The organism is Pedobacter sp. GR22-6, assembly GCF_037402555.1.
Classification (GTDB): Bacteria; Bacteroidota; Bacteroidia; order Sphingobacteriales; family Sphingobacteriaceae; genus Pedobacter.
The window spans coordinates 288,358-345,443 of sequence record NZ_JBBEUC010000002.1 but is presented as its reverse complement, the minus strand read 5'-3'; the positions used below and the strand labels follow the sequence as shown (position 1 = coordinate 345,443).

64 protein-coding genes and 1 pseudogene (2 of these 65 only partly in view) are annotated in these 57,086 nt (G+C 40.4%); 5 read left to right on the top strand and 60 right to left on the bottom strand.

Annotation, left to right across the window (positions count from 1 at the left end):
* The 13 genes from WAE59_RS09165 to WAE59_RS09105 all read right to left on the bottom strand — a co-directional run.
* Nucleotides 1–298, bottom strand: the start of a protein-coding gene (locus tag WAE59_RS09165; RefSeq protein ID WP_337855647.1) for a toll/interleukin-1 receptor domain-containing protein. 920 nt of this gene lie to the left of the window's left edge; 298 of the gene's 1,218 nt are visible here — the first part of the coding sequence; it begins with the start codon at nt 296–298; its stop codon lies off the left edge, out of view.
* 39 nt (nt 299–337) lie between these two features.
* Nucleotides 338–2,680, bottom strand: a complete 2,343-nt coding sequence (locus WAE59_RS09160) for a hypothetical protein (protein WP_337855646.1) — start codon at nt 2,678–2,680, stop codon at nt 338–340.
* A complete protein-coding gene (locus tag WAE59_RS09155) occupies nt 2,670–2,861 on the bottom strand; it encodes a hypothetical protein (protein WP_337855645.1) in 192 nt (63 codons plus the stop codon). Before WAE59_RS09155 ends, WAE59_RS09160 begins: the two co-directional genes overlap by 11 nt.
* Nucleotides 2,862–3,431: 570 nt before the next feature.
* A complete protein-coding gene (locus WAE59_RS09150) occupies nt 3,432–3,605 on the bottom strand; it encodes a hypothetical protein (RefSeq protein ID WP_337855644.1) in 174 nt (57 codons plus the stop codon).
* A gap of 6 nt (nt 3,606–3,611) precedes the next feature.
* The gene (locus tag WAE59_RS09145) at nt 3,612–3,914 is read right to left on the bottom strand and encodes a hypothetical protein (RefSeq protein ID WP_337855643.1); all 303 of its coding nucleotides are present in this window, start codon (nt 3,912–3,914) and stop codon (nt 3,612–3,614) included.
* Nucleotides 3,915–3,929: 15 nt separating this feature from the next.
* Nucleotides 3,930–4,184, bottom strand: a complete 255-nt coding sequence (locus WAE59_RS09140) for a hypothetical protein (RefSeq protein ID WP_337855642.1) — start codon at nt 4,182–4,184, stop codon at nt 3,930–3,932.
* A 48-nt stretch (nt 4,185–4,232) separates the two neighbouring features.
* Complete coding sequence (locus WAE59_RS09135; RefSeq protein ID WP_337855641.1) at nt 4,233–5,312, bottom strand: DUF932 domain-containing protein; 1,080 nt, start codon at nt 5,310–5,312, stop codon at nt 4,233–4,235.
* A gap of 11 nt (nt 5,313–5,323) precedes the next feature.
* Nucleotides 5,324–5,488 (bottom strand): hypothetical protein, encoded by a 165-nt coding sequence (locus tag WAE59_RS09130; protein ID WP_337855640.1) that lies wholly within the window; start codon nt 5,486–5,488, stop codon nt 5,324–5,326.
* 48 nt (nt 5,489–5,536) lie between these two features.
* Nucleotides 5,537–6,028: a hypothetical protein gene (locus WAE59_RS09125; RefSeq protein ID WP_337855639.1), complete on the bottom strand. Its 492-nt coding sequence runs from the start codon at nt 6,026–6,028 to the stop codon at nt 5,537–5,539.
* 1,097 nt (nt 6,029–7,125) lie between these two features.
* Nucleotides 7,126–7,353: a hypothetical protein gene (locus tag WAE59_RS09120; RefSeq protein WP_337855638.1), complete on the bottom strand. Its 228-nt coding sequence runs from the start codon at nt 7,351–7,353 to the stop codon at nt 7,126–7,128.
* 160 nt (nt 7,354–7,513) lie between these two features.
* Complete coding sequence (locus tag WAE59_RS09115) at nt 7,514–7,765, bottom strand: hypothetical protein (RefSeq protein WP_337855637.1); 252 nt, start codon at nt 7,763–7,765, stop codon at nt 7,514–7,516.
* A gap of 67 nt (nt 7,766–7,832) precedes the next feature.
* Nucleotides 7,833–8,555 carry a GNAT family N-acetyltransferase gene (locus tag WAE59_RS09110; protein WP_337855636.1) on the bottom strand — a complete coding sequence of 241 codons (723 nt, stop codon included), beginning with the start codon at nt 8,553–8,555 and terminating at the stop codon, nt 7,833–7,835.
* A gap of 6 nt (nt 8,556–8,561) precedes the next feature.
* Entirely contained in the window at nt 8,562–9,254 is a 693-nt protein-coding gene (locus tag WAE59_RS09105) for a hypothetical protein (protein WP_337855635.1), read from the bottom strand.
* A gap of 133 nt (nt 9,255–9,387) precedes the next feature.
* Here WAE59_RS09105 and WAE59_RS09100 point away from each other — a divergent pair, with 133 nt between their 5' ends.
* Nucleotides 9,388–10,272: a hypothetical protein gene (locus WAE59_RS09100; protein WP_337855634.1), complete on the top strand. Its 885-nt coding sequence runs from the start codon at nt 9,388–9,390 to the stop codon at nt 10,270–10,272.
* 815 nt (nt 10,273–11,087) lie between these two features.
* Here the strand turns inward: WAE59_RS09100 and WAE59_RS09095 are convergent.
* From WAE59_RS09095 to WAE59_RS09015, 17 genes are all read right to left on the bottom strand, one after another.
* Nucleotides 11,088–11,270 carry a histone H1 gene (locus WAE59_RS09095; protein WP_337855633.1) on the bottom strand — a complete coding sequence of 61 codons (183 nt, stop codon included), beginning with the start codon at nt 11,268–11,270 and terminating at the stop codon, nt 11,088–11,090.
* Between the two features lie 57 nt (nt 11,271–11,327).
* The gene (locus WAE59_RS09090) at nt 11,328–12,314 is read right to left on the bottom strand and encodes a hypothetical protein (protein WP_337855632.1); all 987 of its coding nucleotides are present in this window, start codon (nt 12,312–12,314) and stop codon (nt 11,328–11,330) included.
* Nucleotides 12,315–12,582: 268 nt separating this feature from the next.
* Nucleotides 12,583–13,644 (bottom strand): hypothetical protein, encoded by a 1,062-nt coding sequence (locus WAE59_RS09085; RefSeq protein WP_337855631.1) that lies wholly within the window; start codon nt 13,642–13,644, stop codon nt 12,583–12,585.
* A gap of 1 nt (nt 13,645) precedes the next feature.
* Complete coding sequence (gene traM, locus WAE59_RS09080; protein ID WP_337855630.1) at nt 13,646–14,689, bottom strand: conjugative transposon protein TraM; 1,044 nt, start codon at nt 14,687–14,689, stop codon at nt 13,646–13,648.
* A gap of 29 nt (nt 14,690–14,718) precedes the next feature.
* Nucleotides 14,719–14,943: a hypothetical protein gene (locus tag WAE59_RS09075; RefSeq protein WP_337855629.1), complete on the bottom strand. Its 225-nt coding sequence runs from the start codon at nt 14,941–14,943 to the stop codon at nt 14,719–14,721.
* Entirely contained in the window at nt 14,940–15,566 is a 627-nt protein-coding gene (gene traK / locus WAE59_RS09070; RefSeq protein ID WP_337855628.1) for a conjugative transposon protein TraK, read from the bottom strand. Before traK ends, WAE59_RS09075 begins: the two co-directional genes overlap by 4 nt.
* Before the next feature lie 16 nt (nt 15,567–15,582).
* On the bottom strand, nt 15,583–16,785 hold the full coding sequence (gene traJ, locus WAE59_RS09065) for a conjugative transposon protein TraJ (protein ID WP_337855627.1): 1,203 nt from the start codon (nt 16,783–16,785) through the stop codon (nt 15,583–15,585).
* A gap of 4 nt (nt 16,786–16,789) precedes the next feature.
* Nucleotides 16,790–17,422, bottom strand: a complete 633-nt coding sequence (locus tag WAE59_RS09060) for a TerB family tellurite resistance protein (RefSeq protein ID WP_337855626.1) — start codon at nt 17,420–17,422, stop codon at nt 16,790–16,792.
* Nucleotides 17,409–18,062: a hypothetical protein gene (locus WAE59_RS09055; RefSeq protein ID WP_337855625.1), complete on the bottom strand. Its 654-nt coding sequence runs from the start codon at nt 18,060–18,062 to the stop codon at nt 17,409–17,411. The genes WAE59_RS09060 and WAE59_RS09055 overlap by 14 nt, the downstream gene beginning before the upstream one ends.
* On the bottom strand, nt 18,049–18,753 hold the full coding sequence (locus WAE59_RS09050) for a conjugal transfer protein TraI (RefSeq protein WP_337855624.1): 705 nt from the start codon (nt 18,751–18,753) through the stop codon (nt 18,049–18,051). The genes WAE59_RS09055 and WAE59_RS09050 overlap by 14 nt, the downstream gene beginning before the upstream one ends.
* A gap of 11 nt (nt 18,754–18,764) precedes the next feature.
* A complete protein-coding gene (locus tag WAE59_RS09045) occupies nt 18,765–19,151 on the bottom strand; it encodes a hypothetical protein (RefSeq protein WP_337855623.1) in 387 nt (128 codons plus the stop codon).
* A 48-nt stretch (nt 19,152–19,199) separates the two neighbouring features.
* Entirely contained in the window at nt 19,200–21,659 is a 2,460-nt protein-coding gene (locus WAE59_RS09040) for a TraG family conjugative transposon ATPase (protein WP_337855622.1), read from the bottom strand.
* A complete protein-coding gene (locus tag WAE59_RS09035) occupies nt 21,652–21,996 on the bottom strand; it encodes a DUF4133 domain-containing protein (RefSeq protein ID WP_337855621.1) in 345 nt (114 codons plus the stop codon). Before WAE59_RS09035 ends, WAE59_RS09040 begins: the two co-directional genes overlap by 8 nt.
* 92 nt (nt 21,997–22,088) lie before the next feature.
* Nucleotides 22,089–22,376, bottom strand: coding sequence for a DUF4134 domain-containing protein (locus WAE59_RS09030; RefSeq protein ID WP_337856549.1), 288 nt, complete (start codon nt 22,374–22,376; stop codon nt 22,089–22,091).
* 186 nt (nt 22,377–22,562) lie between these two features.
* Nucleotides 22,563–23,063, bottom strand: coding sequence for a hypothetical protein (locus WAE59_RS09025; RefSeq protein ID WP_337855620.1), 501 nt, complete (start codon nt 23,061–23,063; stop codon nt 22,563–22,565).
* Between the two features lie 156 nt (nt 23,064–23,219).
* Nucleotides 23,220–24,164 (bottom strand): RteC domain-containing protein, encoded by a 945-nt coding sequence (locus WAE59_RS09020; protein WP_337855619.1) that lies wholly within the window; start codon nt 24,162–24,164, stop codon nt 23,220–23,222.
* Nucleotides 24,165–24,815: 651 nt separating this feature from the next.
* Entirely contained in the window at nt 24,816–25,175 is a 360-nt protein-coding gene (locus WAE59_RS09015) for a hypothetical protein (protein WP_337855618.1), read from the bottom strand.
* 447 nt (nt 25,176–25,622) lie between these two features.
* Here WAE59_RS09015 and WAE59_RS09010 point away from each other — a divergent pair, with 447 nt between their 5' ends.
* A complete protein-coding gene (locus WAE59_RS09010) occupies nt 25,623–26,201 on the top strand; it encodes an RNA polymerase sigma factor (RefSeq protein WP_337855617.1) in 579 nt (192 codons plus the stop codon).
* Between the two features lie 164 nt (nt 26,202–26,365).
* On the opposite strand, the gene WAE59_RS09005 is transcribed toward WAE59_RS09010, so the two are convergent.
* From WAE59_RS09005 to WAE59_RS08985, 5 genes are read right to left on the bottom strand one after another with little or no spacing between them, the layout of a single operon-like run.
* On the bottom strand, nt 26,366–27,628 hold the full coding sequence (locus tag WAE59_RS09005) for a 5-methylcytosine restriction system specificity protein McrC (protein WP_337855616.1): 1,263 nt from the start codon (nt 27,626–27,628) through the stop codon (nt 26,366–26,368).
* Nucleotides 27,625–28,776 (bottom strand): AAA family ATPase, encoded by a 1,152-nt coding sequence (locus WAE59_RS09000; RefSeq protein WP_337855615.1) that lies wholly within the window; start codon nt 28,774–28,776, stop codon nt 27,625–27,627. The genes WAE59_RS09005 and WAE59_RS09000 overlap by 4 nt, the downstream gene beginning before the upstream one ends.
* 9 nt (nt 28,777–28,785) lie before the next feature.
* A complete protein-coding gene (locus tag WAE59_RS08995; RefSeq protein WP_337855614.1) occupies nt 28,786–29,334 on the bottom strand; it encodes a hypothetical protein in 549 nt (182 codons plus the stop codon).
* Nucleotides 29,335–29,336: 2 nt separating this feature from the next.
* Nucleotides 29,337–30,359, bottom strand: coding sequence for a DNA adenine methylase (locus WAE59_RS08990; protein ID WP_337855613.1), 1,023 nt, complete (start codon nt 30,357–30,359; stop codon nt 29,337–29,339).
* Between the two features lie 28 nt (nt 30,360–30,387).
* Complete coding sequence (locus WAE59_RS08985; protein WP_337855612.1) at nt 30,388–31,503, bottom strand: adenine-specific methyltransferase EcoRI family protein; 1,116 nt, start codon at nt 31,501–31,503, stop codon at nt 30,388–30,390.
* A gap of 947 nt (nt 31,504–32,450) precedes the next feature.
* Here WAE59_RS08985 and WAE59_RS08980 point away from each other — a divergent pair.
* Nucleotides 32,451–33,224, top strand: a complete 774-nt coding sequence (locus WAE59_RS08980; RefSeq protein WP_337855611.1) for a DUF5655 domain-containing protein — start codon at nt 32,451–32,453, stop codon at nt 33,222–33,224.
* A 269-nt stretch (nt 33,225–33,493) separates the two neighbouring features.
* Here WAE59_RS08980 and WAE59_RS08975 read toward each other — a convergent pair whose 3' ends face one another.
* Genes WAE59_RS08975 through WAE59_RS08965 form a run of 3 tightly spaced genes read right to left on the bottom strand, consistent with a single transcriptional unit; the run spans nt 33,494 to nt 35,309 of the window.
* Nucleotides 33,494–34,504: an HNH endonuclease signature motif containing protein gene (locus WAE59_RS08975; protein ID WP_337855610.1), complete on the bottom strand. Its 1,011-nt coding sequence runs from the start codon at nt 34,502–34,504 to the stop codon at nt 33,494–33,496.
* Complete coding sequence (locus WAE59_RS08970) at nt 34,482–34,742, bottom strand: hypothetical protein (protein ID WP_337855609.1); 261 nt, start codon at nt 34,740–34,742, stop codon at nt 34,482–34,484. The genes WAE59_RS08975 and WAE59_RS08970 overlap by 23 nt, the downstream gene beginning before the upstream one ends.
* A gap of 27 nt (nt 34,743–34,769) precedes the next feature.
* The gene (locus tag WAE59_RS08965) at nt 34,770–35,309 is read right to left on the bottom strand and encodes a hypothetical protein (protein ID WP_337855608.1); all 540 of its coding nucleotides are present in this window, start codon (nt 35,307–35,309) and stop codon (nt 34,770–34,772) included.
* Nucleotides 35,310–35,480: 171 nt separating this feature from the next.
* Here WAE59_RS08965 and WAE59_RS08960 point away from each other — a divergent pair.
* Both WAE59_RS08960 and WAE59_RS08955 read left to right on the top strand, forming a co-directional pair.
* Nucleotides 35,481–36,232 (top strand): annotated as a pseudogene (locus tag WAE59_RS08960) (type IV secretory system conjugative DNA transfer family protein); the annotation flags it as partial.
* Between the two features lie 38 nt (nt 36,233–36,270).
* Entirely contained in the window at nt 36,271–36,549 is a 279-nt protein-coding gene (locus WAE59_RS08955) for a hypothetical protein (RefSeq protein WP_337855606.1), read from the top strand.
* Here the strand turns inward: WAE59_RS08955 and WAE59_RS08950 are convergent.
* From WAE59_RS08950 to WAE59_RS08845, 22 genes are all read right to left on the bottom strand, one after another.
* Nucleotides 36,546–37,256: a hypothetical protein gene (locus WAE59_RS08950; protein ID WP_337855605.1), complete on the bottom strand. Its 711-nt coding sequence runs from the start codon at nt 37,254–37,256 to the stop codon at nt 36,546–36,548. The two genes, WAE59_RS08955 and WAE59_RS08950, sit on opposite strands and share 4 nt — an antisense overlap.
* 271 nt (nt 37,257–37,527) lie before the next feature.
* The gene (locus tag WAE59_RS08945) at nt 37,528–38,241 is read right to left on the bottom strand and encodes a hypothetical protein (protein WP_337855604.1); all 714 of its coding nucleotides are present in this window, start codon (nt 38,239–38,241) and stop codon (nt 37,528–37,530) included.
* A gap of 2,162 nt (nt 38,242–40,403) precedes the next feature.
* A complete protein-coding gene (locus WAE59_RS08940) occupies nt 40,404–41,552 on the bottom strand; it encodes a TlpA disulfide reductase family protein (protein ID WP_337855603.1) in 1,149 nt (382 codons plus the stop codon).
* A gap of 191 nt (nt 41,553–41,743) precedes the next feature.
* Nucleotides 41,744–43,195 carry a RagB/SusD family nutrient uptake outer membrane protein gene (locus WAE59_RS08935; protein ID WP_337856548.1) on the bottom strand — a complete coding sequence of 484 codons (1,452 nt, stop codon included), beginning with the start codon at nt 43,193–43,195 and terminating at the stop codon, nt 41,744–41,746.
* Between the two features lie 33 nt (nt 43,196–43,228).
* Nucleotides 43,229–46,531 (bottom strand): SusC/RagA family TonB-linked outer membrane protein, encoded by a 3,303-nt coding sequence (locus tag WAE59_RS08930; protein ID WP_337855602.1) that lies wholly within the window; start codon nt 46,529–46,531, stop codon nt 43,229–43,231.
* A 303-nt stretch (nt 46,532–46,834) separates the two neighbouring features.
* Complete coding sequence (locus WAE59_RS08925) at nt 46,835–48,004, bottom strand: FecR family protein (RefSeq protein WP_337855601.1); 1,170 nt, start codon at nt 48,002–48,004, stop codon at nt 46,835–46,837.
* A 122-nt stretch (nt 48,005–48,126) separates the two neighbouring features.
* Entirely contained in the window at nt 48,127–48,729 is a 603-nt protein-coding gene (locus WAE59_RS08920; protein ID WP_337855600.1) for an RNA polymerase sigma factor, read from the bottom strand.
* Nucleotides 48,730–48,837: 108 nt separating this feature from the next.
* Nucleotides 48,838–49,191, bottom strand: coding sequence for a transposase (locus WAE59_RS08915; protein WP_443147257.1), 354 nt, complete (start codon nt 49,189–49,191; stop codon nt 48,838–48,840).
* 306 nt (nt 49,192–49,497) lie between these two features.
* Nucleotides 49,498–50,049 (bottom strand): cysteine hydrolase family protein, encoded by a 552-nt coding sequence (locus WAE59_RS08910; RefSeq protein ID WP_337855599.1) that lies wholly within the window; start codon nt 50,047–50,049, stop codon nt 49,498–49,500.
* A 60-nt stretch (nt 50,050–50,109) separates the two neighbouring features.
* Nucleotides 50,110–50,985, bottom strand: a complete 876-nt coding sequence (locus WAE59_RS08905) for an AraC family transcriptional regulator (protein ID WP_337855598.1) — start codon at nt 50,983–50,985, stop codon at nt 50,110–50,112.
* 63 nt (nt 50,986–51,048) lie between these two features.
* On the bottom strand, nt 51,049–51,492 hold the full coding sequence (locus WAE59_RS08900; protein WP_337855597.1) for a hypothetical protein: 444 nt from the start codon (nt 51,490–51,492) through the stop codon (nt 51,049–51,051).
* A 102-nt stretch (nt 51,493–51,594) separates the two neighbouring features.
* A complete protein-coding gene (locus WAE59_RS08895) occupies nt 51,595–52,197 on the bottom strand; it encodes a TlpA family protein disulfide reductase (protein WP_337855596.1) in 603 nt (200 codons plus the stop codon).
* 24 nt (nt 52,198–52,221) lie between these two features.
* A complete protein-coding gene (locus WAE59_RS08890) occupies nt 52,222–53,241 on the bottom strand; it encodes a TQO small subunit DoxD (protein WP_337855595.1) in 1,020 nt (339 codons plus the stop codon).
* A gap of 83 nt (nt 53,242–53,324) precedes the next feature.
* A complete protein-coding gene (locus WAE59_RS08885; protein ID WP_270089703.1) occupies nt 53,325–53,681 on the bottom strand; it encodes a hypothetical protein in 357 nt (118 codons plus the stop codon).
* A 184-nt stretch (nt 53,682–53,865) separates the two neighbouring features.
* Complete coding sequence (gene trxA / locus WAE59_RS08880; RefSeq protein WP_337855594.1) at nt 53,866–54,159, bottom strand: thioredoxin; 294 nt, start codon at nt 54,157–54,159, stop codon at nt 53,866–53,868.
* Nucleotides 54,137–54,358, bottom strand: a complete 222-nt coding sequence (locus tag WAE59_RS08875; protein WP_255497946.1) for a DUF6132 family protein — start codon at nt 54,356–54,358, stop codon at nt 54,137–54,139. Before WAE59_RS08875 ends, trxA begins: the two co-directional genes overlap by 23 nt.
* Nucleotides 54,342–54,575, bottom strand: a complete 234-nt coding sequence (locus tag WAE59_RS08870; RefSeq protein ID WP_123868570.1) for a hypothetical protein — start codon at nt 54,573–54,575, stop codon at nt 54,342–54,344. The genes WAE59_RS08875 and WAE59_RS08870 overlap by 17 nt, the downstream gene beginning before the upstream one ends.
* Before the next feature lie 113 nt (nt 54,576–54,688).
* The gene (locus WAE59_RS08865) at nt 54,689–55,264 is read right to left on the bottom strand and encodes a class I SAM-dependent methyltransferase (RefSeq protein ID WP_337855593.1); all 576 of its coding nucleotides are present in this window, start codon (nt 55,262–55,264) and stop codon (nt 54,689–54,691) included.
* A gap of 46 nt (nt 55,265–55,310) precedes the next feature.
* Entirely contained in the window at nt 55,311–56,018 is a 708-nt protein-coding gene (locus WAE59_RS08860; protein WP_337855592.1) for a DsbA family oxidoreductase, read from the bottom strand.
* A 70-nt stretch (nt 56,019–56,088) separates the two neighbouring features.
* Nucleotides 56,089–56,505, bottom strand: a complete 417-nt coding sequence (locus WAE59_RS08855; protein ID WP_337855591.1) for an OsmC family peroxiredoxin — start codon at nt 56,503–56,505, stop codon at nt 56,089–56,091.
* Between the two features lie 146 nt (nt 56,506–56,651).
* Nucleotides 56,652–56,858 (bottom strand): hypothetical protein, encoded by a 207-nt coding sequence (locus WAE59_RS08850; RefSeq protein WP_177760907.1) that lies wholly within the window; start codon nt 56,856–56,858, stop codon nt 56,652–56,654.
* On the bottom strand, nt 56,855–57,086 hold the 3' portion of the coding sequence (locus WAE59_RS08845) for a rhodanese-like domain-containing protein (RefSeq protein ID WP_337855590.1). The gene runs 140 nt beyond the window's last position; the window shows 232 of its 372 coding nt (coding positions 141–372); its start codon lies off the right edge, out of view; the stop codon is at nt 56,855–56,857. The genes WAE59_RS08850 and WAE59_RS08845 overlap by 4 nt, the downstream gene beginning before the upstream one ends.

Below are 57,086 nucleotides of genomic sequence, written 5' to 3'. Positions count from 1 at the left end.
GTTCCTCCATAAGCATCATATAATGATTTTCCTGCAACATGTATTGCTTGGTGTGGTTCAGCTGGTAGAATGTTTCCAATACCTCAATGATGACTTCATCTTCTACAGGATAATCCTTAATCTTTCTGAAAAATTCTATTTCGATCAGTTGAGCTGCTTGCTGAAGACGCACATCCGACCAAATTGTCTTATGGTGTTTGTAGATCAGATCCAGAAGCTCTAACCATTGCTCCTTGAAAAGTAAGCCATAGATGATTTCCGGATCAAATGCAATAACTTTCTTGTGTATTTTACTCATATTGTAAACTCAATTTTTACTAAAAACCAATTGATCAGATCAATTGACTGGTTCGGATAACGGAAATAATCTGATTGACCCTAATGATGTTTCAAAATAGGATCCGGATTTGTTCCGCTCAGGGAAGTTGCCTAGTTCAGGACATACCAGGTTCTCCGTAAATTCGTAAACCAATTTCCCGAAGTCCTCAATGTCCTTATCCGATACCATCGATCCGTCAAAATTATAGTGAGAACCGACCTGATTACGAACTGCAGCAAGTTGTTTAAGAGAATCAAGTAATGGCTTCAGTTCCTGTTCTTTTACAAAAGTGGAATAATCGTAAACGCCAAGCTGATCCTTTTTAAAATGCTGGACTTTTAGTACCTTTTGTAATTTGGAAGAAATGCAATCAAGTAGTTCCCGCAACACATATTCATTTTTAGGCTTTCTGGGAACTTTGCAGGCATATTTTATAGAAATAAAATCCAAGACATTTTCTAGCACTGTACCTGCCAGATTTGAAATCCTTTGCCTGTCGAAATCATCTCTATCTAACGCTTTTTTCAGTTCCTCCAGATCTATCTTGCCATTTTGTGTTTTTATGCCTGTGTTGATGTGCCAGCTTCTTAGTTCAATGAAATGTACCTGATGAGATGGCGCACGGCTGAATCTATACCTATCTTTCCACGGCCGGTAATGGGTGGTGATAAGAATGTGTGAAAACAAACTGACCTGATCATGCAGCAGATTAATAAATCGATCCAGATGGGTTTCATCAACAGACATTACCACATCATCAAGTATAAGGATGGTCTCATCTGTTTTGTATTTTCTGGCTAAGGCTAAAAAAATGCAAATACCTAAAGTATCAAGATGGGATTCGCTGTACACAGACTGTGGTGTAATGGAACATTCCGAATGAAAATCAGCATTAAGCTCAAGTGAATTTCTAACGTTTGGCTTTAAAAAAATCTTGATTCCGCCAAGACTCTCCCCGGGATGCATTTTTTGATAAAGCAGTTCGACGTCGCTAGATATGGAGTTCAGTTCCGCATCTATAAAGTCTTTCCTCGATGTTTCTACGATCGTCAGTGCAGATTCAGCCGCCTTGGCAAGCTTTTCAGCTTTTCCAAATTCCTTTACGGATTTAACCAGGGCATCGAATTGTTGTTTTATCAAATTATGTTGGTTCTTGGACTTCTCAATCGTCTCACTCTCGATTTTTAAATCATTTATTAACAGCTGAATTGCACTAAGATTTGTGTTAACCATCTTGTATTTATCATTATTGACAGTTGACTTTTCAATTTTCTCCAAAACAGTCGTTAAGGGATCATCAGCTATTAACATTTTTTTCAGAGCTGGTATAAAAACATTGAGATCTTCGATAAATGAATTGACCTGCGCTTTTAGAATTGCTTCTGTTCGATCTTTCTGTTTTTTTGCCTCCTCATAGGTCTGCTGAGCAGCCTGGTAACTATTCATTTGAGATATCTTCTCCTTAAGAGATGAAAGTAACTCCTCCTTTTTAACACCCTGCTCACAAACCGGACATACCTTAATATCTCGCTTACTGGTGATATACGCATTGGCTTCAGTAAGTACATTCAATATGCTGAAATCACTTAGCGGGTGTGCCTTATTCAGCGCCCGAATCTTTTCAATTGATATATTTTCACTTTTAACGGTAAGTGAATAAATTACATTCGTTTTCTTGACTTCATCTTTTTTAGAAATCAGTGATATCCAATCTTGTAAAAGCTGTTTAATTTTGGCCTGCTTTTCCAGCAACTTTGATATATCTTTTTCAGACTCACTTTTTGCCCAAGACTCCCAACTTCCCATAGGACAGCTCTCCTCTTTCCAGGTTTTATCGAGTATGGCGGTTGCTGAACTGATTGTACTTTTTAGTTGAGTGAGCAACTGTGAGGTTGACTTTTTTGCTTTCCTAAGCTCATCCTCGCATTTCATAATTTCACTGACATCAATGTAGTCTTTCAGAACTTCGTAACGTTTAGCCGGTTCTGCATCTATCAAATGGATAATGTGGCTTCTTCTTAAATGTCTTAAAGTGGGAAGCCCTACAGATGGTGTTTTTATAAATGTAGTCCCAGAAGGATTTAGTTCAGTTTTGAAAATGCCTTTGTCAGTGGACAGTTTTATTAACACATCCTTGGCATCGCTTCCAAGAGACCTGATAAATTCCTTGTCAATTGAGGACTTGTCGCGTATAGACCCAAGACTATCTGTACAAAGAACAATAAATGCATCGGCGATACTTGATTTTCCATTACCGTTCTCCCCGAAGATCATAGAGATAGGCTTCGAGGGGTTAAATTCTATATTAAGCGGCTGTGTGGCACCACGAAATTTATTGATCTCGATTGCTTTAAGTTTCATTTGCAGGAATACTAGCGGTAATTTTCTTATCAAATGCAGCAATCCAAAACCTTTCAGTCATTTTCCCTTGTTCGAGAAGCATTTCAATCTGCTTCGCAGTTGTATCAACTATCAGTAACTTATCGCAGAGATTTGTAACAATTTTTACAGCTAGAGTATGATTTGGATCGTCAATTTGCATGGTATTTTATTCGTTATATCAAATTTAAACAATTGTAATCCACACACTCAAATATGTGGAAAATTATTTAACCAGAAAAGGATATGATTCCTTGCTAAAATATATAAATATAATCTAATCCACGACCTATGTAATAATGTTAATCGATGTGAACACATAAATTATTTTAAGCAAGGGTGAGATAGCGATTATTAACGACTTAGGATAGTAATCGCTTATAACCTTATGCCGTTGCTGTGGCCAGAATATAATAACTTATATTTGCCTCAATTAACGCTTGACCAAGCGCAGTTGCATAAAATGGGTAAGTTAAAGTTACAAAGTGACAGAAAGAGTTTAGGAGAATTTTATTTTTACCAAATACTTTAAAACAGCTTGGATGAGGTCACTTTTTTAATCTTTTCAAGCACTTTTTGCCCGAAGGGCCGCATGCGATTTCTCCTAAATTCGGATAACGCCACACGGGTCCCTTCTATCATGCTCCGCAATCCTTGTAGATACTATTTCAGATTGTAATGGGTGCCTTGGATATTCTATTAGTTACGAGCGATTCTTACATTTTAAGCGCTTCTAACTTTTGAAATAAGTCTTTCCAATACCTCTGGCGTTTTTAGCAAACTCCTGTAATTCAATCGGGTGGTTTTGATGCAAATAATTGATGTAGCCAGCCACTTGCCTGATTGCTTCATTTACATCAGTCACCTCAATTAACGCACCGTCTAAATCCTTGAGATATATTTTCATAATCATCTATTTAGGTATGCGATGCAGTTCTATATTTAGGTCGTCGGGAATCACTGGCAGGTGATCCGCGAGGTTTATTGCGACAGATTTTTCATCCTGAACAGCCAGCGCAATCCTTAGCACAATGAGACTATTGATTTTCAGAATTTCAGTTTTCCGATTTTTAAGTTTATAGTGAACATCCCATAGGGCATTCCAGTAACTGAAGCCTACACCCACGATTGTATGGCTTTTATAGTCTTTCCCTTTGCGTTTTTTGATGGTTAAACTGAATTTAAAGTTGTAGCATATAGCTATATCCTTCATCATCTTAAAATTTAGAATTCAAAATCTACCTCTCTCCGGATTGGTGTTTATACCTATAATTTGATGCTTTTGTGCATCTATGACCCGTCCGCAGCGTTCACAGCGGCAGTATTGAGCGCCGATAGGGCTTAGCAAATTTCCATAACGGTCACAGGCCATAAAGCCTTCCTGCTTTTCATAATTACCGCATTTGCATACCCAATAATCTAAGTACTCATGGTAATTCATCTCCTCAGCCACTTGCGGACTGAAACTATCTTTTCCTTTCATCATCTATTTTTTATGCTGACCTCTGTTAGAGGTCAGCTGTTATAAATTCCGTTAGTTTAATGCAGAACTGCCTACTTTAGCGAAGTCCATGCATAGATCAAAAGCACTTTGTGTACGTGCCGAGGCTGTCCCTGTCATAATGGATTTAAATTTGGCTTCTGTGTCCTTGTAGTTTCGTACATTTTGGAAATAGCCAGTCACCGCATTATATGCACCAAACACTGTTCCCCTGGTGGTGACTTCCTGCTGGCTTGGGCTGCTTAATGCATACTCATACACATTTTCGATAATGTTGTTGTATTGCGTTGATAGCTGTTCGTCCTGCCCTGCTTTCAGCTTTTCCAGTACCTCCCGATTTGGAACCATTGCCAATTGTATCAGGCGTTTTAGTTCAGGGTCATTGATACGAACCCGTGACCAGCGGTTATAAATCGCTTCCATTTCAATTGCCAGACTATTGGAAAGGCCTAGCATTTGGTGAGCTTGCCTGAGCTTATCCGTCGCATTTGCCATATGCCTGATTTTGATACAGTTGCTTTTATGTCTCAAAGCGGCATTTAGGGTATTTTCACAAACAATCCTTACCGGAGTAAAGGCGATACTAATGCTCCCCGAACCGTCATGCGATGAGGTTAAGAATAGGAACTGCTCGATCAGGTCTTCGCGGCCTACACGAATGTAGTCCGGAAGTTTAGCAGTGATAAAAGTGACCTGCCCACTGCCAAGGCATCCGGCCGTCTCATATTTGATACCAGTTCCCCCACCGACGATACTATCAAAAAAACCGAATGCTTCGGTATTTTGAACAACGCTGTAATCTTTGCCGACCAAGCCCAACACTTGATCGGTATCCGTACGCACAGTTGCGAAAAAATCGGGCAAAAGTATGCCGGGTTCAAAATCGTTCATGTGCTCGTCAACTTCTACATCGTTAAAGATTTCAAAGTTTTCTGTGTTACAAGTGAATAATGGTCGTTTTTCGACTTCGAAATTCAGCCCGGCAAATTGGATGGCCTCGCAACTATTGGGATACTGTTCTATGATCTGACCGAGGCCGTGCCATGCCTTTTCCTTTACACTAAAAAAACTGTGTTTACCTGTTTGCTGGTTATAATTAAGATTGTGTGCCATGATTGTTGTTTTTAGAATTGGGTAATGTTGATTTTAAAATTTCTACTTCTTTCACCTCCATTGGGGGTAGATTGTAGGTTAACTTTTGCGCCCTGCTCGAACTCCCTCAGGGAATCCATCAGGCTGAGTTCGGTCTTCACCTCGACACGAACTGTTAGATAAAAAAGGTGTCTCATATTTAAAAATGTGAATCAGCACCCCGAAAAAACTGGATGCGTGGTTTTCTAAATCTCTGCGGGAATGAGACTTATGATTCCTGTTTCCACTTCTTCTAATTTTGCCTGACAAAGGGTATTCACCTCTTCTGCCACATGCTTAATAATCACAGGATTTTTAGTGGTAAAGCTGCCCCCTTTATCATCCTTAATGGTCAAGACACAACCCTGAAAATGATTACCATCAGTTTCATCCACATCATCTTTCAGTTCCACCTCAAATTCAGTAAGGGTGGTGATAATGGTTTGCAGGTTGTCTCGATGCCTGATTTTACGAGCCAGATCGTCCCCTAGTTTAATTGTCCTTTCCAAAATTGCCTTTTGGTTGGAGATGGTCTGGGCAATCTGCGTTTTGATCTGCAATTTGCTTGGCTCTGACTTTTGTTCCTGCGCTTTCGCTTCGGGATTCACGGGATTACCAGCCACGAATTTTGGGGTTTTGTCTGCCTGCACGGTGTTTGCTACCTTAGCCTGTCCGTTGTCTTTTACTTTTGAGTCCATTGTCTATGGGTTTTAAATTTTCCAACCTGCGTACTACCTTTCGGCAGGAGCCATTCCCTGGCTTTTTGATATGACCCTCACCTGATTGAGCAGGAAGACAGACAAGGCTTTTGAAAAAAAAATACGACCCGAAGCGCAGCGCAGGTGTGGAGATTATTTTTTCAAAACCAGCGGAGCAGGGCGACGCCGCCTTGGCTGGAGAACTGCGAGTCAGAAATTTGTGCATCAAAGTGCCCTAAAACTGCCTGATCAATCTTAAAAAAAGCATATAAACAATAGCCACAGCGGCCAAATAGCTCAGTTGCAGGCGTTCCACCTTTTCAGGTAATGGTCCGAATAGTCGCCGGGATAACGGGTGATGTATACAGTCCTGAACTGTGGCGGGCCGACATACAGCCTGCGGGCAAGTTATACAGCCGACAGGATTTTGCTATCCCCACGCTGTTTAGGCTACATAAGTGGGAGAGGGTAGCCTGATAGAGGCCGGTGACCTGGGCACCCGGACGTTCCAATATTTTTTCAGCCAGTTATGTGGCCGATTCACCTGTTGTATCTGAACCGGTCAGCAGCGCAAGCACCTCCTTATTGTTCAGGGCAGGCGAACCCTTACACAATTCCAGCATAGCTTATCCATCCGTTAAATATTGCGCTATAATTCCTGCATAAGAAAAATCAACCCCACCCTAACTAAAAGAACTCGCCACTATTGTAGTAAAATTCTGGTCGGAAAAGCTGACTACCGATACTGCAACGATACCTGCGTAAATGACGACAACCGTAAAATCAGACTGGCGGAAAGGATCAAACCCCATCCCACCACCGACCAGATTATTAACATCATCAAAAAGAAGTACTAAATCCTGAAAGATCGCTTTCCTGGAATGGTTGAAGACTGTGATGTGGTGTACTATGAACAGCTGATTTTTTCAAACCGGTATTGATTCCCGATTTTACACCAGTAGCTATGCATAGGACGGGAACATTTGGCACTGTATATTTGAACGCAGTTACTGCATTTCAGATGACCAGGTACAAAACAAAGATTTTCATCAACAGGCAGTGATCGATTAGTCTTGATAAAATATTGAGTGAGAAAATTAAGCTACTGCCGGAATATGATTTGCCCGTGTCAGATGGGCCATTAAATCGTCATAAACTTCCTTCCAGTTAACCCCTATTGTACCATAGCTGACTCTTTTATCGTTGTGCTGATATCCTGCAAAGACCCGTTGCTGGTCAATTTCCGTACAAATTAACTCACCATATCCCCATGTTTTATGGGTAATTATGTCTGGCATTGCATATTTGAATTCTTTACGTGTCATATCTGCTTAATCGACCCTGAAGAAAAAATCCTTATGGTTTTCCAAAGGGATGATCTCCGGGAAATAAATTTTTCCCATACCAGCGCTTAGCATTTGTATGATATATTTGGACAAAGTATCATAAGTCAGTACTTCAATATTTTTATCCTTGTCCCGGTCTTTATCTTTGCAAAAGTTCTTCGCGTGTTGCGTCCCTTTCTTCATGGATCAATCCCTCCTCCCCTAGCATGTTATTGACAACCAGGATTTCTTTAAATTCTGCAAACGTAAGAAATTCAACTTTACCTCCGTTCCTGTCCTTCCCTTTTGTAAACTTTAGAATGGGTTCAACGTCATCAATATCAAAAGAGGTTGTTATTGGCAAACCATTTTTGGTACAGTATTCTTCAAGCACAGTAATATTTATATACATATTGAGTCGTTTATTTAAAAGTATGAACTATTTACCAGGAATGATGAGACTAGTAAGAATAACTGGGTCATAAATTCTTAACATATAAGATCCTATGATCCATATAAGCATCCGAAACTACACTGTCAAAGTTGCATTTTAAAAGGTCTAAATCCTTCTTGATCTGAAAGAGGTCACGGGTGTTTCCCAATTTCATTTCAAGTTCACTCTGCAACACCTCCAGCAAGGTAAAATGATCGCTGATCTCCTTGCGGATTTCTTTCGCCCGGACATCGGTTAAGGGTGAAAGTTCACCATCTATATAAGCACGTCTGTTAAACATACCTCTTCCTATCTTATAATGTATAACACCTGATTCCTCATGTGTATATTTAAATCCCACAGCCTTTGCAAGTCTGACTGAAGCTTGAAAATTCTCTTCATTGAGAACAGTACCATCAATGGTAATGTGTTGAAAATCCCTGTTATCCTGGAACAAGTGTGGCAGAACCACTGATTTCAACGCCGCAGATAAATAGCCTTTTCCCCTATATTCAGGCAGACTGTACCAATGCAGATCATAAAGGCTGGCTTCCTGCACAAGTCCGATAAACGGGCCACCCTCAAATTGTCTGACCAAGTAAATTGTGTCCGGGCCATACAACACGACCCCTTCGCCAGCAGCCCCCTTACCTGGCGTCCAATGGTTTGCCAGTTCTACTGTTGTTGTCAAAGGTCTGCTGAACGTTAGTTTTTGGCTTTCACCGCGATTCAGACTGGTCAAAAGCTCATTGAATGTACTTTCGTGCATAATGGCTTAATTCAGTAACTGTTTGAAAAAATTAAGCTGGTTGGCTGGATAATTACATTCATCACATTTAGATAAAAGATCAAACGCACCGCAACGATCAGTTACCAATGTAAAACGCTGTTTACCGTATTTGATGGCATCCATCTTAAGCGCATAGAATGCAAGATCATCTGGTCTGATTTCATTACTAAGCCTGTATACAGAAGCTTCTCTACTCTGATATACAAAACCGATCTTATAAACATTGTCTTCCCCAGATCTTGAAATATAGATCAAATCACAACTTTTAAGCTTCTCCAGCAATTGGTACTTCTCACGGTAAGAGGTGTTCAGGTTGTAATCCGGTAATGTTTCCTGTTCATCTTTGCGCAGCTTTTTCAGAACACTTTTACCCATATCAATATAATCCAGGATTGTTCTTTGTTCAGTAGTCATGGTGATCAAAGAAAAAGCATCGGTGACTTCAACCTGTTTATAATAAACGGGGAGGTTTTCATTCACCACACTGATGCACATTGTTTTTTCCCAGTCTTTTAAACTTACATTATGTTTTTCTTCCAGCTTAAGCATTGCAGAAATACAATGATCAATGACTTTTGGCCTTGGTGAAGACCGTTCTCCATATAAGGAAATCCGTTGCAACAACAGCCTGGTCAGCCAGTCTGCTTCTTCGGCGGTAAAATTTACTTTTTTCAACATCCAGCTTTTTATTTCAAACAGACAGCAAGATACCGACTATAGCATTTTCATAAAAACACCTGAGCGGAATTGTTTTCCACAATCCTGATTTTACAGGAGTTAAAATATAAATTGGCACATCAAACTGCTGCTCATGAATCACCCACTGGAAGAAAACCTACTAGATACTTACGAATACCTGCTGTTAGGGCCAATGTTGTCTGTTTATAAAGGTCGGACAAAAACAAAGCTGGATGGATTTATGAAATACTCCAACCTGATCATTGATAAATTTGCCACCCATTCCTCCTCTTTCTTTCATTTGTCAAAAGGGATCATTGAAACCAAGCAATCTACAAAAGAGCGCCCTCAGCGGGGTTACGATATGTTTACGGTTAATTCCGTGTTCAGGATCATGATGGAAAACTATGCTACCTTCAACCACCTATTTGTAGAACCCCAAAGCGACGAAGAGAAAAAATTCAGATTCCTGCTTTGGAAAATAGACGGTTTGACTGATAAACAGAAGATGGACATCGGACACGACGATTTTGAAGGAGCGGGAGCCATTCTGAAGAAAGATGAGCAGATACTTGAGGAGACCATCAAAGAGCTCGAAAGCTGTGAATTTTATAAAAATCTGGATCCTAAAGAACTGGAAAAAATCTACAAGGCAGACAAACGCAGGTATTCCTGGCGTTTTCTAATCGATCGGGGTAAAATCAGGCCTTTGAAAATCACTGATCTGGTCAAACACACTTGCAAGACCAGAGGATTTATGAATATGTATAGATATGCCTCCATTCATACCCATACCAACTACCTGGCCGTTGAACACTTCGAACAGACCCGAAGCAAACCCATCTCAAAAGATTACTCCGAGCCGATTACCAGAATTGCGATCTATCTGACAGCACTGATGATCTATGACATTTGCAAAATTGACCAAAATGCTAGAGCGGAGTTTGACCAGCTGCATAGTGGTATACGGGAATATATTAATGGTATAAGTGAATCCATTAAAAAACAATCACCTTGAATTTAAGACCTTACAGCCCCGTGTACTTGGCAAAGCTCACATGAATTATAACTGTTCGCAGTTGCAAATATCGAGTAATCTCAATGACCAGAGTTTTTAGATCAACTTGGCTATCAATTTTACTTCACAATTCTTAAAAAGAGCAACTTAAAATATAGCTAACCATATTTTAATTAACTACTATCGCTCTGTTCTCAGATTTACTCGACCTTAACAAGGTAACAGCGAAGTCCGCTTTTCTTATTTAATTAGATCGTCATGTAAAGATTCTATGGACGGATAAGACCCTTGGTCAAGACCTTCATCGACGCTGTCATTGCCAAAAGGCATATTCAGCAACTCGCTAGATAAACTGAGGCTGCCTCAGTTGTTCTCGTGAAAAAAATGACTATTATGTATTCCCAAAGAATAGCGGTATTAGCTTGAAATGGGAAACTGAAACAAAGAAATAAAATTCGCATACTAAGCGACTTTAGAAAAACAATTGGTCCTTAAATACCTCCTGTAATGGATTTTAACCAGAACTCTTCGCCAAATATCAATGTCGTCAATCCGTAATAACATAGACATGCAACACAAGCTAGAATCATTATCCAAAGCCATCTAGGTTTCGGTAAGATGCTGGAGGGGGCCAAAGGGCGATTATTGTTCATAATGCAATATAGCAAAAACTACACGTACGATAAATGACCTAAGCCAATTTTCCAGTGAGCAGCTGGAGAAAATGGGTTTAGTCACCATCTGAAATTATTATTTTTAAATAAATGCCGAATTATGGTCTGCCAAATTCTCGGCAGACCATCCAGGTACATTTGCTATTTGTCCTTTTGATTTTTCAATTCAGTTACTTCAGCCCTACCATCCTGGGCAAGTACCTTAATGTCTTGTAAAGCTTTACGCAATCTGGTTCCGGCTGCCTTGTTTCCTTTAATGTAAAATGCAGTAGCATCGGCCTCCGTGGCGGCTACTAAGTCCTTAATTTTTTCAAATGCTGACATAATTATAGATTGATTTAAAATTGAATAAATAAATTATTGCTGAACTGCGAAACAACGCTAAATGGTTACGCCCTGATCTTTTGATTTTTGCTGATCTAGCTTTTTGGAGAAAACGTGCTCTTTTGCAAGTTCTGGCTTAGCCTCTTTTAAAAACTGTTCCCTTTTTTCCGACTGTCCCTCCAGGTTATAAAAATTGATGTTACCGTAACGGGGCATAGCCCTGGCGGTCATCTTAAATTCTTCTCCCTGCTGATTTTTGACCGTGAGCAGTGGACGGTCACCGTCTTTCAACTGGCTTACAATCTGTTCTAACTTTTTGGGATCATCCAACTCTTTGATGTTATAGGTCTTTAGTTCTGTTATCAGGTTAAATGGATAACCCTCCCCATACTGCCTGATGGGCAAATTACCATACCTGTCCCTTGGTTTGTCAAACTGATATTCATTCCAGGCCTCATATTGTTTCCCAACGCGACTAACCAGATCATCACGAAATGCGGAACCTCCAGTTAGCATATTCGCGCTTTGCTTCATGTTAAAACCTTTCCCTTCGTTGATGTAGACCGTATTTTTAATGGGGTCACTATAAAAAGTCAGTTGAAAATCCTTATTGACATAATCCACTTTACCATCTTTCATAGTGGCTACTGACAGGTAATCTTTCACCCCTTTCCCAATGCCCAACTCTGCGTCGCCATCACGTTTTTTGAAATTTTCAATAGCCTGAATGGGGCTATCAAACTTTTTAAACTGTTGCTTTCCATCAGGATCTTTAGATAACACCAGGTATTGTTTGCCCTCTTCAAGGGGCTTGGCCTTGCTATATTCCAGATCATATTTATTGAGGAAATAATAATCCGATTGTTGCGAACGCTTGACGTGCAAGGTAGCTTCCATAAAGCCCCTGCGTGAGGGTAGCTGATCGGTAACCTGAATGTACGGGGCATTTTTTTCCATAGCCGCTTCTACTTTAGCCGCCATTTCCTGTGGAATTTTCAGGCTTTTCACCTGTTCTCTAAAATCTTCTAAACTGTTTCTGTTCATATCTTTATCTTTTAATGAATATTCTATTTTTCCAATTCGACACGCAGTGCTGTGATGGGAACTGCAATGTGCCAGTTAAACATTTGTTAGTATTCTTTCTCAAAATCGAAGGCCTCCTGGTCATCCAAAAACAGGTCAAGTCCCATGAGCTACAAATCGGGTTGTCGGCATCGTAAATTACCCAAGTATAGCCTTCGCTCAGCTGTTGGGCTAAATAATCTACTAACTCGGTAGCCAACTCCGATTTCTCTAATAGCTCCGACATCACTTAGACAATCCCCCGTGATTGATCCTGTTGTTTCTTCTTATCCATCTGCTTGCTGCTGAGCTGGCTCTTCCCTTGTTGTGGCTTGAGTGCTATATCTGCTTGCTTCTTCAGTTGATGCAGTGTAATGGGTTTCCGTTTATCATTTAGCATCATGATTTGTTTATTTAAAGGGTCAGCAGCAAAATAATAAGTCGGTCCATTTACCTGTTTCAGTGAGATCTGGTTCCCTTCTTCCAGGCCATTTAATGCCCTTAAAGAAACGAGCTCAGGCTTGTTCAGCGCTTCGGCAATAGCCGATACCTGTTGTTTTAAGTTGAATTCATGGTCCGCTGGCGATTCCTTCAATTGAGGTTTACCCTCGGACGTTAGATGCTGAAAATCGAGTTGCAACCATTTTGAAGCCATCTTGTTATCCTCCACAGGGAAGTATTTTAGCACCGCGCGACCCTGCAAGAGATTCGCGGCCTCTCTTGCATTGATTCCTAACTCCACGTCGAAAGTAAAGGATCTTGTGTTGGCTGGATTTAAGGCATCTTTCAATGTGCCAGTAAAACTCTGCGTTTGGTACCTACCAGATGGTTCCATCTCAAAATTGACCTTCACCTTGTAATTATTCGTACCCCAGGGGGAAGTTAATTCGACAGCCGCCTTTGCCCCCTCGTAATCCAGCAATCGCTCCAAATTGATTTTATCAGACTTTAAGCCAAGCCCCCCAAGCGTCTCCTTCAGTGATGCTATATTCTCCGTTTTCAATTTTTCCAGCCTTACTGCCTGAAGGGGTTTATCAAATACTGCAGATTTGAATTTATGCAAAGCACGTAGGAAAGGATTAGGAAAAAGCTGCTTTTCGAGCTTAGTAACAGTTTTTCTGACCATATCCAAGACTAGCTTTTCATCTGGACTAGCCCCCTTGGAAATCCGGTTAATACCCCGCTGCAAAAAATCATATTGCTGCCTGGCGCTATCCTTTTCAATACCTTTTCCGAAAACCTCTTCGAGCATGATCATTTTATCCTGCCAATTTTCGCAAAGCACAATTGCCCTGTTGACCTGCCCGCTCATATCATTTTTGTTTTTTAGTATTGTCCCGCAACAAAACCGGATAACCAGCTGTCAATTTCTGCTTCAGGCGCCTGATCTTCTTCGACAGTAAACTTTTTGCAGCACTGATCCCAGCTCCGGCGACCTGGGTCGTCAGGTCAAACCCCGTGAGCCCGATATTACTCAGTGCTCCCGAAGTGCCCCCACTAATCGCCTCCTGTAACAAGGCTTCAGGAGCATTTATGCCGCTCATGGCATCCCGCTTATCAAATACAGTGAGGTTCACCGGAATGATCGAGGTGCCCAGGCGAATGTTGCGGATGACCAGGTTCAGCCGCTGGTTGCTGAATTCAGCTATCCCAAAGACGGGATGGCCTTTGGGAATAACCTGTCCACTGACGGCCAGTGTATCCAGCAGGCGCAACTCTACGACCGAACCTTGAACGACTTTCTGACTATTGGCTATCGCGGCCGGAATGGCTTTAAATAAGCTGTCGGGAATAACCACTTCTTTTTCAGGAGCGGCCGTACTGACCAGTTTCGGATTCTGAATTTCCTGTATCTGTTGGAGTATGCCGGACAATTGCGCCATTTCGGGTTCCTCCGTTTCTGATTTCATGCTCTTCATCAGCGCCTCCAGTTTTGCTACATCCCTGGACATATTATGGTCTGTACCGCTCGTTGAATTGAAAGTTTCCAGACGAGGTTTTGGGGCGACATAGGGCGCATTGATCTCCCTGTTAATGGCAGCAAGCTTTTCGTTAATCTGGGCAGTCTGAGGATCGTCAGTAATTGAAAAACCGAGTTTATCTGCAATCCCGGACAAGCCGCCAGAGTCAGATTTCTGCTTGTCTGCCTGGTTGTAAATGTCCATCTTATCGACCGGGCTTTCATTTTTAAATTGTGCATCCGGCAAGACGGTGTTTATGCCTTTAGCACTAGAATTTTCCTGGTCCGCAGTCCCGGAGCCTCCACCGAGCAGGTGAAAACTGAAAGCCAGTAATGGTACGATTAATAAAGGTAGCAGCAGCAACATCCTGCGCCGCTCAATTCGTTGTCTATTCATAGTATTTTAGTTAAGGAGTGAATAATCTGTTAAAAGAAAACCTGCATCAGCAGATACAAGCAATAGCTGCCCAGCAGCAGGCAAAAACCAATCAGCACAAGCATCCAATCCTGTGCATTCATCCGGGCTGTCTTCCGGTTCAGATAGTTAGCGAGTCGCCGCTGCGCTCGCAAAACTTTTGCTGATAAATGCGCAGCAATACTGCTTTCACCTCTATTCAAAGGCGTTTTCTGCTTGTGTTTAGGGATGCTCATGGCTTGCTTATCTTAGGGTCGACATCCTCATTCAGCAAGGTTTCCCATTTCTGAATCAAAAAACCATGCGGGTTGTTGTCCGTTTGCGTATTTAAAATCCTGATCTCGCCTCGAGTGACCAGTCTTCGCAGAATGGTACTACTGGAGCGAATGAGTTTTTGCGTTGCATAGCAGGTAAAGCCGTAAGGCATTTCATTCAAGTCCAAAGCGATGCTGTCTACTTCGATCTGCTGGGAGATGTTAGCAGAGATCAGGTTGTTGAAATAACCCGATTCCCGCAGGTTGTCGTAACTACGCTTGGCAGATGCGTCGGCCAGATAAAGGGACTTGGCGATGCCCGCATTGATCGCTTTTTCGTCAGGATCTAAAGTGAAAAAGAGCCGATGAAAAGTCGTGATGTGATCCCTCAGCTCCACTGGCAGATTCTGCTTACGGTCTGAAGCAAAGGCTTCCAATACTTTACCATTGTGTAGAATCATTACCCTGGAACCCGCCTCCCTTATAGCAGAGAAGCACATAAAAACCACAATTGCGGTCAGAATGACACAGGTGATCATAAAGGCAATACTGAACCTTTTGATGTGCTGAAAAGCAGTGTCGATATTTTTAAGTTGTTTAAACATAGGTGTACATTTTAGATTAGGATTTTCCGCTTAGCTTATCTTTGAAATAGTCCTGCCCGGACGCTTCGACCATACCGGAGGACATCATTCTTCTCCCATCACCCTGGCTGTCTGACTCCATACCATCGGTATGCTTTTGATGAATACTTCCGCCCCGCGTAAAACCGGCAGTAAGCATCCCAGAACTTGCCACTGTTAGGGCATTCACCTTAGAAAGTATGCTGTTGCCACCCCCTGCATGGACTACATAATTGGCAACCGTCGGCACGCAGAAATAGCCTACAATACCAATGATCATGAAGATCATGTAAGCTGTATCGGTACTGGAAAAGAAGGTATCTCCACTTTGAGCCACTTCATCAATGTCCAGCTTGATCATATTTTGCTGAATCTTCCCGAGAATGGCACCAAAAATATTCGCAATCGGCAACCATAGAAAGATATTGATATACCGGGCTACCCATACAGAAAGCGTATGTTGAAGGCCGTCAAAAACAGCCAGACCGAGTACCAGAGGGCCGAGAATGGCCAGTACAATTAAAAAGAAAGTCCTCAAAGTATTGATGCACAAACCCGCCGCCTGAAAGACCAACTCAAGCGCTTCACTCATGAACTGTTTAAAGCTATGGCGCATTTTGTAGTCTTGCCGGTCAGCCCAGAACTTGATGTCGTTCCCAATCGCTTCAATCCAGTTTTCATCATGGGCGTTTGGATCTTTGGGATGGGTATACTGGTACCATTTTTTCCGGTCACCGCTCCCTTCTTCTCCCACATACATCTTCCATTTGGTGGACTTTTTCAACTCTTCTTCTTTTCGTTTCAACAGCGATTTGATGGTCGCATTACTATCCTTCACCATCGAAGTGGTCGCCGAAACTGTAGGCTGAAGCACACCGTTCATTACACTAAGCAAGGCAGGGAACAGGATGATCGCAAGTCCAAGCGCAAATGGGCGAAGCAAAGGATAAAAGTCCACGGGCTCCGCCGACGCGATATGACGCCATACACGGCTAGCGATGTACCATAAGGCAGCGAAACCAGCTATACCCCTGGCTACGGCAATCATCTCCGCACAAAGTGGGACCATCTCCTGATATACCTGCTCTAATACGGTGTGGAGTCCACCGATCTGACTGGATAGCCCCTGTGCAAAAGCTCCAAAAGGAAATAAAATTAAGCAGAGGCCAGTCAGACCCATTATTTTCGAATCATTTTTCATAGGCTTATGGATAAAAATTAGCACGATGTTTCAGGTCTGTTCGCTGGTTTTCCCGGGCCAGACAAAGGGAGGCGGCTTTGGCATTGAAATCGCGCAGAAATACCAATTTGTCCTCTACTTCAGCGTATATCCTATCAATAGATTTCAGGCGTTCATCATCACTCATCCGCAGTTTACCCGCAGTGATGACCATGGCCAGCTGATCCAGGTTCTCCAGGCTTTGCTTGAACAACTCAGCATACACCCTTCCGAGATAGTCCAGTTCAGTTATGCTGAAAAGGTCACTGGTTTTGAAGCGTTTGAATGCTGACTTGTATTCCGATACCAGGTCAGATTGATAAGCGATAATCGCTGATACCTTCCTGTACTTTTTAACTTCAGGACTGACCAGCATCATGGCGTCCAGAAAAACTTCATGCAAAGAGAAATTGCCCTGAGCGATGTTCTTCACGGTTTGATAACCACCCGAAACAATCTCATAGCCTTTTTTCATATCACTCAGGATATTTTTCATCTGAGACAGCTTTTCCACATTCAACAAGAGTTGTTGTACTTCTGTACTCTGTGCCCTTGCAGCCAAAAAGTGTCCAAACAGCAGGTAAAAGATAATAATCAGTCGCATCTTATTCAATTTCATGATACCTCCTGATTTTTTCAAGTTCCCCAAAATCCGTTCTCCGCAGGCTGACCAACTGCTGTACATTGCTACAAAAATCGGCGGTGAAGTCGCTTTTATCCAGCATACTGCTATAGACACCTGCCAGTCTTTCTAGACGCTCATGATCGGTCATTTCCAGCTTTCCTGAGCTGATGACCAGCAAGAGTTCTTCCAGGTCATTCGTGCAAGCTTTGGCCAAAGACACTCCTACCAGTGCTATATAGGCCATTTGGTCAATGGTTAAACCATCATTTCGCTTTAAGGCAGCAAAGGAGTTTAGTATGCCGACTTGCAAAGCCAAAATTTCGGGAATCCGCAAATCAGACCGCAGCGCCGGGCTTACCATTTTCAAGGAACTGATAAAGGCTTCATGCAGCTTAAATTCACCATTTGTGATATCCTTCACCGTTCGCAAGCCAGAACCAACCACTTCATAGCCTTTTTTAGCGTAGCCGATATAGACCTGTAAGGCTGCGATCTGCTGAAGCAGGTACTTTCTTTGGGTTCTTTTTTGCCTGAAAATCTCATTCCAGTTCTGTGCCTTTCCCTCGGGCATCCACATGAGCCAGGTGACCAGGAAGCTAAGCGCTATGGTTAAAATTCTTCTAATTGACTTCATAGACTTCTTTTAAGGTTTTCAGTTCCAAAGCCGATTTCGCGCGCTGCATGGAAAGCATGATATTTTGCTGGTTAAACTGGCGCAAATCGGAATAATTCTGATCCATCGCATCTGCCGCTGCGCTGATCAATTCCAACCGTTTGGCGTCACTCATTTGTGTCTTAAATGAATTGATGACCACGAATACCAGATCCAGGTTCCTGATGCTCGCATCCAGTATCCCCCGGTAAACTTCTTCTATATATAAGAGTTCTTCCGGGCTAAAATGCTTGTCCTTTTGAAACAGACCGAATGCCCAGCGATATTGCTTTACGATCTCGGCCTGCGTTTCCGCAAGATCCCGAACACGTTTATAAGTTGTGATCAGGGATTTCACTTCCCAGAGTTTCTGGTAATAGTCCGCATACTGTTGCCGCTGCCGTTCTGTCCAATCAGAAATCTCTCCTAATTTCAGTTTACTCAATTGATTTTCGATCACCTTCTGTGCATTTTGTAGCCAGATCGTCTCATTCTGGAGGCGTTGGACTTTGAGATCTACAGCCCTAATTACTTTTTTCACGCCTGCCTTTATCACTTCAGCGATGGCAAACTGCGCTTTTGCCCCGGAGGGCAAAGCAACCAGCACCGTCACTACGCTCAAAGGCAGGACGACCATATAGGTTCTAACCATACGCTTTAATATTTTTTTCATAGTACATTCTGTTATTTGATCCTTAGATAGACGTTGGCCCCCAACTTCAGTACCTTTTCCGTTTTATCAAATGATATCGTACCACCTTTACCCGTTCCCTCCAGAATTCCTGAGTCCGGATTATACCTGCCTTTCCGGTGTTCTTTCTCTAGCACCAGCGGTCCCTGATTCCCTGCCTCGTCCAGGCTACGATAACCTGTTGATTTACTGATGAGGTAATCCTGGTCTTGACTAAGTGCTACAATAATTGTATCGTCAGCGATGCTAAATTCGCTTTCTGCATGATGCACATAGGTACCAGTGATGTCCAAATCACCAGTGCATGAAGCGTGGAACAGGCAGATCAAGGCAAGAAAGACGATTGAGATTTGTGGATGGATTTTGATGTTCTTTTTCATTTCTTAATGGTTTTAAGGTTAAAAATGCTGATGGATGCTAATGGCTATTTATAATTTGACTTTACAACTGCGTATATCGGCGGCGAGGGCACAAACCCCTTTGTAGATGTCACCATATTTCAGCGCATACTGTTCTACTTTGATCTTTTCTGTTTCCTCAGTCGTGTAAATCAAGTATTCCTCCAAACAGAGTTCGTTGCGGTAAACGTTCATTTGCTGCCCCCCTTGATCAATGAAAATTTCTCGATAGGGATGACCAGGCTCATTGGCCTTATTCAGCGACAAGAGCAATGTCTTCGCTTTATCGGAGAGTCCTAAAGCATCCTGAAGCTTATCAAACTTGTTCATGAACTTTCTCATGTCCAGCAGCAGCTTGATATCTGAAAGGTTGATGACAGTTTCCTTGATGATCGGCGAAGAGATCAAATCCTCGACCTCCTGAGTGATCAGGGCGGCTATGCCGTTGAACTTCCTAACCGTCTTGTAGAGGTATTTTATAAAATTGGCCATACCGGATTTGGCGATAGCGATCCATGCTTCGTCAATGGCCAGGATCTTACGCTTTCCCTTCAGCTTGCGCATCTTGGAAATGAACATTTCCATAATGATGATCGTGACTACCGGAAAAAGGATCTCATGACTGCGGATTTTGTCCAGCTCGTAGACAATGAAACGTTCATTCAACAGATCGAGATTTTCCCTGGCATTGAGTAAGTAGTCAAACTCCCCACCCTTATAATAAGGATTCAATACATATAGAAAATTCGCCACATCAAATTCTTTCTCCTTCACATCTCCGTTCTTCAATACGACTAAGTATTCTTTCATCAGGAAATCATAAAAGGAGTTGAAGCAAGGAAAGACGTCCCGGTTGCCTGACAGGTATTGGTAATACATCGTAATGGCGACAGAAATGGCAACATATTCACTCCGGTTATAATCCTCAGGGTCTTTCTTCCACAATGCAATGAGCAGGGTTTTCAGACTTTCCTTTTTCTCGACATCCAATGAATCATCAGCACCTATATAAAAAGGGTTAAAACGGATCGGGTCTTCATCCGTATACGTGAAATAATAACCACCCACTGCATCACAAAGCCCCTTATAGCTGCCACCGATATCGATGGTCACACAGTGTGCCCCAACCTCATACAGGGAACGCAGCAAGTGGTTCATGGCCATTGATTTTCCGGCTCCGCTGCTGCCACAACAAAACAAATTCCGGTTGGTGATCAAACCTGTTTTCATGGGCTGATCAAACAAATCAACCAAAACCGGTCTCCCATTTAGTCGCTCGGAGAGCCGCAAGCCTGATGAATCAGAACGCACACTTCCTTCCAAGTTCAGGAAACAGGCGGCTTGCTCGGCAAAAGTGTCGAAAGTATCATTGATGGGAAAATCCCCTTCATTGCCAGGCATACCGGCAAACCAGATCTGAGCTGCGCCATCAGTTTCTTCCTTGCAAACCGCAGCTATAGCCGCCATAGCAGATCCCACCTTATTTTTCAGTTCATCGAGTTCCTCCCGCTTGTCCGTCCATGCCAGCACATTAAAATGAGCTTTTACGGGAAGCTTCTGCGTAGCAATCGCTTCATTTAAAAAATCGTTGCAGGCATCGCGACTGATTGCATTTTCACGCGAATAAGCAGACAAAGCATTTAGCCGAAGTTTCTTAGCCTCCAGCAGCCTGATCGTTTTCTGGGCATCTCCGATAAATAAATACTGGTTGTAAACGTGATTACAATCCAGCAACTGTCCCAAAGGCGTCGCAAAACCAATACTATAATTGGTCTTATCGGTAGAATATTTATCATAATTGATCCTGGGCCCGCAAAGTGCCGGCAAATCCAGCGCATCTGCCAAAGTATACAACTGGCAATGCTGATCGCCGATCCGAATTTCGTTTTCAATATGAATGTCCCTGATCACCGACTGTTGTCCCCTGCCTAATAGGAAACAATACTTTTCAATAATCCCTGGTTGATTTGCCGTTCCTGCAAGTTCATCGCCATTTAGCCGGCGCAATCCGACCGATCCACTGTCCTGTAAAATCCGTTCAAATTGCCCGCAGGATGAGTAGAAATTAGCCAACACTTTTTGATCGGCTTTACTGACCGGCGCAACCGACTTGCGCAGAATGTTTGAATAAGCGGAAGAAGACAATTTTCTGTCTTTAGGCTTTTGGGTCAGGAAAATAAAGCATTGATGATCTAAAAAGGTTCGGCCTTTAAAAAACTGCCCGGCCGCATTGTTCAAGACGTTTCCCAGCTGGTCGGTACCCTTCACTTTTGATTTTTGAAACCAATCTGCCTTATGAAACACTGTTCCATCCGTCAATACCCGGATCGCTTTCACCAGCGACTGATGCAGCGATTCAAAGTCAGCACTTGACTGGGTACCAATTACTGGCAAAGTCACTTCATAAGCGATGGTCACATCGCCAAACATAGAGATCATCGCATTGGCTTCTACCTTCCAGATCGGAAGTATTTTTTCAATTTCAATCATTTCGCTCCCCCCTTCCAGCCCCTGAATTCAAGCTTGTAAATACCCTCCTGGATCGAAACTTCAAATATTTAGGAAGACCACGTTTGGCCATAAACTTGCCCAAACCATGTACGCCAAACCGTTTGGATAGCCTGGTTACAGAAAAGTATAAGCCAGCACCCAATCCCGAAATCAAGGGCACAAGTGCCATCAATGGCATTCCTATGATATACAAGATGGCAAAGGTGATCAATAGCACGACCAGCCCAACCGCCAGGTAAGCAATATACTGTCCATACAGCCCACGGAATTCAATCGGCTTATTGATGCCTCTATTTATGTGATATACTGAACTCATAAAATCATTTTTTGTATCAACGAGGCGGGCAGCGCTGCCATTCTTGAACAGGCTTGCCACCCGCACACGTCAATCGGTTAAAAATTCAGGTGCTATATTCCAAAAAAGGACTTCAGCACCGTTGCCACTACGACCAGGAATATGCAGGAACCAAACCAGGAGGCCGCGACCTTATTGGTATCCGGCTCCCCGGCATTCCACTTGTTAAAAACCTTAATTGCACCGATCACACCCACTACCGCACCGATCGCATACATCAGGTCACAACCCGCATCAAAATATCCCCTGACCTTACTGGTCGCTTCGGCGATGCCAGCATTACCATCCTGGGCAAAGCCTGTGGCTACATTGCAAAGCATGTTATACGCTAGCAATGCCATTGACAACAGCCATCCCCGTGCAGCGATACCTTTGCCTGACCCAGGCTTAACTTGAACCTCCGAAGGCTCCATCTCTTTTCTCTTCATGTTTAAAAATTGTTTTATGTTTCCCGAAAAGCAGCCTTACACGCCGCCTGATTTTTTCGTATGGAAAACCAAAGCAATCCTATCGCATCCACTCAGAGACTAGATCCAAAGATCCTCCAACTCTTCCTCCGTCAATTGAAAAGGCACCTGTTCACGGATGAATTGGTTGAATGCCGCAAGTTGCGGGCTAGTCTTCAGCTCAGGGTATTTGGTACGCAACACACCAAACAGCGCCTGAAAATCTTCCTTATCTCCATCCTGGGTTTCCAGCAATCTGCATATGCTCCTGATCTCCTGCTGCGCATCTGCAATCAATCCGATCTGGTCCAAACGATCCGGAACACCGCCCTCGTCGCTTTCGGGCGAGAAGGAAAACTCATCCGCTTCCACCACACTCACCCCATGATCCAGTACCGAAGTACCCATCAGATCATCTTCTTCAGCTAAGTCGTCTACCTGCTGTTGCCAGCGGTGCGGCAAGGCATCCTTATTCGGAACCTTCTTTTTGCGGAAATACAGGAGCCAGACCAGCGCGTACCAAATCAGGCTCAATAAAATGCTGGCCAGTAAGAAGTCAGGCCATGTAAATGCTTTTAACATATCTCTTTGCTTTAGCTCCGGTGCGACATTGCCCCGGAATAACAGCAGCAAAATTGTCGCAATAGCCAGTTTTTGCTTCGGGAGTACCTTCGGAACTCCCGAAAAGTATTTATAAAAACAGCATTTAAAGCGCTGCAAAAGGCATTTCAGAAAACCTTATAATCCAGTTCCTTCTTCTGCCGCTCGCGTCTTTTTCTCCCAGTCACGTTGCCGCTTGTCCGCACGTTGGCGGCGTGAAGCTTCTTTTTCCGGATCAAAAGCATTCTTGCGGTCAAGCCGGTTTAGGAATGCCATCTTAGCCATATCCAGGAAATGAGTTTTGCTGATCCGCTTGCGGGCGTCGATTTCTTCCAGACGCTTATGAGGTTTACCAACCGAAACATGAAGCTGCTCTTCCAGCCATTCAAAAATTTCTGTAATACTTGCCTTCCCCTCATTAAGCTGACCAGTATCATATAAACTGAAACCCAGTTCAACCACATTAATGGCATCGCCAGTCCAGCGCAGTTCCCGGCTGCGGCGCTGTTTGCCCGGCTCTTCATGCACCATAGGAAAAGGATGTTGGATTGCTTCAAGTAAATAAATCTGCAAACGTTCGTAGGCCATAAACTTGGCGAATAAATGATCCATTCCGGTAGAGAAACCTGCATCCAGGTCCGGAATATCTACTACCCATGTGTCAGGGATTTCGACATTGCGCAGGAAATAAGTATGATCCATCTCTACAGCTTCAGTACGGTAGTACTGATATAAAAAAGCATATTGCTGAAAGAAACGTTGTACAATTCGGAGCTCATCTTCCAGATACGACCGAACCATATCTACGGTACCCACAGGTCGTTTCATTTCCAGGGTGTACAATTCAAAACGATAGATTTGCTCAGACAAAAATTTCGGTTTCAATTCCTTGAAAAACCAGATCTCTTCCTCCAAGGAAGAGAAGCCCTTCTCCAACATCAATTCTTTCAACCCCAACAAATGGGTTCTGATCAGGGAAAGGTAAAGCGCCAACGCCTTCACAGGTTTCAACTCTTTAGTCGGTAAAGCTTCAATAGCTGAACTGAATTGCCTTAGCAATTCTTCATACATTACTTGTGTCATAAATTATAGTTTAAGTTTAAGATTCTGAGAACTGAGCGTGTACTCTCTGCGCAACAGAAGATGCATAACTATAGACGAAGCATAAGTTGAGTATGGAATTCAAACTTAGCATTGCAAGGTGCGCTGTATGATGACTTTGATTCATCACCCGGAGTTAAAATACCCGGGACAGCGACTAACTAACCAGCAACAGCAGAGCAGGTAAAGAAACCTCAACATTTGAATTTTAGAAAACTTAAGATTGAAAAGCGCATTTAAACCAGCTCCTGGCTTAAATTCAGGGCCATCCGCATGAAACGGAGAAGTCATACTTTGATTCATTGAATAGGGATTAATTAAAGCTCCACCCTGCCCGTTGACCGGCAACAACTTTCACAGATGGAGAATGAGTAAATCTTACAGCATAGGCAACAAACTTGGTTCAATCCAAATATGGGCTTTAAGCACTCAAAAATGCAATAGGGAAATACCCCTAATTTGCAAATTAGGGGAAAACCCCTAATCGAAATTCAAAGATTTTCTGCATAAAAAAAGGGGCAAGAGAACTCCATCCCTATACCCCATTATCTTTTCGTTTTGTGTTGACTAAAGTATATACTTTCTCCCCCTCCAACCAACTTGAATAGCAAATTTTAGAAAAATAAAATAATATTATTTTGAAGGATTCAAGAACTGCTCCTTTTCTTTTAAAAGACGAATGACTTCCTCCTGATCTAACACGCGTTTGGTGAGCTGTTCTACCCTTTCGCTCAACGACGTTAGTTTAGCTTCGTATTCCTCCAACTCCTTTTTTCGATAGGATGCTATCGGCTCCTCGCTTTCATAGTATTCGAAAAGATTTTCATCTAAAAGAGCCGATAATTTCAGTAATCTTGACCCATAGATATCATTCTGAGCTAATATTTTTTCAAAGGCAGATTTCGATAAGCCGATAAACGTCGCCGCATCTTTGTTGAGAATTCCTTTAGAGCGGAGCTTCTGACTAATGTATTTACCTATAGGAATGTTCATAAAACAAAGTTCAGAATGCTTCAATATAACACTCACTACTTGGCTACCGAATAAAAGAAACAGAACTACCAATTTTTGGTGGTTTGGAATATTTATGGTATATTAGTTTAGTATTAGAAACATTTAAACTAATTATTATATAAAATGAAAATGGACTGGGAACAGTCCACTAAAAAACATATTTTTAAAAACTTTTTAGTCTTACAGACAGAGTTTTTACAGGATTCTCGCGAAATGAAAACCGCTAATTTTCCAATGAGCGTGAGATGGTAGGTAAAAACACACTGTCCCTAACCATATTATGTGGTTAAGGGGCGGTGTTCCTATCAGCTTGCTACGCTCAAGGCTCTTAGCGGTGCCCCATTCGCAGCAAGACGGAACATCAAGCCGCCCCTTAATCATTATTTCGTCGGCGATCTACGTCTTTAGTTAAACTTAAAGATTACAATGATGTCGGCGGATAAAAAAAAGTATAATAGTTTTTCAGATTCGGAGTTGGTTACCCTTCTTCGATCATCGGATCATAATGCATATACAGAATTGTATTGGCGGTATTCACGATTGATGATTGCCTTTACTTATAAAAAGGTACAGGATAAAGATTTAACAGAAGATTTTGTCCAAGATCTTTTTATCTCACTGTGGGAACGTCGGGAGAACCTACAGATTAACACAAGTTTTTCAGCATTTTTATACACCTGTCTTCGCAACAAGATCGTAGATCACTTTTTGCACCAGAAGGTTGAAACGAAATACCACTCTTTCCTAAAGGAATATATATCAACTCGACAAGTTTCGACCTCGGATCATTTAATAAGGGAAAAACAGTTAAAAGAATATATACAGGTGCAAATTGACCAGCTGCCTAAAAAAATGAGGGCAATTTTTGAATTAAGCAGAAATGAGAGCATGACACATCAGGAAATCGCTGAGTCATTAAATATTTCAAAGGAAAATGTTTCAAAGCAGGTGTCAAATGCATTGAAAATTCTGAGAACAAAGCTAGGCCTGCTATTTATCACATAATTCCTTGGAAGGTCTTATAAAATATACACGTCCTTTATATAAAAAACTTTCAGTTGTGTAGATAATTAATTCCACCAAAACGAAAATATTCGGCTTTTCAATCTGTCTTTTTCATAAGTTGGTATTATGGTTACTAACATAGCACTGTATTAACAACTTACATGCTATTTTAACCAAGAACCAATAGCATCTATCAACGCTTTCTGCCCATCAACCATTGAAAGATTCATTAAATTAACTGGTAGTGCTGTTAACACAATATCTTTTCCACCCAAGCCAGAAGGTATATGCCAAGTTGTAAGCTCTCGATTATTAGATGAAGGATAAATTAAAGATGCTTTTTGGCATCCTAGAATATGTCCTGCAGTGAATACTTGATAAATATCTGATGCTTTGGGCCGAGATCCAAGTATCTTGTACTTAGCGTCAGCCACCGCGATTGGCTTGCCAATGTGATTACGAAATACGACGTCAGGGGTTGTCTTTAAACTACTACCTTCTCCATGATGTATATGACCTAAAGTAATTTCATTCTTAGTGACCTTCATTCCGTGTTGATTTGCTGCTCGTTGACATAACCAGAAGATGTAATTTTCATAAATTTTATCTGAACTCCATAAAAAACCAGACAGGGAATGTTCACCCCTAGCATGATTTACACCCGCTCCTTCTAACAGTAAGAGCCCTACCAATCTCGCAGCTTCAAGCCCTTGGTGCTGGGAGCCAAGTTGGATTCTTCTTGCCTCTATAAGGTGAGGCGGGCGCTTCCCTACATGAGCAAGGCTCGCTGAAATCTCACGCAACGCTTTAGCTCGACCTGGTAACTTAACTGTTGCTGCGAGACAATTTGCTGACCAACGAAGTAACCTTGCTAAGCTAGAATCGTCTGTAAAGTAATCAGCTATAAAAGGTACGAGCCAAGGGCGGGAAATCCATTCACCTATGCGCGATACATCAAACGCACCCCGTAGGCAATTGCCTTGGTTTTGCTCTGATAAATAATTCCGAGGTAGACCACGTGCTGAACCTCGGGCATATGATCCCAAGAACATTTCTGCGAGAAGGTCGGGAATTGCTAAAGATGCACCAAAATGAGCTGATGTTATACTCTCATCAATATGACCACCTTCAACTACTGTAAGTATTTGCCAAAGTGTACTTTGCCAGCTACCTTCATTTAGAGCTAGAAATTTCGGAGCTATCTCGATGTCAGTAGTTCCCACTCTAACAACACCAGTTACTGCTTCTGCACGCAATTGAATTTGGCCACCTCCGACGTTTTCTATTTTAAAAGGCTCGTTGGAAAGACCTAGAATCCTTTTCCACCGATTACTTGCTTCGATCAGAGTAGAAATATCTATTTCATCAACGCCAAGAACTACTGCTTCACCATATTCTTGAAGTCGAATTCGTCTGTGTGTCTTCAACGAGTTAGCCATCTAAATGACCGCTCTATTTCCTCAGCGTTAAGTTCGCTAACACGAACAGGCGTGAGAGTTCTAACGCGTATACTGCTACCTAGTGCTGTTCGAAGTGTCCATGCATAAGTACCTGCCGCTGGCGGAGTATCAACGCGAAGTAATTCGATTAATTGTTCCGGTCTTCCAGAATATCTATCTTCAAGTTGAGGATAAATAACCTCATCCCATGCCTTAGCTAAATCTTGCCATAAAACATCATCGGATTCATTACCTTTCAGTTGAGTAAGGAGGCCATGACCAAGCTCAAACTCACAGCCGAGATCAGCTGCAATGGCCAGATTCAAACGGTCGAGAAGCAGATATGCAGTTTCAAAAGGAGTTAAATTTTGCCAGTTATCGTCACTAGGTTGAGGAATTGAACTCTCCTCCAATTCCCATAAATGTGCAAGAACTGATAAATTAGGCCGCATCTCAATTCGATCGAATCTACGTGACAGCGCGCTGTCAATGGGTACTGCTGCACGATCGACACTATTCATAGTAGCGACAATGTAAATATGCTTTGGAAATGTAAACCCCGCAGGGATTTGGGCTTCTTTCCCCTCGGCTCGGTAAATTATTTCACTTTGGCCGTTAATATACTTGAGCTGTCTAAGGGGCAATGGAAGGGGAGAACGACCCTCATCACGGTAATCGAAATCCAGAAAAGTCATGAATTCACCAAAAATACGAGCCGCATTACCTCTGTTTATCTCGTCAATAAAGATTACTATTGACTTATACTCGGATGTAGTGTCTAACAACTCTAATGCAGCATCAAGGAAAACTCCAGCTGATGGCTTGAGCTTTGTACCAGATCCTGTCATCTCAGGTATCAGACCTAATACAAAATCTTCATAAGTATACGATTGGTGGAATGTAGTCCATACAACTTTTACGGGCTGTGGAATAGGTAGCATCAGTTCCGGCCTGCTAAACGGCGTCAGTGCATCATCAGGATTAAGAACTATACCTTTCTCACTCTCGGGCGGTTTTCCTAAGACTTGAAATAGCTCACTGATAAGCCTTGTTTTACCTGTAGCAGGGGGGCCATACAAAAGTACGTTTCGCCCTTTCTCCCATGAGCTGAGAACATTGATAAGTTGATCTGTCATTTTGAATCTTTATGAGTTAATTATCCCGCCAACTTTATTGCTATACAATTCAAACATCGGATGGTCATCTGTCATATGCGGAGGCCGATGCCCTTTCGTAAAACCTGCATAGTATTTCCCATCGAAAGTCTTAGCGATATAGATACGTAATCCACCATCAGGAAAATATTCCATAGCTTCTTCTCTGGTTGCCACATCATCAGGGGCCCTGGGGAAGTTACGCATAGACGTCCATGCCGGATGGCGTTGTGTATTAGGCTGTTGCCGATTCTGGTTTGCTATACGCATACGCCCACCTGCTTTACTACGAAACTCTATCGGACCAGATACTTGGTGATCCCCAACTACGGAAGCTTGTATCGTAAACGAGGACAAAGAATTAAAACCGGCTTCTGTAAGATCCAGAAAATCAAGAGTACCATGAACCATAGAATTGGGAATTTCAATATATAAGGACCCGCCACCACCACTAATCCTATGGTAACGTTCAATGTTGTAAAATTCTCCTGGTTGTACGCTCCGCCACCAGATGCGTTCAATATTTAATTTCTTAGGCATGACTATTTTTTTTCTATATGATAAAGGCGCTCCAATAAAATGTCATCTTTCACTTTGTTGTTACTACGGTATCGCTTGTAAGATTGCTCGTGTAATGTCACTTTTCCAAAATCATTTAAAATAGCAAGAAGTTCATCTTCATGAACTTGGCCATCTTGGCTATAAGATATAAATATATGAGGAACATCTAATTGTTTTAAGGCGTTACGAAAAGCATTACCAGCTGAGCGGCGATAACAAAAATCTGAGGCCTGTTCTTTCCATGGGCGGAGACCGCCGTCGCCCACAGCAATCGGTTCATCCTCTTGAGCTAAAGTCTCAAGGATATGGTAGTTCCCTGCATATTGTCGTTTCGTATAAGGAGGATCAAGGTATACAGCATCGACACAGAGAGTTGAAGCAAGTTTTTCAATAGGCCCTTCTAATACTGAATGACTACCTGGCGTTTGCTCAAACTGGAACGATTCGAAAGTAATTGGATTTTGGGCATTCTTTGAAAGTTCTTTTAAAAAGTAGCCAAAAGTGCCACTTATGTTTGCAACTTTGTTGGTTGCTCGAATTAAGGAGTGTAGCAATAAACTGTGTTCAAGCTTATTAATAGTTCCAGATCTTGCAAGATCCCGTATACTTATTCTAATTCCATCAATACGTGCAGCATTAGAGGCCGAGAAATATAGTCGAGGCTGACGCCCATTAGCAGGGCTTCCAGCATCACCAAATTCCCTAAAGAAGTATCCCTCTATAGAAGGGATCGAACGTAGCCAATCCAATGCTTTATTATGTCCACCAAAAGCTTTGAAAGCTGGTGCCTGCTTAGCTAATAACCGGGATCGAGCATGGATAACTGGAAACGCAAGGGCATCAGCAGCCGTAACTGAGTAACCAGCTTGCGCCAGGGCTAACGAGACGGAAGCAGTACCGCACATTGGATCAGCAATTGATGAACCAGCGGGAATAACCCTGCTTATTTCTCCAACTATCCATTCTGATAGTTTTGTCTTATTACCAAGATAACGGAACGACATAAATCTCTTTTCTTTGAATCCGTTAAAATTACTGTTTTCTTTTGATTATTATCCGCTCATACATCCGTCGATAAGTTCCATCACCATTGGGCAAATAAAAGCGTGGCCCCCCTTGTGAGTACGTCACTTTTTCAGCTATGTCAGACATTGGGTGGCTTAAGGTTCTGCTAGAACCCAATATTTCAAATTGATCGGGATTGTATTTATCCATGAAAGTAATAGGCACTCCCATCGGGCCGTCATAATTGTAGGGTATATCCTTAGTTTTACAAACTTCTATCGCATCACAGTTTGCATATTTTGGGTTTTTAATAGGACAGTAGCTTTTTTCAAGAGTAAGGTCTATATGTCTGCTTGGGAAATCGAGATTGGTAAACCACCGAACTCCCTTAACTCGAACGTATTTATTACCATCTTTATCCTCTCTTGTTCCATAGGCTGTTAGGGGGTAATTAGATGGCACACGGAATTCTCTGTCTCCACTGCGGATACTCGGTCCATACCACATTTCATTCTTTTGAAATAGCGGAAATATGTTTTTGTAAGTTACAGCATTCATATTTCCAATAATTATGAACTTCTTCTTGTACTCTAATAACTGGGCACAATATTCTTTGAAAAGTGAGAATGGTGGATTGGTCACTACTACATCTGCTTGCTGTAGTAGTTCAATACTTTCGGCGCTACGGAAGTCACCATCTCCTTTAAATTGCTTGGTATATACAAGTTCATCCTTTGAATGCGTACTGCTACTTTCCCTACCACTATATTCTAGATATACCGCTTGCTCAGACAAGTCATTTTCAAAGGAATCAGAGTTTACGCTACTATAGCATGCTGTTATTAATTTTTTTAATCCAATTGTCTCGAAATTGTTGTAGAAATATCGAAAGAAATTACTCTCCCGTGGATCATCGCAGTTGCAATAAACAACCTTTCCTCTAAAGTGGTTGGTGTAATGAATCATTTCCAGTTCTATATCTTCGAGGGACGTATAGAATTCGTCATTTTTCCCTTGTTTTGCATTTTGAAAATCTTGATTTCGGCTAGATGTGGTACTACTTTTTGTCAAATTCGGTACTTGAAAAGAAGTGATTTCAAGTGTTGGTTCTTCTTGGAAATATTCGTTATCGTTCGCTTTCATGTTGTATTTTAAACATCAATCATGATGATTAAGGGTTTATAATTTTTGGAATTTAACGACACATCAATCTTAAATATGTGCTAAAAATAACTAAAATTTTTGCTACTTTCTAGTAACGGAATAGCATTAGCGCAGTTTCTCTCGTATAAGGATTAGTGTTACCCAACTGATAAGGATATCAGGATACTCGGGAGCATTCAAATTTGATCACGAAATAGTTAATTAGCAACAATTCCTAAATTCTTCTTAAATTCGTATTGTTAAGAATTACTTCCAAAGGCCAGTCTTTATTACACTTTTCCTACCCACTTCATCACATCTAATCACTTGGCATCAAAGTTACAAAAATACTAACGAAATTAGCAAACAATCATATGATTTAAGTCTCGACAATTAATATTCATGATTAGCTTCCAGCTTGCAATCTGGAATTTTCGGATATTTGTTGCCCGTAATCACCTGAGGAGAGTATTGCCCGTTCAAATAATTTATAAAGTTCCTGCAGGTTCTGACATGACTTGGGAACTTTATCTTTCCATCTTTGAGTTTAATAGTTAGATTAAGGGCCTTTCTGCTTTCATAAAATCTTAAGTTGATCTGATATCTACGAATAGCCCCCTGATGTTTCAGGTTCCTCAACGAATAATAAACCGTGACATTTAAGAGCCAAATCTGCGTGTTAAATAGATTTTTCTCTTAATTTTGTTTTGATAAAGTTAACCTCCCAAATATATTAGATAAGAACTGTTGACTTCACAATCACTTAGAAACGTTAATAAATCCAGTAAATATAATTCATTTAATTAAATATGCTCTTGTATGTAAACCAAAGTGACAATCTACTAGCATTAACCGAGAAGCCCTTCGCGTTAGAGCGCGAGATGCAAGTTTTGTTCGAAAAAAACCTTTATGTCCTTACTGGATGGACAATGGTAAAGTCAGAATTCATGCTTAAGAGTAACAGGCTCGACACCCTTGCTTTTGACCCGGAAGCCAATGCTTTCGTCATTATTGAATACAAAAGAGACAGGAACTATAGCGTGATCGACCAGGGTGTGTCCTACCTCAACTTAATGTTGGAATACAAGGCAGACTTCATCGTCGAATACAACGAAAGCCAAAATAATGTTTTGAAAAGAACCGATGTCGACTGGTCGCAAAGCAAGGTAGTTTTTGTAGCGCCTTCTTTTACAGACTTTCAGCGCCAATCAAGCAACTTTAAGGACCTGTCCATAGAGCTTTGGGAAATCAAACGCTTTGATAATGACGTTGTAGTCTTAAACCCTATCAAGAAAAGCAAATCTGCTCCAAGCATAAAGCCACTACAGAAAGTCGACAGCCAGTCGGAGATATCCAAGGTCACCAAGGAAATCAAGGTATACCAGGAAGAAGATTTGACCACGCGCGGTAGCGAGTTTAGTGTTGAGTTATATGAGGAGTTCAAACATGCAATTTTAAATTTAGACAACGATCTGGAATTCATCCCGAAAAAAGAATATATCAGCTTCAAACGAGGCAAAAGCAATATCGCCGATATCACTATTTTAAAAAAGGGCATAAAGATGTGGATCAATAGAAAAAAGGGGCAGCTGGAGGATCCAAAGCACATCGCTAGGAATGTGGCCGCGGTAGGGCACTGGGGAAACGGCGATTATGAAATACTTATCGAAGACAACAAAAACCTTGAATACATCATGAGCCTGGTCAGACAGTGCATTTAACCTCTATCATCCTGGTAATACTTTATGATGACCTTGGCGTGTTGCTAGAAACTATTTTTCAAGCAACTTTTCAACCAAGAACCGTCAAAGAAAATGTCCATTTTCAGGGCTTATCGAAGAGCTCTAGAAGACCTATTTTAGGCGACAAACGCCACTCCTGCCATATAATATTTTTTGAGAGATCGGATTGTTTCGCAACATACGTATTTTTTGACACATATAAATCGGCGATGATCCTACAGTCAATTCAAATGTTAAAGTAACCTTATTTAACAATAATCATCGATGCTGTCCTCACCGGTCCATTCAAGCCCCTGGGCAAGGATGTATTGTTTCTCCGCACCCTCTCTTGAAAAAAAGTTTCTTCGATTGATATGCACGAACTGCCCTTGTTCGAAAGTGATTTCAGCAAGCACCCAGGGCTTAATAGCGCCACTCTCATCCGCGTTTTCGCTCATCACGTATATTGACTCCCCGCCGTCAAGGACCGCATGTTTTACCACGATCGAGGTGTACCATTGATTACGGCAGAATACTTTGCCCTCTTTTAGGCTTTCCACATATGCAGTAATTGGTTCAGTAAACTCCTGCGGACAGCAGGGAAATTCTGAAGGGGTTTTCCAGTCACGCTGTGCTGCATTTGCAGTTAAGGATGGTGTGGGGTCAGGCTGCTGGAATTCTTCGTATAATTCCACGTCTTGCCCGTTCCCCCTGCTGAAGATCCACCTGTCTAATGTGCCGCTACCAGCCACTTTACCCGACACTTTACCGCCTGCGGCCCATTTCATCATCCGCTCATAGCTCGTCTTCGCTTCCTCAGCGCTAACCGTAGTCATCCAGGTGTAATTTGGGTCCCGGAAAGCATCACGAAATTCAGCCGGATTAGCTAAAAATGCTTCCACACTCCCGCAAATATAAGAAATGCGTGTCGCTGTAATCGGGTTGAGCAGTATGTTTTCCAACCTGGTTACGTACCTGAGATTCTCTGGCCGGTTGTTACATCTATTCGTATCGACATGGTCAATCACATGCCCGGTGCTTGGCCGCTCCCCGTGAAAAGCCATAGCCACTATCTGGTGGACGCGGACAGAACACACTTCACAATAGCCAGTTTTTGCATTTGGTCTTCCAAAAGTCCAAGTATTATCCGCTGAACGGGCACGCACACTGTTACCGGGATGGCGCAAAACAGCACCATTGTCACGAACAGAATACCGCTCATTTTTATAAATGCAATCCACTTCTCGGATAAAATCTTCAATTGAGTGTCCACCAGTCATTATTTCTCGAATTTACATCTAGAATGTAATTTGGTAATGACTTCTGAAAATCATAGCGCTGTTGCTGTATATTTTCGAGGATTTCGTTTGCTTTCTCCAGATATGCACCGATATAAGCATCCTTATGTACAATGTCATCAGGTATGGAAACATTTGCGTCAAACAATTGACTGAGATACTTAATGATTTTCTCTTGATAAAATGACAAGGGAGCGATGTGAAAATACTGTCGGTTCACATCAATTTTATCGATAATTTGAGAAAATCAATTTAATGAAAGATCGAAACGGCCATTTCTGACTTCAACTTTTTTCCCTTCTGAAGAGACCGCGTCGTAACTAAACGTACCAGAAATTATTTTAGATGTTAATTTAAGAATATGCAATTCGCCATTCAAATCAGGTGAACTTCCGTAAGATATACGCTCCAGGTCAACGGTATGAACATACTTGGCATAAACAACCCCAGTCGTTCCTGGACTCCCCAATCTATATGTAGCACCTTCGGATAGTAATATTCCCTGTGACTGTAAATATAAGGTAATCCTGCTACGCTCACTTTCATCTCTGGGGGCGGTTATACTCAATTGAGGGACAGGAACACCCGCATAATAGGCCGATAAACTGAGCGGACTATTGAAACGTACTTTTGGGACAAACACCTTTCCATCAATCAAACAGCCAAAAGTATTTTTTCCCTCTGTACTTACTTCAGGTAATTGATCGGGTCGGTTTGACTTTTTACAGGATAAAATTAGCGTTAGCACTGACAGCGTACATAACAGGATAATTTTTTTGAGGAGCATTTGAGCTTTAATTTTTAGATTATGATTAACATAAAAATATGCACGAATTCCCGCACAATTTGTCTGTTTTACATTATCAAATTGTTAAGACAAGCAATACTTGTTCTATCATGTCAGGGAATCGCTCAGTCACTATAATTTCAAATGAGATTGTGTCTGTACGAGGGAAACTATCAGGTGAAGCCTAGATTTATGTGATCAATCCAGACGATGCCCGGCATACCCACCGCTGTTACCCGCTGTATCAGGAAAGTATGGAAGATATCACATATGCGATGGAGTCTGCACGAACGATCTTATTGGGATTGAACCGGGAGCGGATTAAGAAGCTGGGGGATTTTTTCGTAGAGTCACCAGTTAACTTCCTGACAGCGATCATTTGGTACCTGAAAAAATACAAAGATGGAAAGTATTGTACATTACCGCATGTGATCGAGTTGAAGCAGTCGGAACACGATCATTTGTTCGCGATCTTACAAATAGAGTCTGAGATCAGGGCGCTGATCAATTCCTTCATCTCGGCCTGGCAGAATAAAGCTAAAGCACGGCTAGAAGGTCAGGTGGCGAGTGCTAAAATCGGATTGGCCAAGCTTGCCTCGCCACAGCTATATTGGGTGTTGAACGGTAATGATTTTACGCTGGATATCAACAATTCTTTGGAGCCGAAGGTGATCTGTATAGGCAACAATCCGCAGAAACTGCAGACTTACGGACCAGTGCTTTCTTTATAGGTTTCCTGTATGATTAAGCTGGTAAATCGGAAGGATCAGTTGAAGAGCAGTTTCATCTTCGATGAGTTTCCAACGATATTTTTTAATAATATGGATAGCCTGATCGCTACAGCCCGGAGTTAGAAGGTGAGCAAGACGCTGGGGGTTCAGGATTTCAGTCAGTTGCGCAAGGATTACGGGAAAGATGTCGCAACCAATTATGATTGAATTAAAAGCCAGAGGACTTATTAGTGGAGGAACTCGGAAAGCTGGCAGATTTCAGGGATCCTCAGGTTGACGATGCATTTGCACCGGCAGGCGAGAATCAGCGGGAACCAAATGAGAAGATGATTGGCGGCGCAGTCCCGGATTGTGTTCAGCAAACTGTCAAACACCTTGATGATGTGAATCATCCGGGAAATGGTTCGGGCAAAGGGAAAAGGATAGTTTCGTCCGCAAAAAATAAGTTATTGGATACAGATCAGGCTCCTACAGTCTCCATGAATAATCAGCATGATGTAAAAGGTTAAAATGTGAAACCGATATTCAAATACGAAACATCATCCATGCAATAGGCAGTCGTATTTCGCTGGTCTATATTGAAGAAAAAAAAGTAGTCACCTGTCTTACCAATAAACTTTTGCTTTCGATCGGAAGTAATGGTTTTTCCATCATTCAGTGTGATTGATTTTCCATCATAAATTTCGGTATTCAAAATTAAGGTCGCTAGGACGTTGGAACTCAGAAAAGGCAGTAATACGATTGAAAAAAGTCCTGCGATTATTGCTGCCTTCACATTTTCCTTATAAAACTTTATGAAAAATATAACAAAAATGACAAGTACGATACCTAGGGAAATCCATTCAGCGGTGGCGGAGGCTAGAGGACTTTCGGAATTGAAGATGAGGTAATACGAAAAGATGATGGACGCTAGCCCTATGATGAATGCGGTTAATCCAAACCATTTTGTGGTAGCCCTCATAAGCAATATCATTCCTAAAATTAATCCGGCTGGCAACAGATCTTTAATTGCCAGCTTCAATATTTCTTCCAGGTCAATGAAGTCATAGATGTTTACGGAGAACATCAGGTAGAAGAAAAATGCCCGTAGGTTTCCGTAGAGCAAGGCGATTAAACCTAGGGCAGGAACTATTTTGCTGAGGTAATCTGCAAAATCGAGATATTGTCCGATGCTCGAAGGGACTGAAGGCTGAATATTTTGATTACTTGATTCCATGATTGTCAATTTATCCTCGTAATATAAGAGCTGGAGATGGCCAATTCAAATTCTCGCCAGGTTGTTATGTTGAAGGAATGGTTAGTTTTATTTGGATAATCCAAGATCACTGGCCCCTAATCACCAATTTCAAAATCCTAGATAGCAATCTGATTTCCAAAGGAAAAAGGGGTCAGTTTAGATTTGGCGACGTTGGACCAATTTGGTGCGAATTATTCATAGGGTTTTAGAACGGAAAATTTATACGCGGCCAAAAGCATCATGGGGAGTGCTATTCTTTCGCTTTAGAGGTAATAATTGGAGCAAGCTCTTTTTTTAATTTTTCAAAATCTTCTTTACTCATCATATCGATTTCAGTTAATTCTTTGGCTTCTTTCAATTTAGCAATAGCTTCATCTCTAGTCATTTTTCTATTTTTCAATAAAATTTCACTAGACTCAATAGCTAACTCTGTATCCATTACACTTAAAAATTTATTTATTCCAAAAGCCTTACCATTTATTTCTCCTAATACCATAACGACGTACAAAGGTTTGTTTTTACTACCTCTATGATATGTTTTTATTTCATTAACAACAACAGTAGTGTTTTTTAAACTATTAGCTGCCATATTCTGGGCATCCCCGCTCATAGCAGACATTATACTTCCAAACCCAGCGGGTCTTCCCATTTGTATGAACTCATAAGTTTTTTTGGAAGTACTTCTTGATTGTGCTACACCCCCTCTTGCCCTAGTACCATAACTGCCGGAGTAGGTCCTTGTGCTCATTTCCTCAGAAGTAGGCGTTCCTAAAATTAAAGTATCACCTACCTTTACACTATTCTTACTAACTGTTATATACTGTTTTACTTGAGCACCATTTTTAATTGAGCTAAAAAAATTGATGTCTTGGCTGTTTTCATATGTTAATAAATCAATATTTTCTTGGGCATAAATATTGATGCCAGACAAAAGAATAATAAAGAGCGTAACTGTTTTTTTCATAATCGTTATTTAAAGAGAATTGGTTCGTTTATTTTGATAATTAGAATTTAAGCGCTAAACTTTAGTGCGTATTAGCCCAGAACTGGGTAGGTTGGCAGTAGAGAGTAGCGTATTATTGATTAGGGTTAAAAGTATGCAAAATTCTGTAAATCATCAAATTGATTTTTACTTCTCATGATATCTGACTCCCGATTCGATTTATGCGGCGAATACGACGCTCACAGCTTCCGAACTGACAAAATGTGGGAGAATCAGCAGTTGCAAAGCAACGGGATTCGATATATATTTTAAGAAACGACTGGCGAGATATTCTATAAAATATCATGACAAAGTTTTAAGCATGTTAAAATTATATAAAAGCGTTCAGCGAGGATTCAATATAGTACATTTTATTGGAGAGTTCGAAGCGTCTATAAAATTCGCAGAGGAAGGCATGCATTTATTAAATACCTCGAATATCGAGACTGTTCTTGACCTGGATAACCAACTTGCTTTAGCATTACGAGATTCTAGAATTCCCTCAAATATTGATAAGGCAATATCAATATTTAGACTGAACGAACCGCTAGAGGTAGTAATCCCAGAACCGCAGACAACTAACGGTTGTAAATATTTTAGGAGGAAGGTAATTTTTATTGGAAAATGAGCTTAACTGGATAATCCAAAACAACTGACCCCTCTTCGCATATTTCAAGATCCAAGATAACAATCTGATTTCTAAAGGTGAAAGGGGTCAGTTTAGATTTGGCAACGTGGGATCAGTTTGGTGCGGTTTATCCATTAAACAAAAAAACATGTTTTTTTCGCTCTGGCTGAATCAGCTCTTTATAGAAAAATCGATCTAAAAGAATGTCGATTTAACAAAAAAGGCCTTCTTCGTGCTGAAAAAGGCCTTTTTTTAAGTGTGGTATGGGCCGGGATCGAACCGGCGACACATGGATTTCAGTCCATTTACACACCCCTATATCATATTGTTAATCAATATATTACGAGAAGACTTTATTTCATTGTAAATAGGTTGTAAATAAAGTCGCTGATTGTCCTTATCAGTTATATAAATATACTGAAAAGGTTATTTAATTCACCATTAATCTCTATGAAATTCTACCCATTAAAAAGTGTTGTTGAAAATCTGGATCTACAAAGACTTTGTCGAGAAAAATGGGATAATGGAAGTTGGGGAAGCCAAACCCAAATGCTTACAATGTGGACATCAATGTTATTTACTCATTTATATCTGTATCTAGAGATTCACCATTATCTGCTGCACTTCGTATTGCGTCATTGAACAAATGCGACAAAATACCTGTTCAGGGTCAGCAAAGAATCCTCCCCCAGTACTTGTACCGCCTTCTGAACTATTCAACTGAGCCATCAATCCGCCCATATCGAATTTATTACAGTTGAGTACTAATTTCTTTCATACACGCAGTCAGCGATAATTTTTGTCAAAAACAAATGAACCAGTTTGATTAAGTTGTGAAGGCAGCATGGCTTCTTTGAAGCCCCTGAACAATCTTTACCACAAATACATAGAGAGAAATTTTGAACTTATAAATATTAGCGACCGAGATAGCCGAAAGATGATTGAAAACTTTAAAAAAAGTCACCAAGTTCCTCTTCATTTGGGTGGGGAGGCGAAGACAGTTTTTGATATTTATCATGTATCATCTTGCCCTACCTTTTATTATTCAGGCAATGGCGGCCAAATAACGCAGGTGCAGTAAGGGTATAACGATACCTTCGAAATCAAAGGAGATGCAGACCGTCGACGACCTGTTGCGGACTTAACTCACAATCATGCCGTCCGTGATAATCCAGTATGTCAGAAGCATGTGATTATATGGGGTGTTCAAAGACAACCTAGCTTATTAAATAACTCACTAATAGACACTTACATTTATTTTACGCTCCATCTTCAAGCCCTGAAAACCCTAAGAAAAGGACTGCTCGTTTCCGAGCAGTCCTTTCGAAAATAGCAATAAAGTCCAGTTTGTATCCTTGATTATATTGTGTACGAACCAAGTTTTAGAAAATTCAAAAGTAACTTCTGTTATAAAAAATATTTTAGATGAGTTACGAATCGCTTGCCAAGGTAGGCCTTAGGCAACCTTCTAGCGTTCTGAATCTTAAAAAACTAATCGCCATAAAGCTACAAAAGATCACCTCGGAGAATTCAGGTCAGGTGTAGATTCTAATTTTTTTTGAAGATCATCTCCACGCAGGTTTCTGGCAATGATTACCCCATTTGGATCAATAAGGAAGTTGGATGGAATTGACCTGATACCATATACTGCTGCAGCACCCTTTGGATCCGACGTCGGGTCGATCAACTGGATCCATGGAAGGCCATCATCCTGGATTGCCTTCAACCAGGCATCGCGCGTCTGTTGTTTATCTATCGAAATGCCTATCACCGTAAACCCTTTATCTTTGTAGTTATTAAAAGCTGTAATTACCTTAGGGTTCTCAGCGCGACAGGGGTGGCACCAAGATGCCCAAAAGTCGACAAACACATATTTCCCCCGAAAATCGGATAACTTGACAATACGACCAACCGTGTCCGGCTGGCTAAACTCAGGGGCAATCCTGCCTACTGCTGTGTTATTCACCCCTTTTAAAGCCCTTGCCATGTCTTTACCGTCGATACTCCCTCGAATCTCCCTGCTAAGAGTGGAGAAAAGTTTGGCTGCTTCAATATTGTCCGAATATGGACCTGCAATCTCTCGGACCGCAAAAAGGCTGATGTAGGAATCCGGATGTGTATGAACATAGTATTTTGTCATTGCCAGCTGCTTCTCACAAATTTGATCGATCTGTTTTTGGATGATTGCCAATGTTGGTTTGTTCCCGGGGCTGGATTTTTCGAGATTGTGATAGTCGATCCTAAGTGACCGTAATCTACTTTGCAAGGGTTCCATCATTTTTTTTAAATCCCTGTCATCCTGATTAACTTTCGATCCTGATAACACTGCATTTTTTAAGGAGTCTGAAACGAAGATTTTTATGGTTGCTTTCTCTAGGTAAAATGTCAGCATATCCGCTTTTGGCCTCTGCCCTACTGAGGTTACGTGCTTTGCATTTATAAACTGTAAAGATGCCCGAACGATGTTTGTCATCTTTCCGCTCATTTCAAAGGCACCATTTTTTACTACCGTGCTATCAAATCTGGATAGACCAGCGGATTTATATCTCATAAAAATCTTCCCATTGGTTGATAGGTCTCTGAAAGTTCCAATAATCTTATAGGAATCTTGTGAAAGCGCCACTAATGGCAAAGCCATCAAGAGTACTAAAATCATTTTTTTCATAATATTTCTTTTATAAATAAATAGGACATGGGCTTAGCGTTAGATTTTTCGGCTGGGAACTTACGAAGTGCCTAGTCATGTAAGATATTTTGGTCAATTGTGCCAAAAGCCCTGCAATTATAGTTATTAAGCATATCAACCTCAGAAATAGAGACATCTGGGCTGATATGCTTATGTATTTCAATTCTAGGTTAATTATAACCTGGATTTTGTTGGTCTCGTATTGCCGGACTTAAATCCAGTTGCGACTGCGCTATTGGATATAGCGCCTTGAATGGTTGCCAAACCCCACCTTTGATTGTGGTATATGCACCCATCACGGTATTGATTTTAGCTGTGCGTTTAAGATCTAGCCAGCGATCACCCCATTCGGTAAATAATTCTCTACGGCGTTCCTCTCCAATAAGGTCAAGTATTCTCGGTTTTGCAGTCTCATTAGAAGCCAGAAGGCCTGCCCTTTCCCGAATAACATTCAGATCACTGAGCGCACTATTGGTGCCGGTAAGCTTATCCTGTTGCGCTCTGGCCTCAGCACGGATAAAGTATTGTTCGGCCAGGCGAAGAACCATCTCATACTCGGTAAGGGCTGTCACTGCGGTACCCGCTTTATATTTTGCAGGATAATTATATTTGGTTGCTCCTACAGTAGCAGTTCCTATCCAGGAACCAAGCCGTCTATCTGTTGGAGAAAACTGGTTGATCAGATCGGCAGATAAATAAACCGGAAATGTTGCATTCGGACCAGTTGATGGGAGTAAGAAAAACCTGGGTTGCCATGTATTTTGGTTGGCATAAGTCGGTTGTAAAGACCAAATGGTTTCCCTGCTGTTTTTTAAGAACACTTTCCCCAGATCGTCTTTTATAATTTCATAAAGTGGGTTATTAATCACCTCGGTTGCCATTAGCTCAGCATTTGCATATTCGCCTGTGTACAAATATACTCTGGCGAGCATCGCTGTTGCGGCTGCTTTATTAACCCGGATTCGCTCAACAGTAGGCGTCTTCATATCTACAGCGAGATACCGCTCGTCCAGTAAGCTACGAGCGTCATTTAGATCTGTGATGATTTGTTGGTAGACCGTGTTAACCGGGCTCCTGGGCAAAGCTGAATTGAACAGATAGTCACTAGTGGTAGTTAGTGGTATATCTCCATATAAATTGACCAGGTAAAAATAATAGAAAGCCCTAAAAAACTTGGCTTCACCGATCAATTGCTGTTTGATCCTAGGGGTCAGGGTTGTTGATGCATTTAGGCCTTCGAGTGCTGCATTTACTCGGTAAATATATTCGTAACCACGGTCCCAGAGAATAGTGCCCGCAGCATTATTGATAGATTGCAGGTTGTTTTCGTAATAATTACGCATTTTTTCGTTATCCAGATTAAAAAGGGTTAGATTATCAGCTGAAAGTTCAGTGACCAGACTTATAGAATTGAAACCGACATCCGGTGATATAGGTTGATTTACTCGGGTTCCGATAACTGCATAGATATGGGTCAATACCGAAATTGCAGTGTTATCGTTTGTAAAAACACTCTCTGAAGTTATGCTTGTTATAGGGGAATTGACTTGTAGGAATTTTTTACATCCACCAGATACAAAAAGTAGCACTATAAAAATCAACAAAGTGGTTGAATTCCGCATAATTTTATATTTATTTTTCATATATATTTCGATTTATAAAGAAATCTTGGCACCAAAGGTCATTACCCGCAAAGGAGGAAGGGTGAGTGAACTTAATGTTTCAGGATCCAGACCCTTGTAGCCTGTAAGTGTAAATAAGTTTTGGGCTTGAACAAATACATTCACATTCTGCATTTTTATTGCCTTCGCTATTCGCTGCGGGAAGGAATAGGAAAGGGAAACATTTTTTAGCCTGATATAAGAAGCATCTACCCAATTTGCATCATTAATTGTATTCATTGCCAGTCCTGCAGGAGTATTTAGTGCGGCGACGCCGGGATTTAGCCTTTGGAAATCAGCGATATCTTCCGCTTGCTTCCAATAATTGTTCAATACAAAACTAGGTTGATTCCCTGTATTACCCGATGCGGAAAAGGAACCTGGAGCAAATCCAAACTTATTTAGGTCCTGCCCAACCTGCTTGGTAAACTGTAGCAGGAAATCCAACGAAAATCCAAGGTAAGAAAAGGAATTCTGTAAACCGCCAAAGTAACGGGGAGACCTATCAACAATTAGTGTACGATCGCCTACTGATTCGGTTACCGATCCATCTGCCCTTTCGAAATTATACCTTCCGGTTTGGGGGTTTACCCCTAGATATTTAACAGTCTTCCATATGCTCAGGGAGCGGCCAACAACTAAGGTATTTGCATATGACGAAGAAGCAAGATCATCGTATCTTACCAATTTGTTTCTAGGAACAGAAAGATTCAAACTCGTACTCCATTGGAAGCGTTTGCCTCTGATGTTTTGAGTGTTTAAAAGGAGTTCAACACCACTATTACGCACCACTGCAGGGAAATTTCTAGAAATTGAGTTGAATCCAGTTGTAATAGGTAATGTAAATCTGGTTAGTTGGTTAGAAGACCTGTTTATGTAGTAATTCGCATTCAGTAGTATTTTATCAGAGAAGAAGCCCAGATCAATTCCCACATTGAACTTTGTCGTTTCTTCCCATTGAAGATAGGGATTACTCAATGAATTAACAGCCAAACTGGTTCCTCCCCCGTATGGAACCTCGAGAATCGGTGTGGTGTAGAGACTCAGGAACGAATAGTTTCCGATCTGGTCATTGCCAGTGGTACCATAACTTACTTTCAATTTTCCGAAACTCAGAAAGGGAATGTTTTTTTCAATTACTTGCTCACTACTGAAAATCCATGCCGCACCGATCCCATAAAAATTATGGAACAGGTTTTCACGGCCAAACCGGCTACTACCATCACGGCGTACCGTAATGTTCAGTAGGTATTTATCGTTTAAGTTATAACCTAGTCGGCCAAATGCAGCAGCATAATTTGCCGTATCCTGTATTGAGTTCTGAACGCTCACTGCTGTAGACGCATTGATGTTGGCCAATTGGCTATCATTGCTAAAGCCGACTGCATTTAATGCCATCAGATAATTGTTGCTTCGCTGAAATGTGGTGCCCACCAAAAAATTGAATTTTCCGAACTTGGTGATCATATCATAGGTCAACTGAGGTTCAATGACCCAGCTTGATGAGGTCTTGCTGGAAAATATTGACGAGCGGTTATTGGCAGTCACCGAGGGTGCAAAAAAAGATTGTGGCTGAAGTGAGGTCTCATCATTTGAAAGCTTGGTATATCCAAAAGTACTCTTCAAGCTCAGCGACTTCCATATCCGGTAACCTATTTCTCCGTTTGCCACTAAATTATTTGTGCTGACATTGTAGGTTCGCAGAATCCCTCTTAACGGGTTAGTCCAGGTCTCAATACCGGTTGGTAGTACTTCCCAGTTGAGTTTACCATCAGCATCATATAGTGCGGGTGCATTGGGTGCAATTCTAACCGCGGCTGAAGTTAGGTCTATACCTGGGAGTTTATTTTTATCTGTCAGGTAACTGGCGGTCATGGAGGCTTTGAACCTTTTGTCATTTGATGACTGGGTCAAACTTAAGTGGGCTCCTATTCGGTCATCGGAAAACTCCCCCGGCATCACAGTGGTCTCTTTGTGGTAGTTAACACCCATTATAATCTGTGTATTCTCATTTCCACCTGAAATAGTACCTTGCATATCTGTAAAACGCGCTTTTCCGCCGATGAGTTCCTCTTGCCAATCTGTAAATCGGTTTTGGTCCCAAAAGGTCAAATCGTAGTTGGTATTGTTCCTCACGCTGTTCAAAGTAGGGATTGCCAGTCCTTGAGACTCGTATGCTTCCTTTCTTAAGGAAAGATATTGTTCAGTATTTAGATTTTTCAGTTTCTTCGCCACCTCACCATAGCCAGATTGCAAATTTAAGGTTACACTGGTTTTACCAGCCCGGCCTTTTTTTGTAGTGATCAATATTGCCCCATTAGATGCCCTTGACCCATAAATAGCAGTGGCATCTGCATCTTTGAGTACATCTATACTTTCAATATCTTGCGGGTTGATAAAACTCAACGGATTGCTGATGCCACTGTTTGAATTACCTTGGATATTGCTTAGTGGAGTGAGTAAGGCTTGGGTGTATGGTACACCGTCAACGACATAGAATGGGATCGTTCCATTTGCGATACTGTTCTGCCCCTGAATCTGGACCTGTACACCGCTTCCGGCAAAACCAGTAACCTGCGTAATTACTATACCTGGCACCCTTCCCGCTAATGCAAGTAGGGGATTGTTTACGGGAGATTTCTCGATATCTGCTGCTTTGACTGAGCTTACATTGCCGGTACTAAGCCTTCTGGAAGTCTCTCCATACGCGATGACCTGAATTTCGTCGAGTTTAGTATTGGACAATCTGAGTCGGATATCACCAAAATTAGGTTCTACAGCCAATTCCACTCTTTCATAACCTATATAGCTGATGACAACCCGATCACCTTCAGCCACATCAGTCAGGATAAAGCCACCGTCATTACCTGTTTTTACAATTCTGCCTCCACCTTTGGTCTGTACAGTAACTCCAACTAGCGGCTGGCCTTTTTCATCCAAGATCCTGCCTTTGATATCAATAGCGGACAGTTTGTCGATAAGATGCTGAACAAAAGAAGGCGCCTTCTTTCTTATAATCGTCACTGATCCTCTCTCAATTTCAAAGGTAAGGTCCAGTCCTTTTATAGCGCTTGATACAGCCTGATCAACGGTGACATTCTCAACCCGGATATCAATTTGCTGAGTGGATGAGATTATTTTTCCGTCATAATAAATATCAAATCCACTCTGCCGGCGTATTTCCTTCAATACAGCTTCCAGCGAAGTGTTCTTCTTTGAGATCGTTATTCGCTGACCAAAAGTTGAGGCACTAACCTGCAAGAGAGAAGCTAGTAATATCACAAAGGTTAATCGCATAATTAGCAATATTTTCGGGTATAGCGGTGGACGTACACCAAGTTTCCCAGTATAATTTTTATACATTTGTTTAGTTTGTTAACAGAAGTACCATAACTTTCGAAGGGAGTGGTATTCTGTGGTTATCAGTTGATTTTAATTGATTTCGAACTTAAAGCCAGGGGTGCTATCGCACTTCTGGCTTATTTGTCTGCTTGCTGGTCTTTAATTGTATTTTTTTTCCATCTGAATATTTTAGGTTTAACAGTTGATTAGTTGATTTTTTATATCGATCGAAAGCTTATTATACGTGTTTGAGTGGTTCTAGCGTGAAACATAGACTTTCTTTCCTTCTACTCTAAAATGAACCTGACCGGAAGATTCAATCAGCCGTAATACTTCTGAGAGTTTTTTATCCATGGAAATCCATCCCCCGGATTCGATATCATCGGGGACAGAAGATTCAAAGATAAACTGGACATCATACCATCTTGCGATTTTCCTAGTTGCGGTTTTGAAATTTACGTGATTTAAGAAAAAATCACCGTTTTTCCAATCTATAGCTTTTTCCAGATCGGCCTTTGTGACTTTAAGATCTGCTCCGTTGTTGAGACTCTGTTCTCCCGGTTTTAGAAGTTTAGTCTGATTTGCATTACTGATCTTTATAGCCCCTTCAAGAAGGGTAGTTGTGATAACTTTTTCATCCAGATAGCTATTGATGTTGAAATGGGTTCCCAAAACCTCAACTTTCTGATCCTGAGTTTCGACGATAAACGGATGGGCTTTGTCCTTATAAATTTCAAAATAAGCTTCTCCAGTCAGTTTTACCACACGCTTTCCCCCAACATATAAGGTTGGGGAATAGCTGATGCTCGAGGAAGAATTCATCCAGATCCTTGTTTGATCCGGTAGTATTAAACTATACAACTCGCCAGTGGACGTAGACAATATGTTATTTAATGGCTCACTACTAATAGCGCGCTGGGAACCTCCTTGATATACTAATTGTCCATCTGCTGTTTTGACGATACTCACGTCTTCTTGTTTTGCGATCTCGCCGCTTGCTGCTTGGTCGAGCCTTATTTTTTTTCCATTGGCTAACGTTAGCGTAGCTCCTTTTTTTCCAGGTTGCACGTCATCTCTATAGGTCATATTTCCAGAACTGGTATCCTTGTGCAAATAGAAAATTGCAATGCCAAGGATTAATATGACCGATGCTGCAGCTATCGTAATTTTTGACCACATTGGATACTTACGAAGCTGTTTGTGCCGATTTGAATTTGAAATCACATAATTATAAATCTCTAGTTGTTTCTGTGTCTCTGGTACTGCATCACTTCGCTTTTTTGTATCCCAATCTATATCTATCATATCAAGCAAAATTTCGTCATTCTTGCGATCAATTACAGCTTCATCCCATTCCAGTAGTTCCTCACCGCTCAAGCAATTATTCTGGTATTGATCGTATAAATATTTTAGGCGGCTACTATTCATATCTTTGGTAATTATTAGCTGGCATTCGATAACAACTGTTTACCTATAGTCGAATGGCAAACAAATAAGATGTAATCGAATAGTAAAATAAATCACAACACCTTGTCAGTCAGTGGAATATTTTAAACCAACCTGAATAAGATAATTAAAACCGCTAAATCAGCATGTTGACGCAGGTAGGCCCTAAGAAATTTCAGTGCTAAAGACATGTGTTTTTGAACGGTGCCTTTGCTTATTTTCAATTGTTCCGCTACCTGTTCATAGGTGAGTTCCTGTTGATGGCAAAGTTGGTATACGATACGCTGCTGGTGAGGTAGCATTTGAATGCCTTCTTGTAAAATTTTTCTGGCTTCTCCCAATATAATTTTCTGTTCTATCCCTTCATCTTCTTCGCGCCAGCCTGATTGCAAGTCAAGTTTCCATCTCTTTTCGATGGCTGTCCTACGTAAAGTATCAATAGCTCGCCTTTTTGCAAATGTCTTAAGAAAGCTTTCAATATTACGTATTTTGATTATCTCATCACCTGATTGCCATAACCAAAGCATGACTTCCTGAACTACTTCCTCTGCAAGTTCTTTAGAATGAAGGACATGAAAGGCAAACTTGTAGGTCTTCGTAAAGTAGGTGTCGTAAATCTTCTTAAAGGACTGCTCATTCCCTTGTGCTATTTGCCCGAGCAATTCAGTTTCACTAAGGAGGAATTCATTTGTCCTAACTTTGCTCAAATCAATTATATAAATAGATTACGAATGTAAAAATTATATTTTAATCTTCAATCCATTGTTTGAAATCTCTTCAATGGGAGTTTAGGATACCTTCGGCTTTTTCGGAAGTCAAATAATGCCTAACTGATGGAGCAATCTGTAGGTAATTCCAATGAACATCCAGCTCCAATTAACGGTCAAATAGATATTGCGACGAAAAGGGTTCTTCCCCACTTTTGGTGGATATGTGGGTGTCAGCACTAATCTTTTTCTGAGCAAATTAAAGCGGGCCCTGCCATACATCTGCCGTTTGATAGTCTGCAGCTTATTTACGTTGCCTTCTACAGGGCCATTGCTCCAAAGCAAGCTGATCGCATTTTCGATGGATTGATAATCCCTTAACAGACCATTCGCAAAAGTTGCCATCTCTCTAATCCCTGAGTTCAGTACCTTCTCTATCCATCCCTGGAGTTGATTTCCCAACTTTTTCCATAAGATTTCGGAATCTATTACAATACCAAGTCGCGTTCTAAGCCACATGATGATTTACATAATTTGTCTATTAGCTTTTTCTGCGTTGCGGTAAGCCTGTTTTTAATATAATTGAAGTAGTTCTCGATCATCCTCCTGTCCTTGTAGGATTTACGGACTAATTTTCCGTCAACATGTATTTTCTAACAGTTTCCCTATGCATAACCAATTATCGATTTTTACAGTTCTAATGCTATGAAATTGATCTCTTGACAGTCTGAATATTAGTAGAGAATAATGATGAAGTTGAATTTACTTTTATACAGACAGAAATTCTTCTGTACTTTTTATCTCCGCATAGAAAAATTCCAATGCTGCTAAAAATGCGTGGTGAACATCATTGGCTCTTATAGTTTTACCGTTGATTTCTAAATCTCTTGATGCACAAGCGTCTCCAATTACTTTACATTTGTAGCCAAAGTCAAAGGCAGCTCTTGTGGTTGCATCCACACACATATGGGTCATCATTCCTGTAATAACAACTTCGGTTATATCATTTTCTTTTAAATATTCCCCAAGTCCTGTTTCTCTGAAACTGTTTGGATAATTTTTTTGAAAAACATTTTCTCCTGCAATTGGTTTTACATTTTCGTGAATTTCTACACCATGTGTTCCTTCTACAAAAACTGGCAAAGCTTCAGGATTAGCCGATGTGTGCTGAATGTGTGCAATGGGTAAACTATTTTTTCTAAAATATTCCAATACCTTACCTGCATTTAAACTTGCCTCTATTGGGTTTACTAATTCAAGTGCACCATTTTCAAAATAATCATTTTGAACGTCTATGATAATTAATGCTTGTTTGCTCATAACTAAAATATTTATTATAATACAAAATTAACATACATGGAGATGAGTAATTATACCAAATCAATGGGAAATGATACCATTTTGATAATCTAATAAAAATTCTGTAGTCGTCATCCCTGTTTGTTTCTTAAAGAATCGCATTAAATGGTTGGGCTCAGAAATATTGAGTTTGTAAGCAATCTCCGAAACTGTCATTTCAAAATGAATGAGGTAATCTTTGATTTCCACCAGCAACCTTTGCTTCAACAAATGAGTTGCCGTTACATTGAATTGGTCTTTCACGGATTTATTTAGCGTAATACGACTGATGTTCAATAAATCTGTATAATCGCTGATTCGTTGTTTGTTTTCGATATTTGTTTCAATCAGCTTTTTAAACTGGAAGGCATAATTGGTATCTTGATTTTTTAATGATAATTGATGTTTTTCCGCATACACTCTATTCAATTTTTGTAAAAGGTAATAGATTAGGGAACGGATGATATGCACACTGTCTATTCTGGTTTCCCGTAATTCTGTTTTAATTTCTGATAACAAAACGCAATACATATCGATGTTTTCTTTCTCAACCTGCATATTTAAAGGAAATTCTAACTGATAGAAATAAGACAATCGGTAAGTAAACAGTTTGTCGGAGAAAAAATCATTCAGAAAATCCTCTTTAAAAGCCAAAACCGTAAAATCAAAATCTTCCGCATCAAGTTTCCATTGGCGTTTTTGAAAAGGGGAAATAAAAATAATACTGTTATCCTCAACATTTATTTTTTGATAGTTGAGCGTAAGTTGACCACTACCATTCTTGAAAAAAACGATTTCAAAATAATCTGTATTAAACAATTTATGATTAAGGTATGTCTCTCCAATTTCATCAGAAGGAAGTACATTGAGCAGAAAATCTACCCCGCATTCTGTCTTGTTAAATTTTATTGTTTCCAACTATTCTCTTTTTATTATTAAATATAAAACCGAAATCACACAATTTTATTTTACTATTTCCTATTAATAAACCAGCGTATTGTATCCTTTATCATTCAGTTCAAACATATATATCAAGGCATTTGGAGTGATCATAATTCGTTTGTCAAGTTTTGATTTGTCAACTTTTAGAATATCTAAGGCATACTCGCAAATTACCAATTGTGCACCTGACTTTTCTGCTCTGTCAATCAATTCTATAAGTTCTTTATTTTCTACGATTTCTTTTGCTAAAATACCGACTATCACAATTTCAAAAGTCAATCCGTTTTCTTTTAGCTTTAGTGATTCTACGGTTTCTACGGTGGTATTAAAATGCTTAACGTCTGAAATCATTACTGCCAATTTCTTTTTAGCGCCTTTGTATTCTACTTTATTTCCAAAAGTTTGGGTTTGCGCATTGCTGTAATTTGAAATGAAAATTAAAGCTATTATTAAAATTAATGTTGATAAAAAATTTGTTTTCATTATAAATATTTTAGTTTAATTAAAAAATACACACTCTAAAACGAGAAATCATAAGATTGATTTTGAGCTTCTTGAAAAATAACGGATACCTAGAGCCTATTCTTAGTCTTTTAGAAGTTGATTGATTTCCTCATAGAAAGAATCTTTGCTATAATCTGCCATTCCTGCGTGATGCATTCTTATTTTTCCGGTTTTGTCCAAAATTACGGTTGTTGGGAGTGAACCGCTGAAATATTCATTGGGAATATTTCCGTTTGGAATTAAAAATGGAATAGTAAATTTTTCTTTCTCAAGGTAATGTTTTCCGGCTTGTGGTTCATCATCTAAATTTATCGTGATAAAAACGAGCTCATCATTTCCCTCATATTTTTCGTAAAACTTCTGAATCGACGGAAATTCTGCCCTGCAAGGCGGACACCAAGATGCCCAGAAATTAATAAAAACCACTTTGCCTTTCAGTTCAGAAACATTGATTAATTGTCCGCTTTCATCTTTTACGCTGAAACTTTCAGAGATGGTTGCAATATTTTCATTAGCAGGTTTTTCAACATTTTTCTCCTCAATTTTTGAATTAAGTAAACCTGTTGAAATAATCTGTCTCATCAACCACGCTTTTGCGTCTGGGCTTACCAATAACAAAACGAATATTGCAAATAAAAGCGTTACGCTCCAGTTTTTTTTGAGCCATATTTTGAATTTTTCCATTTTTTTTGCTTTTAAATTATCTGATTAATTTTTGATAACAGTTATCTTTTCTTGCCATTTTACACCGCTGATATCCAACAATTCTAAGGTGTATTTTCCTTCTAAAGTTGTAAAAATAGTTTCCTTAAAATTTAATGATGCTTTTGCACCCAAAGGCAATATCAAACTGTGTTTTCCGGGTTTTACCTTTGCTACATACTCATTTTTAATGTGCGCAGAAGTCAATTGTGAAAGTTGCGTTTGCGTTTGTTCAAAAACCGTATTTCCATTTTCATCCATCAATTTTATGCCTATCAAAAACGAGCCATATACATCGGCACCCTCATCCCTGAAAACGATAAAAGACAACGTATCATTCTGAATTTTTGCATTGCTAATACTTACGTGCGGACGAACGGAGAGGTTGTGCAAAGTTCCATAAACGCCACCGTGAAAATATTGATTGGTAAATAATGTCAAACCAAAAATAAAAATAGCACCCACCAAGACCGTTTGGTTCAGTACTTTTTCTGTTAATGGCAACATTCCAGAACCTAGAAATTGAAACCATTTTGTGCTCGCAAATGATTTGTTTTTTCGAATAAAATATTCGTCAAAAGAATATTTTCCGCCACCTGAAAGGAAAATGGTAAACCCAGAAGCAACACCCAAAACGCCAATTTGCCACTCGTCTAAACAGGTCGTTCCGAGCCAGCCGGAACCCAATAAAATTCCCAGTGCCAAACTGAAAACGCCAATGCTCATCAATCTGGTAAAAACGCCGAGTATAAATAAAAGTCCTACAATTCCCTCTATAATTGTGAAGGAAATCATTGCCCACCAAAGACTTTCAGGGTTGGAAACAAGGTGTTCGATAATGGGTTTTATGCCCAAAGCATTGGGTAAAAAGTGATTGAACTTTTCACCGATATATCCTGCCTCATCAGGATTGAGTTTGTTCTCTAAAATTAATCTTCTCCAAAACGCGGAAAAGTAGGTCCAGCCGGCCACCCAGCGCAATGCCGTGGTAAACATTCCGGCATACGAATATGTTTGATTGTTCATTGTTTTGAATTAAAATTTGATAAAATAAAATGCATAAAGCTTCAATAAAAAGATATTGAAGTGGCTAAATTTTAATCAAAAAATCAAATCAAATATTGCTCGTGAAGAATATAAATGGGAATCGATGCAGTAAATTCAACATCTGCAAAAGGCGAAAAAATGAAGTATGAAACTTCAGATGAATATTGAATACTTCCAGATTTATAATTAAATTTCTGTACCTCTTTTTTCTTACAAGAAACCGAATTATTGTTGCTTTCTGTCTTTGAAAAACTCGAACAAACGACAGATTTATTGGGCTTTTCTGCCTGTCCCAAATCTGAAACAGGGATATTTAAAACTTCTTTAAAATCTTTTTTCACAGCACAAGGAAGACCCACCATAAAAGTCATCAAAATGACGATAACTTTTGTAAAAAATGGTCTGATGCTGATTTTCATTTTAGATGTTTTGTTTTTTAAACTTTACAAAAGTAATTAATTTGTTTTGAAGGAGGTTTTGATGAGGTTGATTAATATTTAATGTGGCAACTTCCCCGTAAGCAAACCATAAGCCCAAGTACCTGCAATGGCAGTTAATAACGTTATTGCTGATGTTCTATTAAAACTTCTAACACGTATATTCTCATTTGTTTTCGTTAATCAATCTTTCTAGTTCATTTGCAGGAAATACGCCAGATTGTCGCCAGCGGATTTCTCCGTTTTTAAATATGATCAGTGTAGGTATGCCTCGAACCTGATACGCTGCCGCCGCCTGCGGGTTCTTGTCCACATCAATTTTAATGATGCTTGCCTTATTGCCTATACGCTGTTTTAATTCTTCCAGAATGGGCGACATCATTTTGCAGGGGCCGCACCATTCGGCAAAGAAATCTACCAATACAGGTTTGTCGCTGTTAATTATTTCTTGAAACGTCATATTGCTTTTTGTCTTTTTTAAATATTGATAAGAGAAGCCCACCCATAACCGAACCGTAGATAGTACTATTTATAGGGTTAGAAGTAATGGCACAACTGCCCGTACTGCATCCGATAAATTTCCAATAGAAATAGCCTGCGACTGCACCAATAGCTATACCCAATATTGTATACAAATGTTTCTTACCGTATTTCTTCATAAGTTGTTTCATCTAGTTTTTTAGTACTTCTTGAAATAGGGGTATTGCAGCCTGATACACCACAGCAACCGATATTCATCAAAGGCATCAATGAGAACAGACTTCCCATAGTCACCAGTAACCACTGCTGCTCCATGATTCCCTGCACAATAATAAAAATGCCCAATGCTAATCGTAGCAACCGCATGTAATTCCAATTTCTCAAATATCTATTCATTTTCTTATGTGTTTTGATTAACTGCTTTAATTTACGTTGTGACACGTAACAGCTTTGATGGTCAGGTGAAAAGCGTTATGCGCTAAAATGCTTTTGTACTGCTGTTCTGGTTTTTAAACAGATATCTCCGGTATTTTCGCTACTATGCGAATTCCTAATGCGGATTCCAAAAGTGTAAAGTCCACATATCCGGCTCTTTCGAACAGTTTTTCCCAGCCATGTTTGCTTCCTCCAGAATGTGGTGTGAAGGAACAGATCAACTTTGATCCCGGCAGCAGTACACGTTTGAGCTCGATTAATCCATTCAACGGTTCATTCCAAAAATGCATATTATCCATCGCGATTGCACCATTAAAATAATCATCATCAAAAGGTAGATTTTCTACGGTTCCCTTTATAAGAGTGATTTTTCCTGAAACTATAGAATCTTTGTTACGCTCACTGGCAAGACGATGCATTAGTTCGGAAGGATCAATTCCTACAATAGTACCTTGCGATACCGTTTTTGCCAAAGTTTCTAAACCTATTCCGGGTCCAAATCCTATTTCAATAACACGATCTTTTTGCCCAAGACCAAGAAATGGGATCGCTTCACGAGCCATCGCATCACCTAAATCTACCATCATCTCGGCTCCTTTTTCGCCCGACTTGCCTTCTGGAACAACAAACATTCGGTACATATCTAACATTATTTTGTTGATTTTTTAGAAAGAAGACTATTTGTGACTTATAAAATTAATCACACTTACCATCAACCGTACAACTTTTTCCTTCTGTAATTTCTAATATAGCTTCAGGATTAGACTTTCTCCATTCGACAAAAGACTTGTTCAAAGTTTCTAAAAAAGCTTCTGCTGGTTGAGCTCCAGAAACTGCGTATTTTCTATCGAAAACAAAAAATGGAACGCCCGTAACTCCTATATTTTGGGCTTCCTGGATATCCTGAGCTATTTCATACTTGTATTTTTCATCCTCTAAATTGGCTTTGATTTCGCTTTCGTCCAAACCAAAATCTTTACCCAATTGAACTAAGGTCTCTGTATCAGCAATATTTTTTCCTTCAATAAAAAATGCTTTGAATAATCGTTCTTCAGCTTCGCTGCCCAGATTTTTTAACTTTGCAAACTGTATCAATTGATGGGCTTTTAGCGAATTGACAATTATTGATTGATCTAAATGATAATCTAGTCCTACCTGCGTTGCCATTTGTGTTACATTGGACAACATTCCCTGGACTTGCTCTACAGCCATTCCTTTTCGTTTCACCAAATAATCGGTATAGCTTTCCGTAGCAACTTCGGGAATTGCAGGATCCAATTGAAAACTTTTCCAGATTACTTCAATGTTCTTCTTATCTGCAAATTGTTCTAAAGCCGTTTCAAAATTTCTTTTTCCGATGTAACAAAACGGACAAATTACATCACTCCAGATTTCTATTTTCATTTAAGAGATTTTTTGTTTATTTCAAATGGGTTAGCTCCATAACAAGTTAAAGTTTTGGTTATAACTGATTTTATGATACCAAAGTAGCTTCTAAACTAATTTCAACATTAAGGGCATTACCCACAGGACACATTTCTTTGGCTTTCAAGGCAAAATTTTGGAACTGTTCCTCTGTTATATCAGCGATCTTAGCTTGTACGGTCAAAATTGATTTTGTAATTACATTGTTGTTCAGCGCTAATGAAACGGTTGTTTCAATTTGATTATCAGCAGAAAATCCGTTTTCTGACAGAATGTAACTCAATGTCATTGTATAACAGGCAGCGTGAGCGGAAGCCAGTAATTGTTCCGGATTTGTAAAACTTTCATTGTCTTTAGCAAATGAAGGTTTGAAAGCTGTATTATTTATTGCGGAATCAGTCACATTAAACTGTCCTTTTCCTTCTTTAAAACTTCCTTGCCAAACGGCTTTAATCCTTGTTTCCATAAACTTAATTCTACTAAAATTTTTATAGTACAAAGTTACCGGCTCTTGAAATTTCACACAATGGATATAGAACTCATTGTATAGGACATTTTGCCCAATGCTTATTTTGGTTTGTTATTATCGGTTTTGGTTCTTATAAGTGAACCTTAAAGCTCTTGGCAGTCAAATCCATTGTCTTTCAGTATTTTAATTGTCGGTTGAGCAATTTCGCTTAAGCTATCTATGCGCAAAATATTGTCGCAGTCTTCAAGGTCAAAATTCCATTTTGTAATTTCGAGATGTGTGTCAAGAAGTGGTTTAAGTGTTTCTATTTCTTTCTCATTTGTCACATTCGTTTTAAATACCGAAATCATTTGTCACCTTTTTGTTCGATTACAATTTTTTCAAGATCAGACCAAGCTCCACCATTAAAAACATTTTTATATCCTTTTTCCTTTAAAAGCGTCTCCACTTTTACACTTCTCAAACCATGAGAACAAGTAGTGATGTAGGTTTTATTGGTGTCAAGTTCAATGTATCTTTCCCGAATTGTTCCTAGTGGGATATTTATCGAACCATCAATATGACCTGTTTTATACTCG

What these genes read in the sequence shown, in the direction of transcription:
- WAE59_RS09020 (WP_337855619.1), bottom strand. Translation starts at nt 24,164, where the DNA reads ATGACACAAGTAATGTATGAAGAATTGCTAAGGCAATTCAGTTCAGCT.
- WAE59_RS08980 (WP_337855611.1), top strand. Translation starts at nt 32,451, where the DNA reads ATGCTTAAGAGTAACAGGCTCGACACCCTTGCTTTTGACCCGGAAGCC.
- WAE59_RS08990 (WP_337855613.1), bottom strand. Translation starts at nt 30,359, where the DNA reads ATGTCGTTCCGTTATCTTGGTAATAAGACAAAACTATCAGAATGGATA.
- WAE59_RS09130 (WP_337855640.1), bottom strand. Translation starts at nt 5,488, where the DNA reads ATGAGACACCTTTTTTATCTAACAGTTCGTGTCGAGGTGAAGACCGAA.
- WAE59_RS08865 (WP_337855593.1), bottom strand. Translation starts at nt 55,264, where the DNA reads ATGTTAGATATGTACCGAATGTTTGTTGTTCCAGAAGGCAAGTCGGGC.
- WAE59_RS08885 (WP_270089703.1), bottom strand. Translation starts at nt 53,681, where the DNA reads ATGAAAATCAGCATCAGACCATTTTTTACAAAAGTTATCGTCATTTTG.
- WAE59_RS09145 (WP_337855643.1), bottom strand. Translation starts at nt 3,914, where the DNA reads ATGATGAAGGATATAGCTATATGCTACAACTTTAAATTCAGTTTAACC.
- WAE59_RS08910 (WP_337855599.1), bottom strand. Translation starts at nt 50,049, where the DNA reads ATGAGCAAACAAGCATTAATTATCATAGACGTTCAAAATGATTATTTT.
- WAE59_RS09000 (WP_337855615.1), bottom strand. Translation starts at nt 28,776, where the DNA reads ATGACAGATCAACTTATCAATGTTCTCAGCTCATGGGAGAAAGGGCGA.
- WAE59_RS09075 (WP_337855629.1), bottom strand. Translation starts at nt 14,943, where the DNA reads ATGAGCATCCCTAAACACAAGCAGAAAACGCCTTTGAATAGAGGTGAA.
- WAE59_RS09115 (WP_337855637.1), bottom strand. Translation starts at nt 7,765, where the DNA reads ATGTATATAAATATTACTGTGCTTGAAGAATACTGTACCAAAAATGGT.
- WAE59_RS08855 (WP_337855591.1), bottom strand. Translation starts at nt 56,505, where the DNA reads ATGGAAACAAGGATTAAAGCCGTTTGGCAAGGAAGTTTTAAAGAAGGA.
- WAE59_RS09025 (WP_337855620.1), bottom strand. Translation starts at nt 23,063, where the DNA reads ATGTTAAAAGCATTTACATGGCCTGACTTCTTACTGGCCAGCATTTTA.
- WAE59_RS08875 (WP_255497946.1), bottom strand. Translation starts at nt 54,358, where the DNA reads ATGAAGAAATACGGTAAGAAACATTTGTATACAATATTGGGTATAGCT.
- WAE59_RS09100 (WP_337855634.1), top strand. Translation starts at nt 9,388, where the DNA reads ATGAATCACCCACTGGAAGAAAACCTACTAGATACTTACGAATACCTG.
- WAE59_RS08935 (WP_337856548.1), bottom strand. Translation starts at nt 43,195, where the DNA reads ATGCGGAATTCAACCACTTTGTTGATTTTTATAGTGCTACTTTTTGTA.
- WAE59_RS08995 (WP_337855614.1), bottom strand. Translation starts at nt 29,334, where the DNA reads ATGCCTAAGAAATTAAATATTGAACGCATCTGGTGGCGGAGCGTACAA.
- WAE59_RS08985 (WP_337855612.1), bottom strand. Translation starts at nt 31,503, where the DNA reads ATGAAAGCGAACGATAACGAATATTTCCAAGAAGAACCAACACTTGAA.
- WAE59_RS09055 (WP_337855625.1), bottom strand. Translation starts at nt 18,062, where the DNA reads ATGAAGTCAATTAGAAGAATTTTAACCATAGCGCTTAGCTTCCTGGTC.
- WAE59_RS08930 (WP_337855602.1), bottom strand. Translation starts at nt 46,531, where the DNA reads ATGCGATTAACCTTTGTGATATTACTAGCTTCTCTCTTGCAGGTTAGT.
- WAE59_RS08925 (WP_337855601.1), bottom strand. Translation starts at nt 48,004, where the DNA reads ATGAATAGTAGCCGCCTAAAATATTTATACGATCAATACCAGAATAAT.
- WAE59_RS09085 (WP_337855631.1), bottom strand. Translation starts at nt 13,644, where the DNA reads ATGAGCGGGCAGGTCAACAGGGCAATTGTGCTTTGCGAAAATTGGCAG.
- WAE59_RS09105 (WP_337855635.1), bottom strand. Translation starts at nt 9,254, where the DNA reads ATGTTGAAAAAAGTAAATTTTACCGCCGAAGAAGCAGACTGGCTGACC.
- WAE59_RS09135 (WP_337855641.1), bottom strand. Translation starts at nt 5,312, where the DNA reads ATGGCACACAATCTTAATTATAACCAGCAAACAGGTAAACACAGTTTT.
- WAE59_RS09030 (WP_337856549.1), bottom strand. Translation starts at nt 22,376, where the DNA reads ATGGCATTGCTAGCGTATAACATGCTTTGCAATGTAGCCACAGGCTTT.
- WAE59_RS08860 (WP_337855592.1), bottom strand. Translation starts at nt 56,018, where the DNA reads ATGAAAATAGAAATCTGGAGTGATGTAATTTGTCCGTTTTGTTACATC.
- WAE59_RS09120 (WP_337855638.1), bottom strand. Translation starts at nt 7,353, where the DNA reads ATGACACGTAAAGAATTCAAATATGCAATGCCAGACATAATTACCCAT.
- WAE59_RS08940 (WP_337855603.1), bottom strand. Translation starts at nt 41,552, where the DNA reads ATGAAAAAAATGATTTTAGTACTCTTGATGGCTTTGCCATTAGTGGCG.
- WAE59_RS09045 (WP_337855623.1), bottom strand. Translation starts at nt 19,151, where the DNA reads ATGAAAAAGAACATCAAAATCCATCCACAAATCTCAATCGTCTTTCTT.
- WAE59_RS08895 (WP_337855596.1), bottom strand. Translation starts at nt 52,197, where the DNA reads ATGGAAAAATTCAAAATATGGCTCAAAAAAAACTGGAGCGTAACGCTT.
- WAE59_RS09095 (WP_337855633.1), bottom strand. Translation starts at nt 11,270, where the DNA reads ATGTCAGCATTTGAAAAAATTAAGGACTTAGTAGCCGCCACGGAGGCC.
- WAE59_RS09050 (WP_337855624.1), bottom strand. Translation starts at nt 18,753, where the DNA reads ATGAAAAAAATATTAAAGCGTATGGTTAGAACCTATATGGTCGTCCTG.
- WAE59_RS08975 (WP_337855610.1), bottom strand. Translation starts at nt 34,504, where the DNA reads ATGACTGGTGGACACTCAATTGAAGATTTTATCCGAGAAGTGGATTGC.
- traK (WP_337855628.1), bottom strand. Translation starts at nt 15,566, where the DNA reads ATGTTTAAACAACTTAAAAATATCGACACTGCTTTTCAGCACATCAAA.
- trxA (WP_337855594.1), bottom strand. Translation starts at nt 54,159, where the DNA reads ATGACGTTTCAAGAAATAATTAACAGCGACAAACCTGTATTGGTAGAT.
- WAE59_RS09015 (WP_337855618.1), bottom strand. Translation starts at nt 25,175, where the DNA reads ATGAACATTCCTATAGGTAAATACATTAGTCAGAAGCTCCGCTCTAAA.
- WAE59_RS09160 (WP_337855646.1), bottom strand. Translation starts at nt 2,680, where the DNA reads ATGAAACTTAAAGCAATCGAGATCAATAAATTTCGTGGTGCCACACAG.
- WAE59_RS08900 (WP_337855597.1), bottom strand. Translation starts at nt 51,492, where the DNA reads ATGAAAACAAATTTTTTATCAACATTAATTTTAATAATAGCTTTAATT.
- WAE59_RS09155 (WP_337855645.1), bottom strand. Translation starts at nt 2,861, where the DNA reads ATGCAAATTGACGATCCAAATCATACTCTAGCTGTAAAAATTGTTACA.
- WAE59_RS08890 (WP_337855595.1), bottom strand. Translation starts at nt 53,241, where the DNA reads ATGAACAATCAAACATATTCGTATGCCGGAATGTTTACCACGGCATTG.
- WAE59_RS08945 (WP_337855604.1), bottom strand. Translation starts at nt 38,241, where the DNA reads ATGAAAAAAACAGTTACGCTCTTTATTATTCTTTTGTCTGGCATCAAT.
- WAE59_RS09125 (WP_337855639.1), bottom strand. Translation starts at nt 6,028, where the DNA reads ATGGACTCAAAAGTAAAAGACAACGGACAGGCTAAGGTAGCAAACACC.
- WAE59_RS08965 (WP_337855608.1), bottom strand. Translation starts at nt 35,309, where the DNA reads ATGCTCCTCAAAAAAATTATCCTGTTATGTACGCTGTCAGTGCTAACG.
- WAE59_RS08870 (WP_123868570.1), bottom strand. Translation starts at nt 54,575, where the DNA reads ATGAATAGATATTTGAGAAATTGGAATTACATGCGGTTGCTACGATTA.
- traJ (WP_337855627.1), bottom strand. Translation starts at nt 16,785, where the DNA reads ATGAAAAATGATTCGAAAATAATGGGTCTGACTGGCCTCTGCTTAATT.
- WAE59_RS09110 (WP_337855636.1), bottom strand. Translation starts at nt 8,555, where the DNA reads ATGCACGAAAGTACATTCAATGAGCTTTTGACCAGTCTGAATCGCGGT.
- WAE59_RS09060 (WP_337855626.1), bottom strand. Translation starts at nt 17,422, where the DNA reads ATGAAATTGAATAAGATGCGACTGATTATTATCTTTTACCTGCTGTTT.
- traM (WP_337855630.1), bottom strand. Translation starts at nt 14,689, where the DNA reads ATGAATAGACAACGAATTGAGCGGCGCAGGATGTTGCTGCTGCTACCT.
- WAE59_RS09140 (WP_337855642.1), bottom strand. Translation starts at nt 4,184, where the DNA reads ATGATGAAAGGAAAAGATAGTTTCAGTCCGCAAGTGGCTGAGGAGATG.
- WAE59_RS09150 (WP_337855644.1), bottom strand. Translation starts at nt 3,605, where the DNA reads ATGAAAATATATCTCAAGGATTTAGACGGTGCGTTAATTGAGGTGACT.
- WAE59_RS09090 (WP_337855632.1), bottom strand. Translation starts at nt 12,314, where the DNA reads ATGAACAGAAACAGTTTAGAAGATTTTAGAGAACAGGTGAAAAGCCTG.
- WAE59_RS08950 (WP_337855605.1), bottom strand. Translation starts at nt 37,256, where the DNA reads ATGGAATCAAGTAATCAAAATATTCAGCCTTCAGTCCCTTCGAGCATC.
- WAE59_RS09010 (WP_337855617.1), top strand. Translation starts at nt 25,623, where the DNA reads ATGATGTCGGCGGATAAAAAAAAGTATAATAGTTTTTCAGATTCGGAG.
- WAE59_RS09035 (WP_337855621.1), bottom strand. Translation starts at nt 21,996, where the DNA reads ATGAGTTCAGTATATCACATAAATAGAGGCATCAATAAGCCGATTGAA.
- WAE59_RS08850 (WP_177760907.1), bottom strand. Translation starts at nt 56,858, where the DNA reads ATGATTTCGGTATTTAAAACGAATGTGACAAATGAGAAAGAAATAGAA.
- WAE59_RS09040 (WP_337855622.1), bottom strand. Translation starts at nt 21,659, where the DNA reads ATGATTGAAATTGAAAAAATACTTCCGATCTGGAAGGTAGAAGCCAAT.